General features: G+C 74.3%; 47 protein-coding genes and 2 tRNA genes. 25 read left to right on the top strand and 24 right to left on the bottom strand.

Annotated features, from left to right (window positions below; translation table 11 throughout):
- The coding region (locus GT358_RS13385) for a lytic transglycosylase domain-containing protein (RefSeq protein WP_166583129.1) at positions 1–923 on the top strand (923 nt) is incomplete at its 5' end.
- A 38-nt stretch (positions 924–961) separates the two neighbouring features.
- Here the strand turns inward: GT358_RS13385 and GT358_RS13380 are convergent.
- Positions 962–1573: a L,D-transpeptidase gene (locus GT358_RS13380; RefSeq protein WP_166583128.1), complete on the bottom strand. Its 612-nt coding sequence runs from the start codon at positions 1571–1573 to the stop codon at positions 962–964.
- Between the two features lie 170 nt (positions 1574–1743).
- Positions 1744–2784, bottom strand: a complete 1041-nt coding sequence (locus GT358_RS13375; RefSeq protein WP_166583127.1) for a LacI family DNA-binding transcriptional regulator — start codon at positions 2782–2784, stop codon at positions 1744–1746.
- A 128-nt stretch (positions 2785–2912) separates the two neighbouring features.
- Between GT358_RS13375 and GT358_RS13370 the strand changes: the two genes are divergently transcribed.
- Positions 2913–2988: transfer RNA gene (locus GT358_RS13370), tRNA-Arg, on the top strand.
- A gap of 24 nt (positions 2989–3012) precedes the next feature.
- On the opposite strand, the gene GT358_RS13365 is transcribed toward GT358_RS13370, so the two are convergent.
- Entirely contained in the window at positions 3013–4638 is a 1626-nt protein-coding gene (locus GT358_RS13365) for an NAD(P)/FAD-dependent oxidoreductase (protein WP_166583126.1), read from the bottom strand.
- 99 nt (positions 4639–4737) lie between these two features.
- On the opposite strand from GT358_RS13365, the gene GT358_RS13360 reads away from it, so the two are divergent.
- The 4 genes from GT358_RS13360 (at position 4738) to GT358_RS13345 (ending at position 8565) form a co-directional block, all read left to right on the top strand.
- Positions 4738–5364, top strand: coding sequence for a helix-turn-helix domain-containing protein (locus GT358_RS13360; protein ID WP_166583125.1), 627 nt, complete (start codon positions 4738–4740; stop codon positions 5362–5364).
- Between the two features lie 79 nt (positions 5365–5443).
- Positions 5444–6496, top strand: a complete 1053-nt coding sequence (locus GT358_RS13355) for an ABC transporter substrate-binding protein (RefSeq protein ID WP_166583124.1) — start codon at positions 5444–5446, stop codon at positions 6494–6496.
- Between the two features lie 16 nt (positions 6497–6512).
- Positions 6513–7760, top strand: a complete 1248-nt coding sequence (locus GT358_RS13350) for an ABC transporter permease (protein WP_166583123.1) — start codon at positions 6513–6515, stop codon at positions 7758–7760.
- Entirely contained in the window at positions 7753–8565 is an 813-nt protein-coding gene (locus GT358_RS13345) for an ABC transporter permease (RefSeq protein ID WP_243730887.1), read from the top strand. The genes GT358_RS13350 and GT358_RS13345 overlap by 8 nt, the downstream gene beginning before the upstream one ends.
- A gap of 9 nt (positions 8566–8574) precedes the next feature.
- On the opposite strand, the gene choX is transcribed toward GT358_RS13345, so the two are convergent.
- The 4 genes from choX to GT358_RS13325 form a co-directional block, all read right to left on the bottom strand.
- Positions 8575–9519 carry a choline ABC transporter substrate-binding protein gene (gene choX, locus GT358_RS13340; RefSeq protein WP_243730886.1) on the bottom strand — a complete coding sequence of 315 codons (945 nt, stop codon included), beginning with the start codon at positions 9517–9519 and terminating at the stop codon, positions 8575–8577.
- A 61-nt stretch (positions 9520–9580) separates the two neighbouring features.
- On the bottom strand, positions 9581–10360 hold the full coding sequence (locus tag GT358_RS13335; RefSeq protein WP_166583122.1) for a class II aldolase/adducin family protein: 780 nt from the start codon (positions 10358–10360) through the stop codon (positions 9581–9583).
- Positions 10357–11991 (bottom strand): choline dehydrogenase, encoded by a 1635-nt coding sequence (locus tag GT358_RS13330; protein WP_166583121.1) that lies wholly within the window; start codon positions 11989–11991, stop codon positions 10357–10359. The genes GT358_RS13335 and GT358_RS13330 overlap by 4 nt, the downstream gene beginning before the upstream one ends.
- Positions 11988–13124: an aromatic ring-hydroxylating dioxygenase subunit alpha gene (locus GT358_RS13325; RefSeq protein ID WP_166583120.1), complete on the bottom strand. Its 1137-nt coding sequence runs from the start codon at positions 13122–13124 to the stop codon at positions 11988–11990. The genes GT358_RS13330 and GT358_RS13325 overlap by 4 nt, the downstream gene beginning before the upstream one ends.
- A 248-nt stretch (positions 13125–13372) precedes the next feature.
- Between GT358_RS13325 and GT358_RS13320 the strand changes: the two genes are divergently transcribed.
- Entirely contained in the window at positions 13373–14374 is a 1002-nt protein-coding gene (locus GT358_RS13320; RefSeq protein WP_166583119.1) for a GlxA family transcriptional regulator, read from the top strand.
- Here the strand turns inward: GT358_RS13320 and GT358_RS13315 are convergent.
- The 5 genes from GT358_RS13315 to GT358_RS13295 form a co-directional block, all read right to left on the bottom strand.
- Positions 14368–15114: an SDR family NAD(P)-dependent oxidoreductase gene (locus tag GT358_RS13315; protein ID WP_166583118.1), complete on the bottom strand. Its 747-nt coding sequence runs from the start codon at positions 15112–15114 to the stop codon at positions 14368–14370. The genes GT358_RS13320 and GT358_RS13315 overlap by 7 nt on opposite strands.
- 182 nt (positions 15115–15296) lie before the next feature.
- A tRNA-Thr gene (locus tag GT358_RS13310) sits at positions 15297–15372 on the bottom strand.
- A 41-nt stretch (positions 15373–15413) separates the two neighbouring features.
- Positions 15414–16886, bottom strand: a complete 1473-nt coding sequence (locus GT358_RS13305) for a heme biosynthesis protein HemY (protein WP_166583117.1) — start codon at positions 16884–16886, stop codon at positions 15414–15416.
- Positions 16887–16903: 17 nt separating this feature from the next.
- Positions 16904–18073 (bottom strand): hypothetical protein, encoded by a 1170-nt coding sequence (locus GT358_RS13300; protein ID WP_166583116.1) that lies wholly within the window; start codon positions 18071–18073, stop codon positions 16904–16906.
- 476 nt (positions 18074–18549) lie between these two features.
- The gene (locus GT358_RS13295) at positions 18550–19284 is read right to left on the bottom strand and encodes a uroporphyrinogen-III synthase (RefSeq protein ID WP_166583115.1); all 735 of its coding nucleotides are present in this window, start codon (positions 19282–19284) and stop codon (positions 18550–18552) included.
- Between the two features lie 119 nt (positions 19285–19403).
- Between GT358_RS13295 and tsaD the strand changes: the two genes are divergently transcribed.
- The 3 genes from tsaD to GT358_RS13280 are packed head-to-tail and all read left to right on the top strand — an operon-like array spanning position 19404 to position 21897.
- Positions 19404–20504: a tRNA (adenosine(37)-N6)-threonylcarbamoyltransferase complex transferase subunit TsaD gene (gene tsaD / locus GT358_RS13290; protein ID WP_166583114.1), complete on the top strand. Its 1101-nt coding sequence runs from the start codon at positions 19404–19406 to the stop codon at positions 20502–20504.
- Complete coding sequence (locus GT358_RS13285) at positions 20501–21463, top strand: NAD(P)H-dependent glycerol-3-phosphate dehydrogenase (RefSeq protein ID WP_166583113.1); 963 nt, start codon at positions 20501–20503, stop codon at positions 21461–21463. Before tsaD ends, GT358_RS13285 begins: the two co-directional genes overlap by 4 nt.
- Before the next feature lie 11 nt (positions 21464–21474).
- Positions 21475–21897, top strand: a complete 423-nt coding sequence (locus tag GT358_RS13280; RefSeq protein WP_166583112.1) for an EVE domain-containing protein — start codon at positions 21475–21477, stop codon at positions 21895–21897.
- 2 nt (positions 21898–21899) lie between these two features.
- Here GT358_RS13280 and GT358_RS13275 read toward each other — a convergent pair whose 3' ends face one another.
- Positions 21900–22088, bottom strand: a complete 189-nt coding sequence (locus GT358_RS13275) for a hypothetical protein (RefSeq protein ID WP_166583111.1) — start codon at positions 22086–22088, stop codon at positions 21900–21902.
- 10 nt (positions 22089–22098) lie between these two features.
- Positions 22099–23502 carry an adenosylhomocysteinase gene (ahcY, locus tag GT358_RS13270; RefSeq protein WP_166583110.1) on the bottom strand — a complete coding sequence of 468 codons (1404 nt, stop codon included), beginning with the start codon at positions 23500–23502 and terminating at the stop codon, positions 22099–22101.
- 124 nt (positions 23503–23626) lie between these two features.
- On the opposite strand from ahcY, the gene GT358_RS13265 reads away from it, so the two are divergent.
- Positions 23627–24241 (top strand): HD family hydrolase, encoded by a 615-nt coding sequence (locus tag GT358_RS13265; RefSeq protein ID WP_166583109.1) that lies wholly within the window; start codon positions 23627–23629, stop codon positions 24239–24241.
- A 7-nt stretch (positions 24242–24248) separates the two neighbouring features.
- Here the strand turns inward: GT358_RS13265 and GT358_RS13260 are convergent, their stop codons facing one another.
- A complete protein-coding gene (locus GT358_RS13260) occupies positions 24249–24830 on the bottom strand; it encodes an ActR/PrrA/RegA family redox response regulator transcription factor (protein WP_166583108.1) in 582 nt (193 codons plus the stop codon).
- Positions 24831–24884: 54 nt separating this feature from the next.
- Positions 24885–25514 carry an SCO family protein gene (locus tag GT358_RS13255; RefSeq protein WP_166583107.1) on the bottom strand — a complete coding sequence of 210 codons (630 nt, stop codon included), beginning with the start codon at positions 25512–25514 and terminating at the stop codon, positions 24885–24887.
- A gap of 142 nt (positions 25515–25656) precedes the next feature.
- Here GT358_RS13255 and GT358_RS13250 point away from each other — a divergent pair, with 142 nt between their 5' ends.
- The 12 genes from GT358_RS13250 (at position 25657) to hslU (ending at position 41315) form a co-directional block, all read left to right on the top strand.
- Complete coding sequence (locus GT358_RS13250; RefSeq protein ID WP_166583106.1) at positions 25657–27030, top strand: ActS/PrrB/RegB family redox-sensitive histidine kinase; 1374 nt, start codon at positions 25657–25659, stop codon at positions 27028–27030.
- A gap of 153 nt (positions 27031–27183) precedes the next feature.
- Positions 27184–28620: a PAS-domain containing protein gene (locus GT358_RS13245; RefSeq protein WP_166583105.1), complete on the top strand. Its 1437-nt coding sequence runs from the start codon at positions 27184–27186 to the stop codon at positions 28618–28620.
- Between the two features lie 102 nt (positions 28621–28722).
- On the top strand, positions 28723–29214 hold the full coding sequence (locus GT358_RS13240; protein WP_166583104.1) for a hypothetical protein: 492 nt from the start codon (positions 28723–28725) through the stop codon (positions 29212–29214).
- A 54-nt stretch (positions 29215–29268) separates the two neighbouring features.
- A complete protein-coding gene (gene tsaE, locus GT358_RS13235; RefSeq protein WP_166583103.1) occupies positions 29269–29748 on the top strand; it encodes a tRNA (adenosine(37)-N6)-threonylcarbamoyltransferase complex ATPase subunit type 1 TsaE in 480 nt (159 codons plus the stop codon).
- Entirely contained in the window at positions 29741–30733 is a 993-nt protein-coding gene (locus tag GT358_RS13230; RefSeq protein ID WP_166583102.1) for an aminoglycoside phosphotransferase family protein, read from the top strand. The genes tsaE and GT358_RS13230 overlap by 8 nt, the downstream gene beginning before the upstream one ends.
- Before the next feature lie 17 nt (positions 30734–30750).
- Positions 30751–31431 (top strand): nucleotidyltransferase family protein, encoded by a 681-nt coding sequence (locus GT358_RS13225; protein WP_166583138.1) that lies wholly within the window; start codon positions 30751–30753, stop codon positions 31429–31431.
- Positions 31421–34399 carry a double-strand break repair protein AddB gene (gene addB, locus GT358_RS13220; RefSeq protein WP_166583101.1) on the top strand — a complete coding sequence of 993 codons (2979 nt, stop codon included), beginning with the start codon at positions 31421–31423 and terminating at the stop codon, positions 34397–34399. The genes GT358_RS13225 and addB overlap by 11 nt, the downstream gene beginning before the upstream one ends.
- Before the next feature lie 83 nt (positions 34400–34482).
- The gene (gene addA / locus GT358_RS13215) at positions 34483–37902 is read left to right on the top strand and encodes a double-strand break repair helicase AddA (protein ID WP_166583100.1); all 3420 of its coding nucleotides are present in this window, start codon (positions 34483–34485) and stop codon (positions 37900–37902) included.
- Positions 37903–37955: 53 nt separating this feature from the next.
- Entirely contained in the window at positions 37956–38276 is a 321-nt protein-coding gene (trxA, locus tag GT358_RS13210; protein WP_166583099.1) for a thioredoxin, read from the top strand.
- Positions 38276–38845 carry an ATP-dependent protease subunit HslV gene (gene hslV, locus GT358_RS13205; protein WP_166583098.1) on the top strand — a complete coding sequence of 190 codons (570 nt, stop codon included), beginning with the start codon at positions 38276–38278 and terminating at the stop codon, positions 38843–38845. The genes trxA and hslV overlap by 1 nt, the downstream gene beginning before the upstream one ends.
- Positions 38842–39948: a hypothetical protein gene (locus GT358_RS13200; protein WP_166583097.1), complete on the top strand. Its 1107-nt coding sequence runs from the start codon at positions 38842–38844 to the stop codon at positions 39946–39948. Before hslV ends, GT358_RS13200 begins: the two co-directional genes overlap by 4 nt.
- Before the next feature lie 59 nt (positions 39949–40007).
- Complete coding sequence (gene hslU, locus GT358_RS13195; RefSeq protein WP_166583096.1) at positions 40008–41315, top strand: ATP-dependent protease ATPase subunit HslU; 1308 nt, start codon at positions 40008–40010, stop codon at positions 41313–41315.
- Here the strand turns inward: hslU and GT358_RS13190 are convergent.
- Genes GT358_RS13190 through GT358_RS13175 form a run of 4 tightly spaced genes read right to left on the bottom strand, consistent with a single transcriptional unit; the run spans position 41296 to position 44391 of the window.
- Positions 41296–42129 carry a metallophosphoesterase gene (locus GT358_RS13190; RefSeq protein ID WP_166583095.1) on the bottom strand — a complete coding sequence of 278 codons (834 nt, stop codon included), beginning with the start codon at positions 42127–42129 and terminating at the stop codon, positions 41296–41298. The genes hslU and GT358_RS13190 overlap by 20 nt on opposite strands.
- Positions 42126–43064 (bottom strand): diacylglycerol kinase family protein, encoded by a 939-nt coding sequence (locus tag GT358_RS13185; RefSeq protein WP_166583094.1) that lies wholly within the window; start codon positions 43062–43064, stop codon positions 42126–42128. The genes GT358_RS13190 and GT358_RS13185 overlap by 4 nt, the downstream gene beginning before the upstream one ends.
- Positions 43065–43067: 3 nt before the next feature.
- A complete protein-coding gene (locus tag GT358_RS16505; protein WP_371416295.1) occupies positions 43068–43694 on the bottom strand; it encodes a Smr/MutS family protein in 627 nt (208 codons plus the stop codon).
- A 31-nt stretch (positions 43695–43725) separates the two neighbouring features.
- On the bottom strand, positions 43726–44391 hold the full coding sequence (locus tag GT358_RS13175; protein WP_166583093.1) for a Tim44/TimA family putative adaptor protein: 666 nt from the start codon (positions 44389–44391) through the stop codon (positions 43726–43728).
- A 152-nt stretch (positions 44392–44543) separates the two neighbouring features.
- Between GT358_RS13175 and GT358_RS13170 the strand changes: the two genes are divergently transcribed.
- A complete protein-coding gene (locus GT358_RS13170) occupies positions 44544–45032 on the top strand; it encodes an FxsA family protein (protein ID WP_166583092.1) in 489 nt (162 codons plus the stop codon).
- A 78-nt stretch (positions 45033–45110) separates the two neighbouring features.
- Entirely contained in the window at positions 45111–45692 is a 582-nt protein-coding gene (gene secB / locus GT358_RS13165; protein ID WP_166583091.1) for a protein-export chaperone SecB, read from the top strand.
- Between the two features lie 26 nt (positions 45693–45718).
- Here the strand turns inward: secB and dnaQ are convergent, their stop codons facing one another.
- Genes dnaQ through GT358_RS13145 form a run of 4 tightly spaced genes read right to left on the bottom strand, consistent with a single transcriptional unit; the run spans position 45719 to position 48519 of the window.
- Positions 45719–46432 carry a DNA polymerase III subunit epsilon gene (gene dnaQ, locus GT358_RS13160; RefSeq protein WP_166583136.1) on the bottom strand — a complete coding sequence of 238 codons (714 nt, stop codon included), beginning with the start codon at positions 46430–46432 and terminating at the stop codon, positions 45719–45721.
- Entirely contained in the window at positions 46432–47064 is a 633-nt protein-coding gene (gene coaE, locus GT358_RS13155; protein ID WP_166583090.1) for a dephospho-CoA kinase, read from the bottom strand. Before coaE ends, dnaQ begins: the two co-directional genes overlap by 1 nt.
- Positions 47065–47071: 7 nt before the next feature.
- On the bottom strand, positions 47072–47911 hold the full coding sequence (locus tag GT358_RS13150; protein ID WP_166583089.1) for a shikimate dehydrogenase: 840 nt from the start codon (positions 47909–47911) through the stop codon (positions 47072–47074).
- Positions 47908–48519, bottom strand: a complete 612-nt coding sequence (locus GT358_RS13145; protein ID WP_371416294.1) for a nucleoside triphosphate pyrophosphatase — start codon at positions 48517–48519, stop codon at positions 47908–47910. Before GT358_RS13145 ends, GT358_RS13150 begins: the two co-directional genes overlap by 4 nt.
- Positions 48520–48659 lie beyond the last annotated feature (140 nt).

The raw sequence follows: 48659 nt of genomic DNA, 5'->3' as shown, positions 1-48659 counted from the left end.
GCGCGCCCGTGGCCGCGCCGGTGCGGACGGGCGCCGCACCCCGTCCGGCCGGGATCGCGGGCGGGGAGGCCCTCCGGCCGCGGCCGCGCGCCCGGCCCGCCGAGGGGCCGGACGGGCGACGCTGCTCGCCCGACGGGCGGGTCTGCGTGGCGCGCGCGACCTATGCCGCCGACATCTGCCGGGCGATCGAGGGAGCGGCGGCGCAGGCGGGTCTGCCCCCGGCCTTCTTGGCGCGGCTCCTGTGGCAGGAAAGCCTGTTCGAGGCGGGCGCGGTCAGCCCCAAGGGCGCGCAGGGCATCGCCCAGTTCATGCCCGGGACGGCCCGGGAGCGGGGGCTGATCGACCCGTTCAACCCCGCCGAGGCGATCGGGGCCTCGGCGCTGTTGCTGCGCGACCTGCGCGCGCGGTTCGGCAATCTGGGCCTCGCGGCGGCGGCCTACAATGCGGGCGCGGAGCGGGTGGAGCGGTTCCTTGCCGGCGCTGCGGGCCTGCCGGCCGAGACGCGGTCCTATGTGCTGGCCATCACGGGGCATGTGGCCGAGGCCTGGCGGGGGCCGCGGGGCGGTGGCGGCGCCGTTCCCGCCGTGCGCTGGACGCTGGAGGAGGGGCGCCCCTTCGCCGAAGCCTGCCGGGCGCGCGCCGAGGGGCGCGGCATGGGCCCGCCGCCGCAGCCCGCTCTGGCGCCCTGGGCGGTGATCCTGTCGGCCCAGGCCGACCGCGCGGCGGCCGAGCGGGCCGGAGCCCGGGCGGTCGCGGCGCATCCGGGGCTGCTCGGGGGCGAGCGCGTGGCGCTGGCGCCGATGCGGGTCGCGGGGCGCGAGCGGCATGTCGCGCAGGTGGGTCGCCAGAGCCGGGCCGAGGCGGAGGCGCTCTGCGCCCGCCTGCGCGCGGCGGGCGGGGCCTGCACGGTGCTGCGCAACTGACGCCGCCCCGCCCCCCCGGCCCGGTCCGGCCCCGGCGGTCAGGCGCCGTAATCGGCCGTGCCGGCCTTGGGATAGAGATAGACGGCCGCGCCTTCGGGCACGCGGTCGTAGAGGTCGATGATGTGCTCGTTGAGCAGGCGCGCGCAGCCGTTCGAGACGGCCGTGCCGATCGTCTCGGGGGCGTTGGTGCCGTGGATGCGCAGGAAGGTGTCCCCGCGCTCGGGCGTGAAGAGGTAGAGGGCGCGCGCGCCGAGCGGGTTGTCGGGACCGCCGGGCATCCCGTCGGCCCAGCGGGCGTACTTCTCGGGCTCGCGCTCGATCATGCTGGGGGTGGGCGTCCAGGAGGGCCATTCCTTCTTGGCGCCGACATAGAAGATCCCCGGCTCGTAGAGGCCGGGCCGGCCGATGCCCACGGCGTAGCGGATCGCCTCGCCGAAGCCGAGCGTCCAGTAGAGGAAGAAGCGGTCGGGGTCGACATGGATCTCGTTGGCGGCGAGCGTCGGCTGCACCGGGACGACGCGCGGGGTCCGCCAGTCGTCGGGCTCGGGCAGGAGCGCCAGGGCGGCATCCTGGGCGCGCGCGGCGGCGGCGGCCCCGCCGAACAGGGCAGCGGCAAGACCCGTGGACAGGAGTCGGCGTCGGGACGGCATGGATTCGGTCTCCCCTCGAACGGAACGATGATGCGCTGTGTCGGGGGGGCAACGCAACCGCTCCCGGCTTCGTTCCGGCCCGATGCGAGACTTGGACGCGGGCCGATCGGTGGTCGCTTGCCGATCGGGTGATTCGGGACCGGTGCCCCTCCGCCGGGGGCGGGCGCCCCTCAGCGCAAGGTATCTCCCTTCTGGAGCGTGGGCGCGAGCTCGATCCGCTCGCCGGGCGGGGCGGCCGGATCGGCGAGGCGGCGTGCGACGATGCTCGCGGCGCGGCGGCCGATCTCGCGCCGGCAGGCGTCCATCGTGGCCAGGCGCCGCGGCAGGCCGTCGAGCAGGTCCACGCCGTTGAAGCCCGCCAGACCGATCCGGCCCGGGATGTCCGCCCCCTGCCCGAGAAGCCACAGAAGGCCCCCTGCCCCGATCATGTCGTTGCTGTAGTAAAGGAAGTCGAGATCGGGGCTGCGCGCGAGGAGGGCCTGGGTCATCTCGCGTCCCTTGAGCAGGCCCGAGCCGCCTTCGTAGAACTCGCGGTCGGCGACGGCCACCCCCGCCTCCGCCAGCCGGTCGGCGAAGCCCTCCATGCGCTTGCGCGCGCGGTGGTCGAGGGGCATCTTGGTGCCGAGAAGCCCGATGCGCCGGTAGCCCGCGGCGAGGATCGCCTCGGCCATCTCGCGCCCGGCGCGGCGGTGGCTGATGCCCACCACGGCGTCGATGGCCTCGCCGTCCGTGTCCATGATCTCGACGACGGGGCAGCCTGCCCGTGCGAGCATCGCGCGCGCGGCCTCTCCGTGCTCGAGCCCCGCGACGATGACCCCGGCGGGACGCCAGGAGAGCATCTCGAAGAGCACGCGCTCCTCGCGCGCGGGGTCGTAGTCGGTGAAGCCCACGACGGGCTGAAGGCCCGATCCCTCCAGCCCCTCGGAGATGCCCGAGAGCACCTCGGGGAAGACCATGTTGCCGAGCGAGGGGATGACCACGGCCACGAGGTTGACGCGGCTGGAGGCGAGCGCGCCGGCGATGCGGTTGGGCACGTAGCCCAGCCGCGCCGCCGCCTCCTGGACGCGGGCCCGGGTGGCGGGCGAGACGTCGCCCAGGCCCCGCAGGACGCGGCTCACGGTCATCTCCGAGACGCCCGACGCCTCGGAGACGTCGCGCAGCGTCAGGGGGCGGGCGGCGTCGCGGGCGGGGCGGGAGGGAGACCGGGGCACGGGCGGGCGGGGACCGGGAACGGGACGGGGTGCAGCTCCCTTATGCCGCGATCGGGCGGGCGGGGAAAGACCCCCGCCCCCGCGCGGCGGTTGACCCGGACAGGCCCCCGGGGCAAGAGGGCCGGGCGGGCCCCGTAGCTCAGGGGATAGAGCGGCCGCCTCCTAAGCGGCAGGTCGATGGTTCGAATCCATCCGGGGTCACCACCCCCCCGCCCCCGTCGCCCCCCGTCAGGCCGCCGCGTAGCCCATGCCCGAGCGGCGGCGCGCGTCGCGCAGCACCTCGCGCGCGGCGTTGTGGCCGGGGATGCCGGAGACGCCGCCGCCCGGATGGCAGGAGGCCCCGCAGAGATAGAGGCCGCGCACCGGGGTGCGGTAATCGGCCCAGTGCGGCACGGGGCGCTGGAAGAAGAGCTGGTCGAGCGCGAGCTCGCCCTGGAAGATGTGGCCCTGGGGGAGCGCGACGATGCGCTCGATGTCCTGCGGCAGCAGCAGCTGGGAGGCGATCACGTCCGAGGAGAAGCCGGGCGCGAAGCGGTCCATCGTGTCGAGCACGGTCTTCTCGAAGCGCGGCTTCTCGGTCGCCCAGTCGCCGTCGCGCAGCGTGTGGGGCGCGTGGCCGCCGAAGAGGTTGACGACGTGCTTGCCCTCGGGGGCGAGGGAGCGGTCCACGATCGTGGGCACGACCGGGGTGATGAAGGGCGAGGAGGAGGGGCGGCCGTACTTGGCCTCGTCATAGGCGCGCTCGAGATAGTCGATGTCGGGGGCGATGTGGACATAGGTGGGATAGTCCCACGAGCCCAGCGCGCCGTCGCGCCGGATGCGATCGAGGCAGCGGTACTGGGGCGGGCGCTCGGCCGCGATGTTCATCTTGAAGGCGGTGGAGAAGGTGCGGATGTTGCGCACGTCGCGCACGAAGTCGTCGGGCAGGTGGCGCTCTCCGACCAGGTCCAGAAAGAGCGTCTTGGCCGAGGCGTTGGCGATCACGCGGGGCGCCTCGAAGCGCTCGCCCGCCTGCGTCAGCACGCCCCTGGCGCGGCCGTTCTCGACGATCACCTCGGCCACGGGGCTGTTTGTGCGGATCTCGGCCCCCTTCTCGCGGGCGGAGGCGGCGAGCGCCTGGGTGATCGCCCCCATGCCGCCGCGGATGAAGCCCCAGCCGCCCGCACCCGCGTTCTCGCCCATCACGTGGTGCATGATCACATAGGCCGAGCCGGGGGTCTTGGGCCCGGCAAAGGTGCCGATGGAGGCGTAATAGGCGAGAACGGCCTTGATGCGCTCGTCCCGGAACCATTCGGAAAGGAAGTCGTAGGCGCTCATGGTGAGCATGTCGGCCACGCGGAAGAGCTTGCCCGCGTAGCGGCGGTGGCGCATGGCGAAGCCCGCCATCTGGCGGAACGCGCGCCAGTCGCGCCGGGTGGGGTCGAAGGGCGTCTCCCACAGGAGGCGGCGGAAGATGTTGGCCGTGTCGGTGAGGTAGCGGTCGAATTCGGGGTAGATCGCGGCGTCGCGGGAGTCGAAGCGCGCAAAGCTCGCCTGCGTGCGGGCGACGTTGTCGGAGAAGAGGATGTAGTCGTCGCCGTCCAGGGGCGAGATCATGTCCGAGCAGGGCATCACCTCGAGCCCGTGGCGGCGCAGATCGAGGTCGGCCTGGATGCGCGGGTGCAGGATGCTCATCAGATAGGAGAAGATCGAGGCGCGGAAGCCCGGCGCGATCTCCTCGGTCACGGCGGCGCCGCCCACGATCTCGCGCCGTTCGAGCACGAGCGGCCTGAGCCCCGCGCGCGCGAGATAGGCCGCGCAGACGAGGCCGTTATGGCCTGCCCCGATGATGATGGCGTCGAAGCGCTGGGCCATGACCCCCTCCCCTGCTCGCGTGATGCCGACGGCTTGTGAAAAAGGGTATTGCCACGTTCAGTGAACATGTTCAATCTGAAGTTCACTGAGGAGGGTCCCATGGCGCAGCCCGAGCGCGTTCCCGCCGGACGGGTGGCGGTTCTGGAGGAGGCGGGGACGCCCGATCCCGAGGCGCGCTTCTTCGGCGAGGCTGTGCGCGAGCTGCGCGCGGCCAAGCAGCTCACCCTGCGCGAGCTGGCCGAGCGGACGGATCTCTCGGTGGGCTATCTGAGCCAGGTGGAGCGGGGGCTGTCCAATCCGTCGGTAAGCGCGGTCCAGGCCATCGCCGGCGCGCTCGGCGTCACCGCGGGCTGGTTCTTCCGCGCGCCCTCGGCCCCGGAGGGCAGCGAGGCGGCCTTTGTGGTGCGCGCAGGGGCACGGCGGCGTCTCGCCTTCGCCTCCGGCATCACGGACGAACTGCTCTCGCCGCATCTGGGGGGCGCGCTCGAACTGCTGCTGAGCCGCTTCGCGCCCGGCTCGGCCAGCGGCGAGGCGCCCTATGCCCATCGCGGCGAGGAGGCGGGCGTGGTGCTGTCGGGCACGCTCGAACTCTGGATCGAGGCCGAGCGCTTCCTGCTCGGCGCCGGCGACAGCTTCGCCTTTCCGAGCACGCGGCCGCACCGCTACCGCAATCCCGGTGCGGAGGAGACGGTGGTGATCTGGGTCATCACCCCGCCCACCTATTGAGGAGCTTTGGACCGGCCCGGCGGGTCGGCAGCGCGACCGGCCGGCACAGGCCGGCGAGACAGCAAGGAGGAGAAGGACGATGACGGCAAGACGGACCATGCGGGCGGTGTCGGCCGCCCTGGCGGGCGCCCTTCTGGCGGCACCGGCCCTGGCGCAGGATTCGGTGACGGTGGTCTCCTGGGGCGGCGCCTATCAGGATGCCCAGCGGGAGGTGTTCTTCCGTCCCTTCGAGGAGGAAACCGGCATCCGCGTCAACGAGGAGACCTGGGAGGGCGGCATCGGTGCGATCCGCGCGCGGCTGGCCTCGGGCGGCGATCCGGGCTGGGACGTGGTCCAGGTCGAGGCCGCCGACATCCTGCTGGGCTGCGAGGAGGGTCTGTTCGAGCCCATCGACTGGGACCGGCTGGGCGGCGAGGACAGCGTCATCCCCGGCGCGGCGCAGGAATGCGGGGTCGGCGCCATCCTGTTCAACGAGGGCATCGCCTACGACCGCGACGCGCTGCCCGAGGGGCCGACGGGCTGGGCCGACTTCTTCGACACGGAGCGCTTTCCGGGCAAGCGCGCGCTGCGGATGCACCCGGCCGTGGCGCTGATGGGCGCGCTCATGGCCGATGGCGTGCCCAAGGAGGAGGTCACGGCTGTCCTTGCCACGCCGGAAGGCGAGGAGCGCGCCTTTGCCAAGCTCGAGACGATCCGCGACGACCTGATCTTCTGGCGCGCGGGCGCGCAGCCGCCGCAGCTTCTGGCCTCGGGCGAGGTCGTCATGACCACCGTCTACAACGGGCGCATCGATGCGGCCAACCGCGAGGAGGGCCGCAACTTCGCCTTCGTCTGGGACGGCTCGGTGGGCAGCTTCGACTACTGGGTGATCCTGGCGGGCACGCCGCGGATCGAGCAGGCCTATGCCTTCCTCGAATACATCCACCGCCCCGAGGTGCAGGCGCGGCTGCCCGACGCGATCGCCTATGGCGTGGTCCACCGCGAGGCGGCCGACGACATCGACCCCGAGCGGCTGCCCGACGTGCCCTCGGCCCCGGAGAACCTGGCCGTCTCGGTCACGCAGGACCTCGAGTTCTGGCTCGAGAACGCCGAGCGGCTGACCGAGCGGCTCCAGTCCTGGGCCGGTCAGTGACCGGCGGGGACGCGGCATGAGCGCGCCGGCCGCGTCCCTCGACGCCGTCCGCCCCCCCGTCCGCACGATCGGGCGGGACGGGCGGCGGCGACTTCTCGCCGCCGGGCTGGTGGCGCCGCTGGCGGCCTTTCTGCTGTTCGCCTTTGCCGCGCCGATCATCTGGATCCTGGGCTATGGCGTGGCCGACAACGAACTGGCCTCCGTCTGGCCGCGCGTGTCGGCCGAGCTGCGCGACGGCGGGGACGAGCTGCCCCCGGACGAGGCGGTGTTCGCCGCGCTCGCGGCCGACCTGCGCGGGTCGCAGGCGAGCCGGACCGCCGCCACGGCGGCGCGGCGGCTCAACTACGCGCTGCCGGGCGGGCGCAGCCTCGTCACCCAGACCGCGCGCGCCCTGGCCGACCGGCAGGAGCCAGACCCCGGCGGGGGCTGGCGCGAGACGCTGATCGCCCTCGACCCGGCCTGGGGCGAGCGCGAGACCTGGGTGGCGCTCCGGCAGGCCTCCGGCCCCGTCTCGGCCTTCTTCCTGCTGTCGGCGGCGGACCTGCGGCTGGGCGCGGACGGGCTCGAACGCGCGCCGCCCGAACAGCGCATCTACCTCGCCGTGCTGTGGCGCACCTTTGCCGTGGCGGCGACGGTCACGGCCGCAGCGATCGTCCTGGGCTTTCCTGTGGCCTATTTCCTCGCCAACGGTCCTCCGGCTCTCGCCTCGGTGGCCATGGTGCTGGTGCTGCTGCCGCTCTGGACCTCGCTTCTGGTCCGCACGGGCGCCTGGGTCGTCCTGCTGCAGGACCAGGGTCTCGTGAACGGGGCGCTGATGGCGCTGGGCCTGACCTCCGAACCGGTCCGGCTGCTGTTCAACCGCACGGGGCTGACCATCGCGATGGTCCATATCTCGCTGCCCTACCTGATCCTGCCCCTCTATGCGACGATGACCACGATCCGGCCCGAACTGGTCAAGGCCGCCCGCTCGCTCGGCGCCTCGCCGGCGGTGGCGTTCTGGCGCGTCTATCTGCCCCAGACGCTGCCCGGGCTCGCGGCCGGGGCGCTTCTCGTGTTCATCCTGTCGCTGGGCTACTACATCACGCCCGCGCTGGTGGGCGGGGCGGGCGACCAGCTCGTGTCCTACTTCATCGCCTTCTACACGACGGAGACCTTCAACTGGGGCATGGCGGGCGCGCTGGCGATCCTGCTCGTGGCGGCGACGGCCATCCTCTATGTCTTCTATGCGCGGCTCGCCGGTCCGAGGGGGCTCAGCCTTGGCTAGGCTGTCGGCAGACCGGCTGTGGCGCTGGGCGCTCTGGGCGGCGACGGCCCTCGTGCTCGCCTTTCTGGTCGTGCCGATCCTCGCGGTGCTGCCGCTGTCGGTCAACGACAGCCGCTTTCTCACCTATCCGCTGCGGGGCTTCACCGACCGCTGGTACATCGAGTTCTTCTCGGACCCGCGCTGGACGCGGGCGCTCGCCAACAGCGCGGTCCTCGCCGTCTCGAGCGCGGCCATCGCGACCGTCCTCGGCACGCTGGCTGCGCTCGGCCTCGCGCTTGCGGAGTTCCGCGGCAAGGCGGTGCTGCTCGCGCTGCTGCTGAGCCCGCTCGTCGTGCCGGTGATCGTGTTCGGGGTGGGGCTGGCGCTGTTCTTCGGGCAGGTCGGGCTCGTGCGGACCTTTCCGGGGCTTCTGGCCGCGCATGTGGCGCTGGGGGCGCCGTTCGCCCTGCTCACGGTGGGCGCCGCGCTCGCCTCCTTCGACCGGACGCTGCTGCGCGCGGCGCAGGGTCTGGGCGCGTCGCCGGCCGTGGCCTTCCGCCGCGTGGTCCTGCCGCTGATCGCGCCGGGGGTCCTCGCGGGGTTCCTGTTCGCCTTTGCCACCTCCTTCGACGAGGTCGTGGTCAACATCTTCATCGCCGCCCCCGAGCACCGGACGCTGCCGCGCGAGATGTTCTCGTCGCTGCGCGAGAACGTCTCGCCGGTGATCGCGGCAGCGGCCACGCTGATGACCCTGGTGGCGGCCGTGCTGCTCGGGACGATGGAATGGCTCAAGCGGCGGACGCGGCGGATGACGGTCTCCGCCTGACCGCCCGCCTCAGCCCTCGGGCGGCAGGCCCAGCTGCGCCCGCACGGCAGCGAGGCCGGGTCGGCCGTCCCGGGCGGTGATGCCCTCGAGCCAGGGCGCAAGCGTCTCGGGGTGGGCGACAAGCCAGTCCCGTGCCGCCTCGGCCGGCGGCAGCCCGTCGTCGAGGATGCGGCCCATCACGGCGTTCTCCATCTCGAGCGTGAAGCGCAGCTGGCGCAGGAAGCGGCCCAGTTCCGGGCACTCCGCCGCGAGGCCCGCCCGCGCATTGGTGTGCACCGTCGCGCCGCCGTAATCGGGTCCGAACCATTCGTCCCCGCCGGAGAGGTAGACGATGGGAAAGCGCGCGTTCATCGGATGCGGCGCCCAGGCGAGAAACACCACCGCCTCGTCCCGTGCGGCCAGGCGCGCGACCTGCGAGAGCATCCCCTGTTCGGAGGACTCGACGAGCTGGAACCCGCCGAGACCGAAGCGGTCCTCGTCGATCAGGGTCTGGATGATGCGGTTGCCGTCGTTGCCCGGCTCGATCCCGTGGATGCGGAAGCCCAGCGCCTCGCCGTGGCGGGCGATGTCGGCAAAGTCGCGCAGGCCGGCCTCGGCCGTGGGGGCAAGCGTGGCGAGCGTGTACTTGGCCCCTTCGAGATTGACCCCCAGCACCTCCACCGATCCGTCGTCGAGATAGGGCTGGCGGTCGGCGGCAAGGCTGGGCTGCCAGTCGCCGAGGAACACGTCGATGTCGCCCGACCGCATCGAGGCATAGGCGATCGGGATGGAGACCATGACCGTCTCGGGCCGGTAGCCGAGCCCCTCGAGGACAACCCCGGCAAGCGCGGTCGTGGCCTGGATGTCGGTCCAGCCGATATCGGCAAAGCGCGGCGTGGCGCAGGCCTCCGGATCGGCGGCGGCGGCCGCGCCGGCCAGGCCGAGCGCGGCCAGCAGGATCGTGGGTCTCATCATGGCGGTCTCCCTGCGAGCTGGTGCCCCGGTCTGTCCGGGGTCTGTGTTCTGGCGGAGGGGTCTAGTCGCGGTAGTCGGGCTCCTCGGCATCGAGGATGGCGCGCACCTCGCGCAGATGGTCGAGGGCGAGCTGGCCGTAGGCGGCCCATTGGCGCGCCGTGCGCTCGGCCACCGCGTCCGGGACGACGCGCAGCGGCCGGCCTGTGGCATAGCAGAGCATCACCGTCTCGCAGGCGCGTTCGAAATAGTACATCTCGTCGAGCGCGAGCGCGACGGTCGGGGCGGCGACCAGGACGCCGTGATTGCCCATCAGCAGCACCTTGCCGCCCTCCAGAAGCCCCGCCAGACGGTCGCCCTCCTCGTCCGACAGGCCCATTCCCTCGAAGCCCTCGTCGATGGCGAGCCGACCCCAGAAGCGCATGGTGTTCTGGTCGATGGGCGGCATGCGGCTGTTGGCGAGGGCGGACAGGGCCGTGGCGTGGCGCGGATGGAGATGGAGCACGCAGCGCGCCTCGGGATTGCGGGCATGGATGCGGCCGTGGATGTGCCAGGCGGTCGGATCGGGCGCGTCGGGGCGGCGCATCGTGTCCGGATCGTCCGCATCGAGAAGCAGCAGGTCCGACGCGCGGATGCGCGAGAAGTGCCGGCCGCGCGGGTTCATCAGGAAGCGCCGCCCCCCTTTGTCCACGGCCAGGCTGAAATGGTTGGCGACGCTTTCGTGCATGCCCAGCCGGGCGAACCAGCGGAAGGCGGCCGCCAGGTCCCGGCGCGCCTCGAGCAGGTCTTCGTCGCCGGCGGGGCCGGAAGCGGGCAGGATCGGGTTGCGTGGAGCGGCTGTCATGCGAACACCTCCTCGGGGTGGGGGGATGCGGGGGGACGGACCGGCCCGGTGCGGATGAGGTGGGCCGCCTTCTCGGCGATCATGATCGTGGCGGCGTTGGTGTTGGCGCTGACCGGTGCGGGCATGATGGAGGCATCGACGACGCGCAGGCCCTCGAGACCCGCGACGCGGCAGAGGGGGTCCACCACCGTGTCGGCCCGGCCCGGATCGCCCATCCGGCAGGTGCCCGCGGGATGATAGCAGGTCTCGACCGTGCGGGCCATCCACTCCTCGAGCGCAGCCCCGGCGATCGCGGGGCCCGGCAGCAGTTCGGGCCCGGCGAAGGGGGCCAGCGCAGGCTGGCGCAGCACCGCGCGCAGCCTTTCCACCCCGCGGGCGAGGTCGCGGCGGTCCTGAGGATCGGCGAGATAGTTGAAGAGGATCGCGGGCGGCTCGCGCGGGTCGGCCGAGCGCGCGCGCACATGGCCGCGCGAACGCGGCCGGAGCAGGTCCACATGGACCTGGAACGCCTCCTCGGGGCGGATGCGGGTGCCGCCGGGCAGGACCGCAAGCGGCATGAAGGTGAACTGGATGTCGGGCTGCTCCAGCTCGGGCCGGGTGCGGATGAAGGCGCCCGCCTCGAAATGGTTGGTGGCAGCCGGCCCGGTGCCCCGCAGGGCCCATTCGGCCCCCGCGAGCCAGGAGCGCGGCGGCCGCGTCGCGCCCAGCGGCGTGACCGGACGGAGGCAGCTGTGCTGGACCACGAGATCGGGATGGTCCTGGAGGTTCTCGCCCACGCCCGGCAGCTCGTGCAGGACAGGGAGTCCCGCGGCCTCCAGATGGCGCGGGGCTCCGATCCCGGAGAGCTGGAGCAGGTGGGGCGAACCGATGGCGCCGGCGGCAAGGATGACCTCGCGCACGGCGCGAGCAAAGGCAGGCCGGCCGTGATGGGTATAGTCCACCCCCACCGCGCGGCCGCCCTCCAGCCGGATGCGCAGCGCGAGCGCGCCGGTGCGCAGGCAGAGATTGCGCCGGTCGCGGACGGGGTGGAGATAGCCGCGCGAGGCACTCCAGCGCCGCCCGCGATGGGTGCTGCGCTCCACGGGGCCGAATCCCTCGGGATGGGGTCCGTTGAAGTCGTCCGCGCGGGGATAGCCCGCCTGCACCCCTGCCTCCACAAAGGCTGCGGCAAGGGGGTCGAGGACGGGGCGGGTGATGCGGATGGGCCCGTCCCGGCCGCGATCGGGACCCGAGCCCTCGGGCGCGGTCTCGCTGCGACGGAAGAAGGGGAGCACCTCCTCGTGGCTCCAGCCGCGGGCGCCCGACTGGGCCCAGCCGTCGAAGTCGCGCGGATGACCCCGGAGCCAGACCATGCCGTTGATCGAGGACGACCCTCCCAGCACCCGGCCCCGCGGATGGCCCAGCCGCCGTCCGCCGAGATGCGGCTCGGGCTCGGAGACGAAGGCCCAGGAGAAGCGCGTCCCCCAGACCACGCGCGCGATCCCTGCGGGCATGGCGAGCCAGGGCGAGCGGTCGGGCGGGCCTGCCTCGAGCAGGAGCACGCGCACGGCAGGCTCCTCGCTCAGCCGCGCGGCGAGCACGCAGCCCGCCGAGCCGCCACCCACGATGACATAGTCCCAGGCCTCGCTCACCCGCGGATCGCCTCGTAGCAGAGCTTGTGGAAATGGTGCACCAGATGCTCGCTCTGGTTCGGGCGGGCGGGATCGATCAGGTAGCGTCCCGAACCGAAGCCCATCGAGTGCAGGCCCTTCTGGTTGGTGATGTTGAGCTCGATATCCTCGGGGCCGAGCTGGGTGTTCATCCAGCGGATGGCGGCACGCGTGACCTCCGGCACGGGACGGCCCCTCGGCGCGTAGTAGCCGAAGCGCAGGATGGACCGCTCGGGCGCGATCGGGATCATGATGAAGGTCCCGATCATGTCGGTATAGGGAAAGCTGTAGAAGGTGGTGTTGGGCCAGATGCCGATGTTGAAGAACCAGTCGGTCTGCCAGGTGGCCCCCTCGAGCGGCACGCCGTAGGCCTCGGTCGCGCCCTTGTTGGGCGGACCGATATAGGTCCACCAGAGCCCCCGCGGCGTCAGCCGGTAGCCCTCGAAGTCGATCAGCGCGGCCAGCTCCTTGTGGACCGGCCCGGAAAGGTCGAAATGGTAGCCCTCGATGGAGTTCTCCTGGATGACCTTCCAGTTGGCCTCCACGACGACGTCGGTCTCCTCGACCAGCTCGACCGTGTCGAGATCCGGCAGGAAGCGGCGCATCTCCTCCTCGGCACCCGCGGCGATCTCGCGTACGGGGGGGGCGCCATCGTCGAGCGTGACGAACACCCAGCCTGCGAAGATCTCCAGCCGGACGGGCCGGAGGCTCCAGTCGGCCTTGGAGAAGTCGGCCAGATGCTCCGTGCGGGGGGCGGCGCGCAGCCCGCCGTCGAGATTGTAGCACCACGAATGGTACTGGCAGCGCAGCACCGCGCCCACCTTGCCGCGCCGTTCGGTCATCAGCCGGTTGCCCCGGTGGCGGCAGACATTGTGCCAGGCATGGATGCCGCCGTCATGGCCGGCCGTGACGACCACGCTCTGCTCGAAGATGTCCTGGACCACATAGGAGCCGGGTTCGCGGAACTCGTTGACATGACCCACAAGGTGCCAGCAGCGCAGGAAGATGCGCTCGCGTTCCTCCGCGAAGATCCCCTCGTCGTAGAAGAAGGGCGCGGGCATGGTTCTGCCGTGGACGGGGTCGCTGTGATCCCAGGTCAGTTCGGGCTTGCCCATCGGGGGTCGGTCCTCCGCTTGCGGCCCGCGGGGGCGGGCGGTTGCGGTCCATCCTGCCGCTGGCAGCCGGATTGCACTTGATCGCGCGGTCGCGGAGATGGCACCGAAGGGCAAAGTCGGGAATGGCTTCATAATCATACGATACAGTTAGTTACGACAGAGTGGGGCAGGCCTCTGCACGACAGGCTGGACAGACTTGATCTCTAGGGACAGATTCCTGTCCATTCGGATCAAGCCGGAGACCGCTCATGCGCCGTGCCCCGGGAGAGCCGCACCGGGTGAGTCTGGTCCTCGTGCCCGGCTTTTCCTTTCTCGCGCTGCCGCTCGTGACCGAGCCGCTCTTTGTCGCCAACTGGGTGTCGGGGCGCAGCCTGTTCGCCTGGCGGCGCCTGTCGGTGGACGGCCTGGCCGTGCCCTCCTCGAGCGGGGCGGTCCTGCCGGTCGATTCCCCGCTCGGCCCCGCCGACGAGGCCGAGACCGTGCTGGTGCTTGCGAGCTTCGAGGCGCGCGCGGCCGCGGCGGATGCGCGCCTGCTGGGCTGGCTCCGGCGGATGGCCCGCCAGGGCGCGAGCGTGGGGGGAATCGAGACCGGCACGGAGGTTCTGGCGGCGGCCGGCCTGCTCGACGGGGAGACGGCGGCCGTCCACTGGTACACGATCGAGGGCTTTCGCGAGCGCTATCCGGCCGTGCGCGCCGTGCCGGGCCTGTTCCATGCAGCCCCCCGCCGGCCGACCTCGGCGGGAGGGACGGCGACGCTCGACCTCGTCCTCGGCCTGGTCGCCCAGGAAGGGGGCTCGGCCCTTGCGCAGGAGGTGGCCCATCACCTGCTCGCGGACGGGCCGCGGGCGGGGACCACGCGTCAGGCCGCCGCGGAGATCCCGCCGGGCTCGCCCGATGCGGTGGCGCGCGCGCTCGCCATTCTGGAGGCCGAGAGGGGGGAGCCGCCGGGTCCTGCGGCGCTGGCCCGCCAGGTGGGGCTCTCGCCCCGCCACCTCCAGCGCCTGTTCCGCCTCAGGCTCGGCCGCTCGGTCGGGGAGACGGCCCGTGCGCTGCGGCTCGAGCGGGCGCATGGTCTGGTCCAGCAGACGGATCTGCCGCTGTCGGAGGTGGCGGCCGCCTGCGGCTTCGGCTCGCTCGCCGCCCTGTCCCGGGCCTATCGGCGGGCCTTCGGCGTCTGTCCGAGCCGCGACCGCAGCCCTTCCGTGTCCGGCAGCGTCCTGCGCCCGCTCAGGGGCCCCGAGGCTCAGTAGGTGGCGCGCCCGCCCGAAAGGTCGAACACGGCGCCGGTGGCGAAGCTGTTGTCCTCCGAGCAGAGCCAGGCGATCAGGGAGGCCGCCTCGTCGGGCTCGAGGAACCGGCCGCGGGGGATGCGCGAGAGCATGTAGGCGATGTGTTCCTCGCTCATCTGCTCGAAGATGCGGGTACGCGCGGCGGCCGGTGTCACGCAGTTGACGGCGATGTTCTCGGCCGCATGCTCCTTGCCGAGCGACTTGGCCAGCGCGATCACCCCGGCCTTGGAGGCGGAATAGGCGGCGGCGTTCGGGTTGCCCTCCTTGCCCGCCACCGAGGCGATCAGGACGACGCGGCCGTAGCCCTGCGCGCTCATCTGCGGCAGGAGGGCGCGGGCGCAGAGGAACGTGCCCGTGAGGTTGATCTCGACGATGCGGCGCCAGGCCGCGGGGTCGTATTCCACGACGCGGCCGTTCGGGCCGGCGATCCCCGCCGAGGCGACCAGGATGGATGCGGGGCCGAGCGCGGCGGCCGTGCGGGCGGCCGCCTCGGCCACGGCCGCCTCGTCGGTCACGTCCATGCCGACCGCGAGATGCCCCTCGCCCAAAGCCGCCGCGGCCTGCTCGGCGAGCGAGGCGTCCAGGTCCCAGAGCGCGACCCGCGCCCCTCCGGCCGCGAGATGGCGGGCCACGGCCAGGCCCAGCCCCTGCGCGCCGCCGGTCACCACCGCCGTGCGGCCTGCGAAGTCGTGGCGGATCATGCGGCGCGCTCCTCCCTCCGGTGGGGCCGACGATAGGTCAGCGCCGGGTTGAGCTCCACCCCGAAGCCCGGCGCATCGCCCTCCGCCAGAGCCTGGACGAGTGGCATCGCGCCGCCGATGCGGCCCGGTACGGAGCGAGACTGGCCGGTCGGGCCGCCCTCCCGGCTGTCGGAGCGGGGCGCTGGTGCCGCAGAAGGGACTCGAACCCCCGACCCCATCATTACGAATGACGTGCTCTACCAGCTGAGCTACTGCGGCGCCGGGGGGCTCTTAGCATCGCGCGGCGGCGGGGAAAAGGGCTATCGGACGGGTTCGACGTCCGGTCGCGGCGGGGTCTCCACAGGGGCAGACGGATCGGCGACCACGGGCAGCGACCCGTCCGGCGCGGGCGGCGCGGCGGCGCGGTCCACCAGAAGCGGCAGCAGCTCGGCACCGCCGGGCAGGCGCGCCTCGGCGGGCGGAGAGGTCCAGCTCAGCGTGTCGAAGGCGTGGCAGTTCTCGCAGACGGGTGTCCAGGCGGCATGGATGCGCCCGCAGGCCTCGCAGACCCATTGCGGACCCCGCGGTGCGGCCAGCGCGCGGGTGAGCCAGCCCCGGACCGCTGCCTCGTCCTCGCCGCGCCCGCGGGCGATCGCCGCCATCAGCGTGAGCGACCGGCCCGTGGGCTCGCGCTCGGGCAGGTCGCCCAGTGCCAGCCGGGCTTCCTCGAACTGCTCGGCCGCGATCAGAAGTTCGGCCCGCAGCATCCGCGTCTCGGGATGGTCGGCACGCAGTTCGGTCAGCGCGCGGAACCGGCGCACCCGCTCGGCCGGACTTTCCTCCGGCACGATCTCCGCGAAGGCCGCAGCAAGATCGGGATGCGGCTGAGCCTCCCAGGCCTTGCGCAGGATGCGCGCAGCCTGCCGGCCCTCCCCCCGCGCGATATGGCTGCGCGCGGCCATGACCGCGGCGGGCACGAGGTCGGGCGACAGCCGGTTGGCCTCGATGGCGGCCTCGCGGGCCTCCACCGTGGCGCCCTCCGCCATGACCTCCGCCGCCTGTCCGAGCGCGAGAACGGCGTCGCGGCGGCGGTGGAGGTCGCGCGGCAGGCTGCCCGATCGGCGCTGTGCGGCGAGCGTCCGGCGCGCGCCTGCCCAGTCGTGCGACTCCGCCTGCAGGCGCAGCAGCGTGTCCTGGATCTCGCGGTTGTCGGGGTCGAGGGCGAAGGCCCGTTCTGCCAGGCGCAGGGCGGTCGCGTCGTCGCCCTCGGCGAGCTTCTGGCGCAGCAGACCCCGCAGCCCGGCAAGGCGCGAGCCGTCATGGGCCGCAAGCAGCGCCCACATCTCCGCCGCACGGGTCCGGTCCCCCGCCGCCTCGGCCGACTGGGCCAGGATCAGGTGCGTCAGTTCCGGCCAGTCCAGATGCCGCCGGGCCGCCTCCGCCCGCGCCTGCGCCTCGGCCGGACGGCCCGAGGCGAGCAGGAGAGCGGCCTCGGTCAGTTCCTGCATCCCTTTGCGCCGGCGGTTGCGGGAGAAGTGGCGCGACAGGGCCGTATCGTCCCCGTTCAGGAACCGCACCAGGGCGCCCATGACGCCCAGCAGCTTGAGCAGGACCCAGAGCACCAGCAGAAGCAGCGCCAGAAGCACGACGCCCTGCAGGGGCGTCAGCGTGGCCTCCCATCCGCCCACGGCGATCACCGCACCGCCCGGCTGCTCGAGCAGCCAGGCCCCGCCGAGGGTCAGGCCCGCCACGACCAGGACGAACAGGAGCAGCTTGAGCAGGGTCCAGAGCATCGGGCCGGCCTTTCGGGTCAGGGAGCCGCGGGAATGGTGCGCTCGGCCGCGGCGCCGAGCCCGTCGCGCAGGGCCGCCTCGGCGGCCGCGCGCGCCTCCGCCCGGTCGAGCCAGGGCCGCAGCGCCTCGCGCACGGGGTCCGGAAGGGCCGCGATCTCGCGCAGGGCCTCGTCCAGCTGGTTCGCGGCCAGGGCCGCTTCGGCCCGCGACAGGATCGCGTCCGGGTCGTCGCCCTCGCGCGGGAGCGTGGAGCGGATGCCGAACTGCCCGCGCAGGAAGGCGACGGCGCCGCCGCCGGCATCCAGAAGCCCCTCGGCCCGCGCGCGCTCGAGCGCGGCCCGCGCCGCAGCCGGAAAGTCCGCCCGCAGCGCCGCCAGGGTGGGCAGGCCGGTCTCGGCCGCAGCCTCGAAGGCCGGCGGGGGGGCCGCGCCGCTCTCCCGCAGCTCCTCGAGGGCGGGGGCGAGCGGCGCGCCCGTCTCCAGCGCGGCGGCGATCCGGGCCAGCGCGGCGCGGGCTTCAGCTTCCGCCTCGGCCGCCTCGGCACGGCTCCGGGCCGCCTCGGCCTCGGCCGCCACCGCCTCGGCCCGCGCTTCGGCCGCCTCGGCACGGCTCAGGGCGTCCGCCGCGGTCCCGAGCGCGCGGGCGCTTTCATCCTCCAGCCGCTCCAGCGACTCGGCCATGGCCGCACGGGCCTCCTCCAGGGCGTCGCGCGCGGCCTCCAGGTCTTCGACCCGCGCGACCAGATCGGCCTGCCCGGCCTCGAGCTCCGCAACAAGGCTCTCCAGGGGGCTCGCCGGCGGCGCAAAGGCGCGGGGGGCTGCCGGTGCGGGACGGGGCAGGGCCTCGAGGGCGTCGAGCCGGGAGCCGAGCGTTTGCACCGTCTCCGCCTCCCCCGCGACCTGCGCCTCGAGCGCAGCCGTCCGGGCCTCCAGATCCGCAAGCGCGCCCTCGAGGCCGCTCAGGTCGGGCGCGGCGGGGGCCGGCAGCGCCTCCAAGGCGTCGAGCCGCGCCGCCTGAGCCTCAAGGGTGCGGGACAGGTCCGCCAGCGCCCCGGCCGGATCGGCGGGCAGGGGTCGGGATTCGAGCGCGCCGAGGCGCTGCTCGAGGGTGCGCAGCCCCGGCTGGGGCACGAGCCCGGCCTGCTGGCCCAGCCAGAGCGCCCCGCCGCCCAGCAGGGCCGCGAGCACACCCCCGAGGAGAAGGCCCCCGAGGCCTCGGCGCGGCGCATCCGCTGCCGGCGGCAAGGGGGCAGGCGAGGCCGGGGACGGCCGCTCCCTGTCCGCGGCGGGCGGTTCTCCGGCCGGCCCGGCCGGCGCAGCGGAGCCGGCCGGCGGGACGGTCGTCCCCCCGTCCGGGGCCGTCCGGTCCGGCGCGGGGCCGCTCTGGGGGGATGGCTCTCCGGCCCGCATCCCGGGCGCAGGTCCGGCCGGGGCGGGCTTCCCGCTGGTCGCGGCGGGCTTTCCGCCCGGCCCGTCCCCCGCGGAGGGAGGCGCCCCGGGCCCGTCCGTCCCGGCTGCAGGACCGGCCGACGCGTCCTTCCGCTCCGCCGCACCGCGGGGCGTGTCGCCGGCCGGTCCGGTCGGGTCCCTGTCCGGTGGGGTGTTGCGCGCCATGGTCCGCCCTCGCTGCCCGCCCCGGCAGCGGGCCGGGAGTCCGGCAGTACCTAATCCGGTCGCCCCATGCCCTCAAGCCACGCCACGCACCGCGCGGTGGCGCGCAGCATGGCCTCGCCGTCGGGCCGGGCGGCGAGCCGCAGCGACCGGTGCGGCAGCCCGGCTGCGGCCTCCGCCACGGCCGGGCTCATGGCGACGAGGTGGAGCGGGGCCCGGCTCCCCCAGCCCGCCACCACCGCCGCGCTGCGCGGCGAGAAGAGCGGCAGCACGGTCGGCCGCGTCCCCTCGAGAACCGCCCGCGCCTCTGCCGAGGGGGCGAGCGCCTCCTGCCGGTAGACCACGGCCTCCTCGGCCGCGAGCCCCGCCTCGCGCAGCCGCGCCACCACGTCGCCCCGTGCCTGCTCGCCGCGCAGATGGAGCAGCGGACCGGCCGGCCGCTCTGCCACGAGCGCCGCGACGAGGGCCTCCGCATCGGGTCCCGCCTCGCGCGCGCCGAGGCCTGCCTGCTCCGCGACCGCGCGCGTCCGGGGACCCACGCACCAGGCGGGCAGCCCCGCGAGACCGAAGTCCGGCACCCGCGCGGCGCCGTTCTCGGAGGTGAGGATCAGCCCGGCCGGGACGAGGGGCAGGCGGACCTCCAGAGGCCGGATCCGCAGCGCCGGGCTCAGGACGGCACGGGGCAGCCGTCCCCCCCGCAGGACCCGCAGCGCCTCGAGGAAGCGGCGCGCGGCCGGCTCGGGGCGCGTCACCAGCAGGACCGGTCCGTCCGACTCGCTGCGGTCCATGTCCCGCCCTCCACGCGCTCGCCGTCCCGACCGGCCGCGGCGCTTGCCCCGGCCGCGCGGCGGATGCTAGGCGGACCCGCGTCGGGGCAAAAGCCCCGGGGCCTTCGCGGCGGAGCGCCATGGTCGGGCAAGCCCCCCTCACCCTTCTCGGCATCGAGTCGAGCTGCGACGACAGCGCCGCGGCGGTGATGCGCGAAGGCCCCCCGGGCGCGCGGATCCTCTCCTCCGTCGTGGCCGGCCAGGCGCAGCTGCATGCCCCGTTCGGCGGCGTCGTTCCCGAGATCGCCGCACGCGCCCATGCCGAAGCGCTCGACCATTGCGTGGAGGCCGCCCTGAGCCGTGCGGGGCTCGGGCTCGATCGGATCGACGGGATCGCGGTGACCAGCGGTCCCGGCCTCGTGGGCGGGCTGCTGGCCGGGGTCATGACCGCGCGCGGTCTGGCCGCAGCCACGGGCCTGCCGCTCTGGGGCATCAACCATCTGGCCGGCCATGCGCTCACCCCGCGGCTGACGGACGACCTGCCTTTTCCGTATCTCGTCCTGCTCGTCTCGGGAGGTCATGCCCAGCTCCTGCTCGTGGAGGGCGCCGCCGCCTTCCGGCGTCTCGGCGGGACCATCGACGACGCGCCCGGCGAGGCCTTCGACAAGGTCGCGCGCCTTCTCGGCCTGCCCCAGCCGGGCGGGCCCGCGGTAGAGGAGGCGGCGCAGGGCGGCGATCCGGCCCGCTTCGACCTGCCCCGGCCGCTTCTGGACCGCGACGGGCTCGAGCTGTCCTTTTCGGGGCTCAAGACTGCCGTCCTGCGCTGGCGCGACCGGCTCGTGGCCGAAGCGGGAGGCCTGCGCGAAAGCGACCGGCGCGACCTCTGCGCGGGGTTCGAGGCGGCGGTGGCCGACATCCTTTCTGCCAAGCTGCGCCGCGCGATCGCGCAGGCCCGGACGATCCGTCCCGATCTCGCGGGCCTCGCGGTGGCAGGGGGGGTGGCCGCCAACCGGCGCCTGCGCGCTGCGCTCGAGACCGAGGCGGCCGGGGCGGGCCTGCCGCTCGTCTCGCCCGCGCCTGCGCTCTGCACCGACAATGCCGCCATGATCGCCTGGGCCGCCATCGAGCGGGCCCGTGCGGGACTCGCGCCCGGCACCGACCTGACCGCCCGGCCGCGCTGGCCGCTCGACGAGGCCGCCGCGCCGATGCTCGGATCGGGGCGCAAGGGGGCCAAGGCATGAGCCGCGTCGCGGTGATCGGCTCCGGCGCCTTCGGCGCGGCCCTCGCCATTGCCCTTGCTGCGCAGCATGACGTCGTCCTCTGGGGTCGCGAAACCCCTCTCATGGAGCGGGCCCGGCAGGAGAGGCGCCTGCCCCGCCTGCCCGGGGCGATCCTGCCCGACCGGGTGCAGCCGACGGGGGACCTCGGCGCCGTCAGGGGGGCCGAGGCCGTGCTTCTGGCCGTGCCCGCCCAGGCGCTGCGCGAGTTTCTCGCTGCGCAGCGAACGGTCCTGGCCGGCGCTGCGCCGGTCGCCTGCTGCAAGGGCATCGACCTGGCCACAGGCGAAGGCCCCAGCGCCCTGATCGCCGCCGCGCTGCCCGGTTCGCGCCCCGCCCTGCTCACCGGTCCCTCCTTTGCCGCCGACATCGCCCGGGGCCGCCCCGCCGCCCTCACCCTGGCCTGCCGGGACGAGGCGGAGGGCGCACGCCTGCAGGCGCTGCTCTCCACGCCGACGCTGCGGCTCTACCGCACCCCCGACGTGACCGGGGCCGAGCTGGGGGGCGCGCTCAAGAACGTCGTGGCGATCGCCTGCGGCGCCTGCATCGGCGCAGGCTTCGGCGAATCGGCCCGCGCGGCGCTGCTGGCCCGCGGCTTCGCCGAGACCGTCCGCCTCGCCCGGCATCTGGGGGCGCAGGAATCCACGCTGATGGGCCTGTCGGGGCTGGGGGATCTGGTGCTCACCGCCACCTCGGAGGAGTCGCGCAACTTCCGCTTCGGTCTTGCGCTGGGCCGCGGCGAGGGCTTTGCGCCGGACGTGACCGTGGAAGGGGCGGCGACCGCGCGCGCGGCGCTGGCGCTCGCGGCGCGCTGCGGCATCGAGATGCCGGTCACGGCCGCCGTGGCGGGGCTGGTCGAGGGGCGCCTGGATGCCGAGACGGCGCTGCGGCTGCTGCTCGAGCGGCCCTTGCGCACGGAGTGAAGGGGGAAACCATGGCCTTCTGGCTGTTCAAGAGCGAGCCGCATGTCTTCTCCTGGGCCGATCAGGTCGCGCTGGGCGATGCGGGCGGCCCGTGGGACGGGGTGCGCAACCATGCCGCGCGCAACCACATGCGCGCCATGACGGTGGGCGACCGCGGCTTCTTCTACCATTCGGGGGCCCAGCCGGCCGTGGTGGGCCTGGTCGAGGTCGTCGCACCCGCCGCACCGGACCCGACCGCGCCGCCCGACAGCGGCTGGGATTGCGTGAGCCTGCGCGCCCTCGCCCCCCTGCCCCGGCCCGTGTCGCTGCGCAGCATCAAGGCCGAACCGGCGCTGGCCGAGATGGTTCTCGTGAGGAACTCGCGCCTGTCGGTCCAGCCGGTGCGGCCGGAGGAATGGGAGCGCGTCTGCGCGATGGGGGGCCTGGCGCCCTGAGATCAGCGCCGCCCGCTCCACAGGGCGAGCGCGGCCCCCAGAACGGCCAGCCCCAGGCCCCAGCCGATCCAGGCGCGGTCGCCCAGCATCGGGCTGCGCGTGGGCCATGGCACCCACCCCGCCCCCTGCGCCGCCCAGAGCAGGCCCAGGAGGATCAGGACGACGCCCAGAACCCCGAAGGCCCGGCTCATCCCCGCGCCCTCAATAGCGGTAATGGTCGGGCTTGAACGGCCCCTCGGGCGACACGCCGATATAGGCCGCCTGCTCGGGGCTGAGCGGGGTGAGCCGCGCGCCGACCTTGGCGAGGTGAAGCCGTGCGACCTTTTCGTCGAGATGCTTGGGCAGGATGTAGACGCCCGGCGGATAGGCCTCGGGGCGGGTCCACAGCTCGATCTGCGCAAGGACCTGGTTGGTGAAGGAGGCGCTCATCACGAAGGACGGATGCCCCGTCGCATTGCCGAGGTTCAGAAGCCGCCCCTCCGAGAGCAGGATGATGCGGTTGCCGCCGGGCATCTCGATCAGGTCCACCTGGTCCTTGACGCGCGTCCACTTGTGGTTGCGCAGCGCGGCGACCTGGATCTCGTTGTCGAAGTGCCCGATATTGCCGACGATCGCCATGTCCTTCATCCGCCGCATGTGCTCGAGACGGATGACGTCCCTGTTGCCCGTGGCGGTGATGAAGATGTCGGCCGTCTCCACCTCGTCCTCGAGCAGCGTGACCTCGTAGCCGTCCATCGCGGCCTGCAGCGCGCAGATCGGGTCCGTCTCGGTGACCTTCACGCGCGCGCCTGCGCCCCGCAGGCTGGCGGCCGAGCCCTTGCCCACGTCGCCATAGCCGCAGACCACGGCGACCTTGCCCGCCATCATCGTGTCGGTGGCCCGCCGGATGCCGTCCACCAGCGATTCCTTGCAGCCGTAGCGGTTGTCGAACTTGGACTTGGTGACGCTGTCGTTGACGTTGATCGCCGGAAAGGGCAGCCGCCCCTGCCGATGCAGGTCGTAGAGGCGCTTGACGCCGGTGGTCGTCTCCTCGGTCACGCCGCGGATGGCGTCGCGCTGGCGCGTGAACCAGCCCGGGGTCTCGGCCATGCGGCGGCGGATCTGCGCAAACAGCGCCTCCTCCTCCTCGCTCTCGGGGCGGGCGATGAGATCGCCCTCGCCACCCTCGACCCGGGCGCCGAGCAGCACATAGAGCGTCGCGTCGCCCCCGTCGTCCAGGATCATGTTGGCCCCGTCCCCGCCGAAGGCGAAGATGCGGTCCGTATAGGCCCAGTATTCCTCGAGCGTCTCGCCCTTGACGGCAAAGACCGGCACGCCCGCCTCGGCGATGGCGGCGGCGGCGTGGTCCTGGGTGGAGAAGATGTTGCAGGAGGCCCAGCGCACCTCCGCGCCCAGGGCCGTCAGGGTCTCGATCAGCACGGCCGTCTGGATCGTCATGTGCAGCGAGCCTGCGATGCGCGCGCCCGCGAGCGGCCGGGTGGCGCCGAACTCCTCGCGCAGGGCCATCAGCCCGGGCATCTCCGTCTCGGCGATGGCGATCTCCGTCCGGCCCCAGGCGGCGAGGCCGGGGTCGCGCACCACGAAATCCGGACGGTCGAGCGGCATGGGCTGTCTCCTCGGTGATCCCGCCCGGCCCATAGCACCGCCGCCCCCGCCCGTCCACCGAAGGCCCGCTTGAGCCCGCCCCCTGCCCGCGGCAGGATCGGCGCCGCGACGGGGGAGCGGACGCATGACGGGGAGGACGCGCGCAGACCGGCCGCGGGCCTGGCAGCGGATGCTGTCGGGCCGCCGGCTCGACCTGCTCGATCCGTCCCCCCTCGATGTCGAGCTGGAGGACATCGCCCACGGGCTCGCCTTCGTGGCGCGCTGGAACGGGCAGACGCGGGGCGAATGGCCCTATTCGGTGGCCGAGCACGCGCTCCTCGTGGAGGACATCTTCGGCCGCCTCGAACCCGGCACGGAGCCGCGCTGGCGGCTGGCTGCGCTGCTCCACGACGCGCCGGAATACGTGATCGGGGACATGATCTCGCCCGTGAAGGGCGTGCTGGGCGAGGGCTATGCCGCCCTCGAGGCCCGCCTGATGGAGGCCGTGCATCTGCGCTTCGGCCTGCCCGCCCGCCTGCCCGTGGCGGTCAAGCGGTCGATCAAGCGCGCCGACCGCGCCGCGGCCTGGGCCGAGGCGACGGCGCTTGCGGGGTTCTCGCTGGGTGAGGCCGACCGCCTGTTCGGCCGCCCGGCCGAGGGCGCGCTGCCCTCAGGCCCGCTCGCTCCCCTGCCCCCCACGGCCGCGCGCGCGGCCTTCATCGCCCGCCACCGCGCGCTGGAGGCGGCCTGTTTCACGTGAAACAGGCTCAGCGGGGGGAACGCTTGGCGAGGATGCGCTGGAGCGTGCGGCGGTGCATTCCCAGCCGCCGCGCGGTTTCCGACACGTTGCGGTCGCACAGTTCGAACACGCGCTGGATGTGCTCCCACCGGACGCGGTCGGCGCTCATGGGCTTCTCGGGGGGCTCGGGCAGCGCGCCCTCCTCGGCCAGAAGGGCGCGCGTGACCTCCTCGGCATCGGCCGGCTTGGCGAGATAGTCGGTCGCTCCGATCTTGACGGCCGCCACGGCCGTGGCGATAGCGCCATAGCCCGTCAGCACGATCACCCGGCTGTCGGGGCGCCGCTCGCGCAGGCGCTCGACCACGTCGAGGCCGTTGCCGTCCGACAGGCGCAGGTCCACCACGGCATAGGCGGGGGGATGGGCCGCGATCGCCTCGCGCGCGGCGGCCACGGAGCCGGCCGTCTCCACCCGGAAGCCGCGCCGCTCCATCGCGCGCGCGAGGCGCTTGAGGAAGGCCTCGTCGTCGTCCACGAGAAGGAGCGACGGGTCCGGTCCGATCGCTGGCAGGGGCGGCGCATCGGCCGCCGGGAACGGGGCTTGCGGGATCATGCCCCTAGGATAGGCGCGACCCGGACGGTTTCAATCCGGGCGCCCCCTGCGGCGTCAGGCCGCAGCCTCCACGAAGCACTGGAGACGGTCGGCCACCGCCTCGGGGCTCTCCTCCCGCCGCACGAAATCGACGAATCCCACCTCCGGCAGGACCAGGTAGCTGAAGGTGGAATGGTCCACGAGATAGAAGCCGTCCTCGGCCGGCTGGGCCTGGGCATAGACGCGCCAGGCGCGCTTGGCGGCGTCCACCTGCTCGGGGCTGCCGCTCAGCCCCACCGCGTCGTCGTGGAAGTTCAGCGCCCATTCGGCGGCCCAGTCGGGCGTGTCGCGGGCCGGATCGACCGACACGAAGACGGGCCGTGCCGGGATGCCGCGCGATTCGAGGATGCGGGCAGCCTCGCCGTTGCGCGCCATGTCGAGCGGGCAGACATCGGGGCAGAAGGTGTAGCCGAAATAGAGGATCGTCGGCTCCGTGAACACGTCCGCCTCCGTGACGGTGCGCCCCTGCCCGTCCACCAGCGTGAAGGGCCCGCCGATATCGCCCCCCGTCACGCCTCCCCGGCAGGCGGCGAGCGCCGCATCGCCCCCCCGCCAGCCCGACAGGACCGAGGGCAGGCTCGCCACGGCGCCCAGCCCCAGCAGGAGGGCGGCGGCGGACAGGATGACGAGCGGCTGGCGGCGCATCACGTGGCACTCCCCGGCATTGGGCGGCGCGATTGATGCGCCGCCTGCGGCCGCCATATCAATGCGGCCCGCCGCCGCAAGGCCCGGGGACGGGCCGGCGCCCGCGGGCGCGCCAGATGGGCCGTCCGACGCAGGAGCCTCCATGCCGCACGTCCCGCCAGACCTCGCGCCGACCGAGCCGGGTGGCGTCACGCTGCGCACGCTCACGCTGCTGCGCTGGGTCGCGATCGCGGGGCAGAGCGGCGCCGTGCTGGTGGCGACGGAGGGACTCGACCTCGCGATCCCGGTGGGCCCGGTCTCGGCCGTCATCGGGCTGTCGGTTCTCGTCAACCTGGTGGCGGGCCTGACCGCCCCGCGCACGCGCCGCCTTGCCCAGGGCGAGGCGGCGGCGCTGTTTGCCTTCGACATCGTCCAGCTCGGCCTGCTTCTGGCCCTGACGGGGGGGCTTGCCAATCCCTTTGCCGTCCTGATCCTCGCCCCGGTGACGATCGCCGCCACCACGCTGAGCGGCCGGCACGCGCTCGGGCTGGGGCTCCTCACGGTCCTGGTCGTCTCCGCGATCGGCCTGTGGAACGTGCCCCTGCGCGGACCCTCGGGTCCCTTGGCACCACCGGTCCTGCTGCTCTGGGGCTTCTGGCTGGCCCTCGCCATCGGCACGGGCTTTCTGGCCCTGTATGCCCGCCGGGTCATGGCCGAGCGTGCGGCGATGGCCGAGGCGCTGACGGCCACGCAGATGGCGCTCGCCCGCGCGCAGCGGCTGTCCGACCTCGACGGGGTGGTGGCGGCGGCCGCCCACGAGATGGGCACGCCCCTGGCCACCATCAAGCTCGTCACCTCCGAGATGCTCGACGAGCTGGAACAGCGGCCCGATCTGGCCCATCTGGCCGAGGATGCGCGGCTCCTGCGAGAGCAGGCCGACCGCTGCCGCGACATCCTGCGCGCCATGGGCCGGACGGCGGCGCGCGACCCCTATCTCGACCGGGCGCCCCTGCAGGCCGTGGTGGAGGAGGCCGCCGAACCCCATCTGGCCCGCGGCCGGACGGTGGATCTGCGGGTGCCCGAGGGCCGTCAGCCCGCGATCCCGCGCCGGCCCGAGATCGTCCACGGCCTGCGCAGCCTCGTGCAGAATGCCGTGGACTTCTCGCGCGAACGGGTGGAGATCCGCCTCGACTGGTCGGGCGGCCGCGTCGTCGTGCGGATCGCCGATGACGGGCCGGGCTTTCCGCCCGGGCTTCTGGACCGCATCGGCGATCCGCTCGCCACCCGCCGCGCCGCGCGCGAGCGCGAGAGCCGCCCCGGCTACGAAGGCATGGGTCTGGGGCTCTTCATCGCCAAGACGCTCTTGGAGCGGACGGGCGCGCGGATCACCTTCGCCAACGGCGCCCGGGGCGGGGCCGTGGCGCTGGTAGCCTGGCCGCTGTCGGCGCTGGCGGCTCCCGATGCGCCGGAGCGTGACCCCGGCGCCACAGCCCCCGGCCGCCCCGATCCGGCCGCGGGCGGATTAACCTCCTCTTAACCATTTCCTGCCAGTCTGGCCCCGGAACGGGGAGACGGGTCTTGGGCGATCTTCTGGGGGTCTTGGCGGCCGGGCTCTTTGCTCTGGGCTCGGCGGGGCTGATCGTGCGGGGTCTGGCGCCCGTGCGGTCCGCACGCCGTCCGCGGGCGGAGGATGGCCCGGACGAGGCGGTTCTGCTCTTCGAGGGGACAAGCCTCGTGGACGCGACGCCGGCCGCGCGCGCTGCTGGGGGGACCGGGCGGGGAACCCGACCTCCATCGCCTCCTGGCCCGCCTCGGGCCCCGGTGCCCCCGCGATCCGCCGGCCGGCGCCCCCGGCCCTGAGGGGGAGGGCGGCGCCCCGTCCCCCTGGCCCGGGACCCTGCGCCTCACGCTCCGGCTCGAGGGGCAGGGGACCGGACCCCGCCCGGAGGAGCCGGACCTTCTGGGCGCGCTGGCCGAGGATCATCCCGGCCCGATCTGGATCGAGGAGGCGGATGGCAGCCTCGTCTGGGCCAACCGGGCCTGCCTCGCGCTGCACGATCTGGTCCGGCCGGAGGGACGGGGCAGCTGCTGGCCGGCCCAGCCGCTCTGGCCGCCGCCCGAGGATCTGGACGACGGCGAGATGCGCCAGCGGCGGCTGACCCTCGCCCTGCCCGGACTGGAGGCTCCTTCCGTCTTCGACGTCACCACCCGGCGCCGGGGCGGGCGGCTCCTTCACGTTGCGCAGGACGTCACCGAGGTGCGCCGCGCCGAGGAGACCCGGCGCCAGTTCGTCGCGACCCTCGGCAAGACCTTTGCCCACCTGCCCACGGGACTGGCCGTGTTCGACCGCGCCCGGCGGCTGATCCTGTTCAACCCGGCGCTGGTGGACCTGACGGGACTGCCCCCCGCCTTCCTGAGCACGCGGCCGCCGATCGGCGCCGTTCTCGACCGGCTCCGCGACGCGGGCCTGCTGCCGGAGCCGCGCCGTTACGGCTCGTGGCGCAGCGCGCTTGCGGCGCTGGAGGCCCAGGCCTCCCGCGACGCCTATTGCGAGACCTGGAACCTGCCGGGCGAGCGGGTCTGGCGCGTGACGGGCCGCCCGCATCCCGACGGCGCGCTGGCCTTCCTGTTCGAGGATATCAGCGACGAGGTGGCGTTCGCCCGGCGCGCCCGGGGGGAACTCGACACGGCCCATCTCGCCCTCGATGCGCTCGACGAGGCGCTGGCCGTGTTCGGGGCGGACGGCACGCTGCTCCTTGTCAACGCGGCCTACCGGACGCTCTGGGGACCCGGCGGACCCGGCCCGCGCGACCTGCCGGCCGAAGCCGCCCGCTGGGCGGACGGATCGGAGGTCCCGGCGCTCGACCAGGCGCTTCGCGGCAGGCCGGTGCGGCAGGAAGTCGTCCTCGCCCCCGCCGGTCAGGGGCCGCTGCGCGCGATCCTTCTGCCGCTGCCGGGGGGCGGAACGCTGGTCCGGTTCGCGCAGGCCCTCCCCGCCCGGCCTGTCGATCCGCCGGCCGCGGCGACCGGACGCCGCCGCTCCCGCGGCTCCGCCCGCCCGCGAGCCGCCGCCGCCCCTCCGCCCTGCCGCTGCCCCGATCCCGGCCGCTGCACCTGCCTGCGCTGAGGCCGCCCCGGACGGGGCCCCCTGTTCCGCCGAGACGCGCGCACCCCTACAAGGAGGGTCCGGGGGCCGCCGCGCGCCTCCGCAGGACGGAGAACCCCGCCCGTGTCCATTCTGACGATCCTCGAGGCCCTGACTTATGTGGTCACGATCCTGGGCCTGCCCTTCGCCATCTTCATCTTCGCCTACGAGCAGCGCAAGCGGCGCGAAACCGACGAGGAGGAGGTCCACGAGCTTCTCGCCTCGCGCTATACCGAGTTCCTCAAGCTCGTCATCGCCCATCCCGAGCTCAAGCTGCGCTCGCGCGAGGCGACGCCGGATCTCGACCCGGACCAGCAGGACCGCGTCTTTGCCCTGTTCGAGATCCTGATCGCCCTGTTCGAACGGGCCTACCTGCTCCTCCACGAGGAGCCCATGTCGCCCCGCCAGCGCCGGCGCTGGCTGTCCTGGGAGGATTTCATGCGGGAATGGTGCGCGCGCGAGGACTTCCGCACCCGGCTGCCCCTGCTGCTGCGCGGAGAGGACCCGGACTTCGCCGCCCTCATGCTCCGCCTCGCCCGGGAGGAGGAGGCGCGCGCAAGCGGGGCGACGGGCTGACCCGCCCGGCCGCGGCTCTGGCCCTTCGCCCGCGGGGCCTCTAGTCTGCGCCCCATGTGGCAGGCCGCCCTTCTCCTTCCGGACCCCACCGCGACCGAGCGCCTCGCACGGGCTCTCGCGCCGGGGCTGCGGCCGGGGGACACGGTCCTGCTCGAAGGCCCCCTCGGCGCGGGCAAGTCGGCCCTCGCACGGGCGGTGATCCGCGCAAGGCTGTCCGATCCCCTGGCCGAGGTGCCCTCGCCCACCTTCACCCTCGTGCAGACCTATGGCCGGGACGACGGGATCTGGCATGCCGACCTCTACCGTCTCTCGGGCCCCGCGGAGGCGCTGGAGCTGGGTCTCGACGAGGCGATGGGGCGGGCGCTCTGCCTGATCGAATGGCCCGACCGGCTGGGCCCCCTCGCCCCGCCCGAAGCGCTGCGGATCGCGCTGGAGCCGGCCGGGGAGGGTCGCAAGGCCCGGCTGTGGGGCCCCGCGGCCTGGGGAGACCGGCTGGCGCCTCTGCTCGCCACGGCGGTCGGACAGGATGACTGAGCCGGTCCGCCTTCCCCCCGACCCGGTGGCCGCCTTTCTGGCGGCGGGACCGGCTGCGGGCTGGAGGCGGGAGGCGCTGGCCGGCGATGCCTCGGCGCGGCGCTACGAGCGGCTGGTGGCGCCCGACGGCCGCACGGCCATCCTGATGGACGCCCGCCGCGAACCCGCCTCCTGCGGGCCGTTCCTGCGTATCGCCGCCCATCTGCGCGGGCTGGGCCTTGTCGCTCCCCGCCTTCTGCAGCGGGGCACGGGTCCGGCCGACGGTCTGCTGCTGGTCGAGGACCTCGGGACCGAGACGCTGGCCGCCCGTCTGGCCCGCCGCCCCGAGGAGGCGCCGCACCTCTACGCGGCCGCCGTGGACCTGCTCGTGCGGCTCGGCGCCGCGCCGCCGCCCGAGGGGCTCGACACCCTGTCGCCGGCCCGTCTTGTCGCCATGCTCGAGCCGCTCTGGCAGCACTACACGCCCGGCGCGGACGCGGACGGCGCCCGCCGCTTCGGCACGGCACTGCAGGAGGCGCTGGCGCGGCTGGCCCCCGGCCGGCTGGTCCTGTCGCTCCGGGACTTCCATGCCGAGAACCTCGTCTGGCGCGAGGCGGCGCAAGGGACCGGGCGTCTCGGGCTTCTCGACTTCCAGGATGCGGTGCTGGCCCCGCCCGAATACGACCTCGCCTCGCTGCTGCGGGATGCGCGCCGCGACACGGAGGCCGCGCTGCGCAGCGCGATGACCGCCCGCTTCGCGGCGGCGACGGGCCAGCCGCGCGAGCGCGTCGAGGCGGCGGGCGCCGCGCTCGGGCTCGCGCGCAACCTACGCATCCTCGGGGTGTTTGCGCGCCTGATCCGGTCGGGGCGGCCGGGTTACGCGGTGCTGCTGCCGCGCGTCTGGCGCCATGTGGAGGACGATCTCGCCCATCCCGCCCTGGCGGGGCTCGCGCCGATGCTGCGCGGCCTCGTGGCGCCGCCCGAGCGGACGGGGCTCGCGCCGTGACCGCACCGCGTGCCGCCATGATCTTTGCCGCCGGGCTCGGCACCCGGATGGGGGCGCTGACGGCCAACCGACCCAAGCCGCTCCTGACCGTCGCCGGCCGGACGCTGCTCGACCGGGCGCTGGCCGTGGCCGAGGCGGCGGGCGCCGATCCGGTCGTGGTCAACGTCCACCACCATGCCGACCAGATCCGCGCGCATCTGGAGGGCCGCGCGGTGCGGATCGCGGACGAGACGGCGACCCTGCTCGAGACGGGCGGGGGTCTTCGCGCCGCGCGGCCCCTGCTCGGACCCGGCCCGGTCTGGACGCTCAACAGCGACGCGGTCTGGACGGGGCCCAATCCCCTGCGCCGCCTGGCCGCGGCCTGGCGGCCCGGCATGGAGGCGCTGCTCCTGCTCGTGCCGCTGTCGCGCGCGCGGGCGCACCGGGGATCGGGGGATTTCGCCATCGGCGCGGACGGCCGGCTCGTCCGGGGCGGCGGGTTCGTCTATACCGGTGCCCAGATCGTCCGGCCCGAGGGGCTCGACCGGATCCCCGAGGCCGCCTTCTCCCTCAACAGGCTGTGGGATGCCGCGCTCGGGCGGGGAGGCGTGTTCGGACTGGTCCATGCGGGGGAATGGTGCGACGTCGGCCGTCCCGAGGGGCTGGAGGCGGCCGAGACCCTGCTGCGCCGCGAAGGAGATCCGGCCGATGTCGCCTGAACGCGGCGGCGCCCCCGTCCTCTTCCCGGAGCCGGGCCCGCGTCTGTTCCGGCTCGCCCCCGGCCGCGACCTGCCGGAGGCGGTGGCGGCGGGTCTGGCCGCGCGCCTCGTCGGAGCGCCCGCGGAAGCCTGGGGTAGGATCACGGTCTATGTGCCCACGAGCCGCCTGCTGCGCCGCCTGCGCGAGGCGCTCTCGGCCGGCGGCGCGCGCATCCTGCCGCGGCTGCGCCTCGTGTCGGACATCGCGCTCGATCCCGCCGGGGCGGGCCTTCCCCCGCCCGTGCCGGCGCTGCGCCGCCGGCTGGAACTGGCACAGCTGGTCGCCGCCCTGCTCGAGCGCGAGACCGACCTGGCGCCGCGGGCGCGGATCTACGAACTCGCCGACAGTCTCGCCGACCTGATGGAGGAGATGCAGGGCGAGGGGGTGCCGCCCTCCGCCCTCTCGGGCATCGATGTCGGCGAACTGTCCGGCCACTGGGAGCGCGCGCTGCGCTTCCTGCGCATCCTCGAGCCCTGGTTCGGCGAGGAAGGCGCGCCCGACGGCGAGGGGCGCATCCGCGCCGTGGTCGAGCGCCTGACCGCCGCCTGGGCCGGGACGCCGCCGCAGGACCCGGTGCTGCTGGCCGGCGCGGATGGCGAACGAGAGGCGACCTTGCGCCTGATGGAGGCGGTGGCGCGTCTGCCGCAGGGGGCGGTGCTGCTGCACGGATTCGACGAGGGTCTGCCGCCGACCCTGTGGGAGGCGCTGACCGACCCGCTCGCCAACGAGGATCACCCGCAGCATCGCTTCGCCTGCCTGCTGCGGCGGCTCGGCGTCGAGGCCGGGGCGGTGCGGCCCTGGAGCGCCGCGGCGGATGCGCCCTCCCCGCGCGAGCGCCTCCTGTCGCTCGCCCTGCGCCCTCCGCCGGTCACCGACCAGTGGATCGCCGAGGGGCCATCGCTGGGCGACCTGCGGGAGGCGACGGCCGGCCTCACCCTGCTGGAGGCGCCGCTGCCCCGGCTGGCCGCCGAAGCGGCGGCGCTGGGCCTGCGGGACGCGGCCGCGCGCGGCCTGCGGGCCGCCCTGGTGACGCCCGATCGCGGCCTCGCCCGGGCCGTTACCGCCGCGCTCGCCCGATGGGACATCCGCCCCGACGACAGCGCCGGCGAGCCGCTGGGCCTGTCCCCGCCGGGCCGCCTGCTGCGGCAGGTCGCGCGCCTGCGCACTGCCCGCGCGACCGGCGAGGACCTGCTTGCCCTTCTCAAGCATCCGCTCTGTCATGCCGGCGCGGGGCGGCCGCGCCATCTCGCGCGGGCGCAGGCGCTCGAGTTGCGGCTCCGCCGGCGGGGTCCGGCCTTTCCCGACCGCGAGGCGCTCGAGACCTTCGGACAGGCGGGGGCGGAGGAGGATCCGGGCCTGCCGGGCTGGGCCGGCTGGGTGGCCGCGATCCTGGACCGGGCCGACGATCCGGGCCCGCGCCCCCTCGCCGCCCATCTGTCGCGCCATCTCGCCCTGGCGGATCTGGTCGCCGCCGGGCCGGACCCGCGGGAGGCCGACGACTTGCCGCTCTGGGCCGAGGCGGCCGGCCGCGAGGCCCGGCGCCTGTGCGAGACGCTGCGCCTGCAGGCGGATGCGGGCGGCGTCATGGACGCCTTCGACTACGCGCTGCTGTTCGACGGCATCCTCGACGAGGCGGCGGTCCGCGACCCCGACCGGGGCGACCCGCGCATCCTGATCTGGGGTCCGCGCGAAGCCCGCGCCGGCGGGGCCGACCGGCTGATCCTCGCGGGTCTGGAGGATGGAAGCTGGCCGGCAGCGCTGCCCTCCGATCCCTGGCTCAACCGCCGCATGCGCGAACAGGTCGGCCTGCCGCTGCCCGAGCGGCGGATCGGCTCGGCCGCGCTCGACTTCACGATCGCCGCCTCCGCTCCGGAGGTCTGGCTGCTCTGCCGGCGGCGTTCGGACGAGGCACCTCTCGTGCCCTCGCGCTGGCTGGTGCGCCTGCTCAACCTGGTGGAGGGGCTGACGGCCCAGCACGGCCCCGAGGCGGCGGACGCCATGCGGGCCCGCGGCCGGATCTGGCTGCGGCGCGCCGAACGCATCGGCCTGCCGTCGGCGGCCGAACCGCCAGCCGAGCGGCCCTGCCCCTGCCCGCCCCTCGCGGCGCGGCCCTCGCGGCTGTCGGTGACCGCCATCGAACGGCTCCTGAGCGATCCCTACGCCGTCTATGCCAGCGAGGTGCTGCGCCTGCGCCCGCTCGATCCGCTCCGCGCCGCCCCCGACGGGGCCCTGCGGGGACAGGTGCTGCACCGGGCGCTCGAACGCTTTGTGGCCGAACCCCTTCCCCCCTGCGACAGGGTGGCCGCCGCGGCGCTCCTCGCCCGGGCGGCCGAGGCCCTCGAGGCGGAATGTCCCTGGCCCGCGGCCCGGCGGCTCTGGCTGGCGGCGCTGGCCCGTGCCGCGCCGGCCTTTCTCGAGGAGGAGCGCCAGCGCCGCGCCAGCGCCGCGCCGCACCTGCTGGAAGTCACCGGCGAGATCGTGGTGTCCGCCCGCGGACAGAGCGTCACGGTGGTCGCTCGCGCCGACCGGATCGACGTCGATGCCGAGGGACGGCTCTACCTGTTCGATTACAAGACCGGCGAGGTGCCCAGCGCCGCCGACCAGCTGCGCGACCGCCGTCAGCTTCTCCTTACCGCCGCCCTGGCCGCACGCGGGGCCTTTGCGGCCCTGGGCCCGCGCGCGGTGGCCGGCGCGCAGTTCCTGGGCCTCGGGCACAGGACCCAGAGGGTCGCGGCCCCCCTGGCCCAGTGCCCGCCCGAGGCGGCCTGGGCCGATCTCGTGCGCCTGGTCGAGGCCTGGGCGGACCCGGAGAGGGGCTATGCCTCGCGCCTGCGCGTCAAGGCCCGCGACGGGCGCGATTACGACCATCTCGCCCGGTTCGGCGAATGGGACGGCAGCCTGCCCGCCCGGCCCCAGCCGGTGGGCTGAGCCCGGGACTCGCACCCGACGCCGCCCCCCGCTAGGCTGGGCCGCGACGCCGCCCGCCTGCCGACCGACCGGACCCGCCGCCCATGAATGCCCCCCGCCCCGGCTTTCCCTCCGCCGCGCCGCTTCCCCACCCGGCCGCCCGGCGCCAGCACGAGGCGGCGGACCCGCACCGGTCCACCTGGCTGTCGGCCAATGCGGGCTCGGGCAAGACGCGGGTGCTGACGGATCGGGTGGCGCGGCTCCTTCTGGCGGGGACCGACCCGGCCAACATCCTCTGCCTCACCTTCACCAAGGCCGCCGCGGCCGAGATGCAGACCCGCCTGTTCCGCCGCCTGGGCGGCTGGGCCCTCCGGGCGGAGGACGCGCTTCTGGCGGACCTGCGCGACCTCGGGCTGACGGAGGGGCTCGAGCCGCTCGATCTGCCCCAGGCGCGCCGGCTGTTCGCCCAGGCCCTCGAGACGCCCGGCGGTCTCAAGATCCAGACGATCCACGCCTTCTGCGCCTCGCTCCTGCGGCGGTTCCCCTTCGAGGCGGGAGTGCCCCCGACCTTCCGGGAACTGGGCGACCAGGAGGCCGCGCGGCTCCGGCAGGACGCGGCCGAGGCGATGGCCGCCGACGGGCAGGAGGCTCCCCTTCTCGACCGGGTCGCACGCCACATGCCGCCATCGGCCTTCGACGCGCTTCTGGCCGCCATCATCGAGAGGCGGCAGGCCTTTCTGCCCGCGCGCGGGGAGGCGGCCCTGGCGGCCCTGCTCGGGCTCGGCCCCGACGATTCGGAGGCGGCGCTTCTCGGCTGCATCGAGACGGTCGAGCGGCGCCAGTTGCTGCGCGATCTCGCCGCGCTCTGCGCCGAGGGGGGGGCCAAGGACCAGGCAGCGGCGCAGGTGCTCCGGTCCGTCTGCGCCCACGATCCCTTCACCCCCGACAGCCTCGCCGCGCTCGAGGGCGTCCTTCTGTTCAAGAGCGGCAAGACCCCCTTCGCTCCGCGGACCGACTTTCCCACAAAGGCGCTGAGGGACCGCGCGCCGGCCCTCATGAAGCGGCTCGAGGCGCTCATGCGCGACGTCGCGGCGCGGCGCGAATTGCGGCTCTGCCTGGCGGCACATGCGCGCAACCGCGATCTCCATGCCTTCGCGCGGGCCTTTCTCGCCCGCTACGACGCGCTCAAGCGCGCGCGCGGCGCGCTCGACTTCGACGACCTCATCACGCGGGCCCATGCCCTCCTGTCGGACCCGTCCGTGTCCGCTTGGGTGCTGTGGCGTCTGGACGGCGGACTCGACCACATCCTCGTGGACGAGGCGCAGGACACCTCGCCCGCCCAGTGGGCGGTCATCGAGCGGCTGGCCGAGGAGATGTCGGCCGGGGCCGGTGCGCGCCCGGACCGCCCGCGCACCCTGTTCGTCGTGGGCGACCGCAAGCAGTCGATCTTCTCCTTCCAGGGCGCCGATGCCGAAGGCTTCGACCGCTGGCAGCGCCGCTTCGGCGACAGCCTCGCGCGCGCGGGCCGGGCGCTCTTCGCCTGCGAACTCGAGCATTCCTTCCGCTCCGCCCCTCCCATCCTCGAGGCCGTGGACGCCACCTTTGGCGCGGATCACGACGGCCTCGGCTCCGCCGCGCCGCAGCACCGCGCCTTTCGCGACACGATGCCGGGCCGGGTGGACCTCTGGCCCGCGATCCCGAAGGCCGAGGTCCCGCCGGAGGACGAGGACTGGATCGGGCCGGGCCACGGCACGGAACCGCCCCATCCCCACCTGGAACTGGCCCGCCGCGTGGCGGCGGCGGTCGAGCGGATGATCGCGGAGGAGTGGCTGCCCGTCGAGCGCGAGGGCCGCTGGCACCGCCGCCGCATCCGTCCGGGCGACGTGATGATCCTGGTCCAGCGGCGCGACACCCTGTTCGCCGCACTCAACCGCGAACTCAAGCGGCGCGGACTGGCCGTGGCGGGAGCGGACCGGATCGCTCTGCGCGGCGAACTCGCGGTCCGCGACGTGGAGGCGGTGCTGCGCGTGCTGTCGCTGCCCCAGGACGACCTGTCGCTCGCCGCCGCGCTGCGTTCGCCCCTCTTCGGCTGGAGCGAGGACGACCTGTTCCGCCTGGCGCATGGACGCCCGGCGAACTGCAGCCTCTGGGAGGCGCTGGATGCGGCAGGCGAGAGCGAAGCCCGCACGATCCTGCGCGACCTGCGCGCGCAGACCGATTTCCTGCGGCCCTACGAACTGGCCCAGCGGCTGCTGCTGCGCCATGGAGGCCGTCTGCGCCTGCTGGCGCGGCTCGGCCCGGAGGCCGAGGATGCCCTGGATGCCTTTCTGGCCCAGGCCATGGCCTACGAGGCCCAGTCGGTGCCGTCGCTCACGGGCTTTCTCGAATGGCGCGCCTGCGACGAGGCGGAGGTCAAGCGGCAGATGGACGCCGCCGGAGACCGCATCCGCGTCATGACCGTGCACGGGGCCAAGGGGCTCGAGGCCCCGGTCGTGGTGCTGCCCGACTGTGCCAGCCGAGAGATCAGGGGACCCGGCCCGCTCTTCACCCTGGGGGAGGGCGACGCCGTCTGGCCCCCGACGGTGGACGCCATGCCGCGCTGCCTGCGCGAGCGCCGCGACGCGCTGATGGCGGCCGAACGGCGCGAGCGGCGGCGCCTGCTCTATGTCGCCATGACGCGCGCCGAATCCTGGCTCGTGGTCTGCGCCGCCGGGGAGTGCGGCCCCGACAGCTGGCATGCGGAGGTGCGCCGCGGCCTTCTCGCGCTCGGATCCGCGGAATGCGATTTCGGCCATCCCGAAGGCAAGGGCCTGCGCCACGGTCTGGATGACTGGGCGGCGCTGCCCGCCCTCGAGGAGGAGGGGGCCGCTCCGGAGCCCGGCCCGGAAGGTCCGGCCGATCCCGGCCCCCTCGCCCCGCCGCCCCCCCGCCGGGAGCCGCGCAGCCCGTCCGACCTCGGGGGTCCCAAGACCCTGCCCGACGAGGAGGGAGACGGCACGGCGCGCGGCGCGGCGCTGGCGCGCGGCCGGCTCATCCATCTCGCGCTCGAACATCTTCCGCGCGCATCCCCCGACGCCGTCCTGCGGCTCATGGAGGCCACGGAGGAGGCCGCGCTGGCCGGCGACCTGCCGGACCTGCTGGCCGAGGCCCAGGCGCTGATCGCTGCACCCGATCTGGCCCGCCTCTGGGGGTGCGAGGCCCTGGCCGAGGTCGCCCTGGCCGCCGATCTGCCGGGCCTGGGGCGCCTCGAGGGACAGGTGGACTGCCTCCTGCCCGACGGCGAGGGACTCCTGGTCGTGGATTTCAAGACCAACCGCCTTGTTCCCGAACGGGCCGGGGACGTGCCCGAGGGTCTCCTGCGCCAGGTCGCGGCCTATCGGGCCATGGCCGCGGCGGCCTGCCCGGGCCGCCCGGTGGAGGGCGCGATCCTGTGGACGCGCACGGCCCGCCTGATGCGGTTGCCCCCCGGACTGCTCGAGGCTGCCCTCGCCCGCGCGGCGGCGGCCTGGGGGCCGGCTCCTTGACGCTCCCGGTGGGGGCCCATAGGTTCGTCCCCCGATCACCGAAAGGAGCCGCCATGGCCACGATCGCCGTTTCCGACGCCACCTTCGAGCGCGACGTCATCCACTCTCCCGTCCCCGTGGTGGTGGATTTCTGGGCCGAATGGTGCGGGCCCTGCCGGATGATCGGCCCCGCGCTCGAGGAACTGAGCGAGCAGTACGGCGACCGTCTGAGGATCGCCAAGGTCAACGTGGACGAGAATCCCGAGACGCCGGGCCGTTTGGGCGTCCGCGGCATCCCGGCGCTGTTCCTGTTCAAGAACGGCGAAGTCGTCTCCAACAAGGTCGGCGCCGCGCCCAAGGCGTCGCTGCAGGCCTGGATCGACTCCGCCCTGTGATGGCGTCCGGGTCCCCGCCCGACGCCTTCCCCGGCTGGCACGGAACCACCATCCTCGCCGTGCGCAAGGGCGGGCGGGTGGTCGTCGCCGGGGACGGGCAGGTGTCGCTCGGCCAGACCGTCATCAAGGCCACCGCGCGCAAGGTCCGGCGGCTCGAGCCGGGCGGCCATCCGGTCGTGGCAGGCTTTGCCGGGTCCACCGCCGATGCCTTCGCGCTCCTGGAGCGGCTCGAACAGAAGCTCGAGGCGAGCCCCGGCCAGCTCGGGCGCGCCGCCGTGGAACTGGCCAAGGACTGGCGCACGGACCGCATCCTCCAGAAGCTCGAGGCCATGCTGATCGTCACGGACGGCCGCGATCTTCTCGTGGTGACCGGGGCGGGCGACGTGCTCGAGCCCGAGGGCGGGGTGGCCGCCATCGGATCGGGCGGCCAGTACGCGCTCGCGGCCGCGCGCGCGCTGATGGACACCGATCTCGAGGCCGAGGCGATCGCCCGCCGCGCCATGGCGATCGCGGCCGAGATCTGCGTCTATACCAACACGCATCTCACGGTCGAAACCCTTCCCGGATGAGCGCCCCGCCTCCCCTCCCCGCGCTGCTGTCGCGCGAGGACCTTCGGGCGGCGGTGGCGGCGGGCGTCCTGTCGGAGGCGCAGGCCGCGCGTCTCGTGGCGCTCGCCGACAGCCGGCGCGGCGCGCGCGAGGGCCTGTCGCCCGATGACGAACCCTTCGAGCTGTTCCGGGGCTTCAACGAGGTCTTCGTGGTCACGGGGCTGGCCATCCTGGTGGCGGGCTGGACCGGGCTTGCGGCGCTCTGGATCGCCGGCGCGGCAGTCAGCCCCGGCTTCGGCGGCCTCGTCGGACGCTCGCTCCTCGTGGCGGCGGCCGGAGGGACCCTGGTCTGGGCGCTCGCCGAGTATTTCGTCCGTCGCCGCCGGATGGTCTTTCCGGCCATCGCGCTGTCGGCGATCTGGGGCGCCAACGCGCTCTGGGGCTGGACCGCGGCGCTGTCGCACCCGGTCATGGTGGCCGCCGGCGACTGGACCAGCCTGCTTGCGCCGCTCGGCCTGGCCACCGCGAGCATCGGACTGTTCTGGCTGCGCTTCCGCGTGCCCTTCGCGCTCGCCCTCGGGGCGCTGGGCCTCTTTGCCACGGCGCTGGTCGGAGCGGCCAGCGCCGCGGGCAGCCCCGAGGGGATCGGCGAGCTGTTCGTGCTGTCGGGCCAGGGTCCCTTTGCGGCCGTCACGCTGGTCCTCGGCCTTGCCGTCTTTGCCGCCGCCATGGCCTTCGATCTTTCCGATCCCTACCGCGTCACCCGCCGCTCCGCCCAGGCCTTCTGGCTCCATCTTGTTGCCGCGCCGGCCCTGGTGAACACGATCGCCCTGACCCTTCTGGCCGAGGGGACGGCCGCGGCCCATGCCCTGCTCGGGCTCTTCCTGGCGCTGATCGCGCTGGTGGCGGTGGTGATCGACCGCCGGTCGTTCCTGGTCGCGGGCGTGGCCCATGCCGTGGCCCTGGCCGGCGCGGTGTTCGGAGGCGGGGCGGCCTCGCTCACCGTTCTGGCGCTCGGCGCCGCACTCCTGGCGCTCGGCGCCGGCTGGGAGCGGCTGCGCGCACGGCTTCTGCGGGCACTCGCCCCCCTTCTGCCCCTCCGTCGCCTGCCGCCGGCCGGCTGATCCCGGCTTGAGGGGCCCCCCTGCCGCTCCTAGATGGGCGCGGAACCGAAAGGAGCGCCATGACCGACCTCACCCCTCGCGAGATCGTCTCCGAACTCGACCGCTTCATCGTGGGCCAGCAGGAGGCCAAGCGCGCCGTCGCCGTGGCCCTGCGCAACCGCTGGCGGCGGCGCCAGCTGCCGCCCGATCTCGCAGCCGAGGTGTCGCCCAAGAACATCCTGATGATCGGCCCGACAGGCGTGGGCAAGACCGAGATTTCCCGCCGCCTGGCCCGGCTCGCGCGGGCGCCCTTTCTCAAGGTGGAGGCCACCAAGTTCACCGAAGTGGGCTATGTCGGCCGCGACGTCGAGAGCATCGTGCGCGATCTCGTGGATGCCGCCATCGTCCAGACGCGCGAGCGCATGCGCGAGGAGGTGCGCGCCCGCGCCCAGCAGCAGGCCGAGGAACGGGTGATCGACGCGCTGGCCGGTCCCGATTCGCGTCCCGGCACGCGCGAGAGCTTCCGCCGGCGGCTGCGGGCGGGGGAACTGGACGAGACGGTGATCGAGCTCGACGTCCAGGAGGCAGGCCCCTCGCTCGGCCTGCCGCCCGGCCTCGACCTGCCGGGCAGCCAGGGCATCGCCATGGCCTCGCTCGGCGACCTCTTCGGCCGCGCCTTCCGCCGCACCCGCCGCCGGCGCATGACCGTGGCCGAGAGCTACGACGTCCTTCTGGCCGAGGAGGCCGACAAGCTCATCGAGGACGAGGCGGTGGCCCGCGCCGCCGTGGAAGCGGTGGAGCAGAACGGCATCGTCTTTCTGGACGAGATCGACAAGGTCGCGGCGCGCGCCGAGACGCGCAGCGCCGATGTCAGCCGCGAAGGCGTCCAGCGCGACCTGCTGCCCCTGATCGAGGGCACCACCGTCTCGACCCGGCACGGACCCGTCAAGACCGACCACATCCTGTTCATCGCCTCGGGCGCCTTTCACGTGGCCAAGCCGTCGGACCTCCTGCCCGAACTGCAGGGCCGCCTGCCGATCCGGGTGGAGCTGCGCGCCCTGACCGAGGCCGATTTCGTGCGCATCCTGACCGAGACCGACAATGCGCTCACGCGGCAATATTCGGCCCTGCTCCAGACCGAGGGCGTGCGCGTGGACTTCACGCCGGACGGCGTCGCCGCCCTTGCGCGCATCGCCGCCGAGGTGAACCGCGCGGTCGAGAACATCGGGGCACGGCGGCTCCATACCGTCATGGAGCGCGTGTTCGAGGAGCTGAGCTTTTCCGCACCCGACCGCAGCGGCGAGACGGTGACGGTGGATGCGCCCTTCGTCGAGCGGCACCTGGGCGAACTTGCGCGGCGCGCCGATCTCAGCCGCTACGTGCTCTGATCGCGCCGCCCTCATGCGCGGCCGTCGCCCAGGGCGCGTCCGGGCGGGTGATGTCGCGCACGAAGCGCGCGCTCTCCACCACCTCCCAGTCGGGGCGGTCGAAGGCCGCCCAGCGGTCCACGCGCACGTCGCCGGGCCCGATCTCCAGGCAGTTGATCGTGTTGGGCTCCGCCCGCAGGCGCGTGGACAGGCCCGTGCCGGCCTGCACGAGCAGGATGCCCGGAGCGGCCGACAGGGGCGCCACATGGGCGTTGTGCAGATGCCCCGAGAGCACGATGTCCGCGCCCGCCCGCCGCAGTGCCTCGACGCCGCGGCCTGCATGGCGCATGGGTCTCTTGCGCGAGCCCGCGGGATGCTCGGGCGGATGGTGCATGACCACGACGAGGGGCCGGGCCGGATCGTCGGCGGCCGCGGCGGCGATCGTGCGCAGCTGCCGTCGGCCGATCCGCCCCGACTGGTGCGCATAGCGGTTGACGGTGTTGAGGCCCACCACCGCCAGCGCCTCGTCTTCCCAGCGCGGCGACAGGTCCTCGTGGATGAGCCCGCGGTAGCGGCCCCACGGGTCCAGAAGCCGCACCAGCACGTTGTCGAGCGAGATGTCGTGGTTGCCCGGCACGGCCAGCCACGGCGCGGGCAGCCGGTCCAGGAAGGCGCGCGCCTGCACGAACTGCCCGCGCCGCGCGCGCTGCGTCAGATCGCCGGACACGGCCACGAGGTCGGGCTTCAGCCGCTCGGCCAGGGCGAGCAGCGGCTCGAACAGGTCGGGCCGCGTGCGGCCGAAATGCAGGTCCGACAGGTGCAGCACGCGCCTCATGCCGCCGCGCCCTCCGGCCGGGCCTCCTCGGCCTCGTCGGGCACGAAGACCTCGAGCGCCGCCGGCCTTACCCGCAGCCGCAGCGGCGTGCGCAGGCGGAACTTCTCGCCGTCGCAGGCCACCGTCAGATGGCGCGACCGCGTCAGGATCGTCGCCTCGGCCGCGCAGATCAGATCGAAGTCCCGCCCCTCGCGCATGGTCCGCCGCACCAGCCGCCAGGCCTTGTGGACCATGCCCGCAGGCCCCGCATCGGGCGCGACGAAGATGGCAAAGCGCCCCTTCTCGACGCAGTCCGTTCCCGCCAGCCCGAAGGTCTCGAGCTGATAGGCCGAGCGCGCGGCAAAGAGCAGCGGCGTGCGCACGCGCCGCTCCTCCCCGTCGGCCAGGATCGTGAGATAGAGCGGCCGCTGGAAGCGCAGAAAGGTCCGCACCGAGGCCCAGTGCGCCGCCAGCCGCCGCCGGCCCCAGCGCCGGTAGATGCCTTCGCGCTGGCGCAGGATCGCCGGATAGACCCCCAGGCTCGCGTTGTTGAGAAAGGGCTTGCCGTTGACCTCCCCCACGGCGACCGCGCGCGTGCGGCCCCGCAGGATCAGCGCCGCCGCCTCGGCCGGGTCCTCGGGAATGCCGTGGCCGCGGGCGAAGAAGTTGAAGGTGCCGAGCGGCACGACGCCGAAGCGCCGCCCCGATCCGGCCACCGCATCGGCCACCGCCATCACCGTGCCGTCGCCGCCGGCCGCCACCACGCCGCCGAAGCCCTGCCGGACGGCCGCATGGGCCGCCCGCGCGATCTCGGCGCCGCGCACGCGCCAGAGCACCGCGCGCGGGCCCAGCACGGCCATGGCCGCCTCGACCGCCTCCGCCTCGCGGCTGTTGCGCCCCGATCCCTCGTTGCAGATGACGCAGAGCCGCTCGGCGAGCGGCAGGGTTTCCGTCATGTCTCACCCCCGGCTGGAGGAGCCAACGCCGCCCCGGCCCCGTCCGGTTCCCCCGGCGCGCAGATAGACGTAGAGCGCGCCCTCTCCCCCATGCCGCGGATGGGCGGGCGCCACCTGCAGCACCGCGCCCGCGAAGGGAGGCAGGGCCAGCCATCGCGGCACGTCGTGGCGCAGCCGCCCCGGACCGGGGCGCCACGGGCCGGGCTCGTCCCGGCCGGGCCGCCCCTTGCCCGTGATGACGAGCAGGAGGCGGAGCCCCCGGGCCCGGGCGTCGAGCACGAAGTCGTGCAAGGCTGCATGGGCCTCGGCCTCGGTCAGTCCGTGCAGGTCGAGCCTTGCCTCAGGCCGCAGCCGCCCGCGCGTCAGGCGCCGGAAGGCCGACGCATCCATGGCGACCGGCCGCGGCGCCGGACCCCCGCGCCCCGCCGGCCGGTCGGGCGCGGCCTCGCCGATCCGGAACGGCCGGATCGCCGCGGGCGGAGCCGACGGGGGCGGGGCGGCCTGGCTGCGCGGCTCCGGCGCTCCCGCCGGAGAGAGTCCGGAGCCTTCGGGCTCGGGCCTGAGCGGGACGGCCGTCGCGCGCACGCGGTCCCAGAGCGCGCGCTCCTCGGGCGTCAGACGCCGCCTCACGGCAGGGCCCTCCCCCGCGGCCGGGGCGTCCTCATTCCCCCGTGGCGACCAGGATCCAGTTGGGATCGTCCGATCCCATGGTGCGCGCAAAGGTCCACACGTCGCGCTGGCGCCGGATCTCGGAGGGCGATCCCTCCACGATCGTGCCGGCCGCGTCGCGCACGACGGAGGTCATCTCGCCCACGAAGCGCACGCTGATCTCGCCCTCGCCCGTGGCGCGGTCGAAGGAGGCATCCTTGATGCCGAGGTCGGAGATGCCCACAAAGGTGGCCTCGATCCGCAACCCCTTGGCATGGCGCTCCTCGACGACGGCGGCCATGGCCTCGTAGACTTCCGGGGCCAGGAACGGCCTGACCGGCGCCAGATCGCCGCGCTCGAAGGCCATCAGGATCATCTCGTAGGCCGCCCGCGCACCGCTCAGGAAGTCTCGCACCGAGAAGGACGGGTCGGCCCCCTTCATCGCCGCCAGCGCGCGCGCCGCCTCGCTGTCCTCCGGAACATGGTCGGTGATGTCGCGGTCGGGCCGTCCCTCGATCACCTCGAGATCCGGCCGGCCCAGCCGCCGTCCGCCCTGCGGCGGCAGGGGGGGCGGCGTCTTCTCGAACCCTTCGCGCGTACCCAGGACGCTGCGCAGCCGCAGGATCAGGAACACCGCGATCGCGCCGAGCACGAGGAGCTGGATGATGGGAGAGTTCATGGCCTCGTCGCTCCTCGCCTGTCGCGCCTCCGCGGGTTCACGCATCCGGTAGCGGACGGCCCGCCCCGTGGCGGACCGGTCCCGGATCACCTATGTATGGTCGCGTCCGGCCCAAGTCCACCGGGCGGTGTCGGAGGAAGGGGCGGACGGCGATGGTGCGGCTGGCGTTTCTCGGCCTGGTTCTGGCGGAAGTGGCGGGGTTCGTGCTGGTGGGACAGGCGGCCGGCCTTCCTGCGACGCTTCTTCTCGTGGTGCTGTCCTCGCTGCTCGGGGCGCTGGTGCTGCGCCACGGCGGCCTGGCGGCGGTGCGCCGGGCCCAGGCGGCGCTGGCGCGGGGCGGCGATCCCCGCCCCGCCCTGCGCGAGGGGGGGTTCCGCGTCGCGGCGGCGGCCCTGCTGATCGTCCCGGGCTTCCTGTCGAGCCTCGCGGGCCTGCTGCTGCTTCTGCCGCCAGTGCAGGGCGGAGTGCTGCGCCTCGTGCGGCGGCAGGGGACGGGGTCCGAGCCGGCGGACTTCGCCTCCCTTCGGCAGGCCGGACCGATGCGCCCCTCCGGCGGGGAGCCCATTCCGGACGCCGAATGGGAGGAGATCGCGCCTCCCAAGCGGCCGACCCACCGTCCCTCGGGCTGGACGCGGCACTGATCCGGCCCGGCATTGAGGCGGGGGGGATCGGGTGCTAGGGAGCGGCCGACCGACGGCCACTCGTCCCGGGAGGACATCATGCAAGACAGCCCCGCAGCCCCCGAGGGAGGCGCCGCCCCCTCCGCGCCGCAGCCCGTGCGCATCACCCAGCGCATTCTCGCCCAGTATGTCCGCGACCTCAGCTTCGAGAACGTGCTCGCGCGCAAGGGGGTGGGCGGCGACCTGACGCCCGAGATCCAGGTGCAGGTGGCCCTCGACGCCAAGCGCCGCAGCGCCGAGAACCAGTACGAGGTGGCGACCAAGCTCAATGCGACCTCGCGGACCAAGGCCGCGGGCGAGGTGCTGTTCGCGCTCGAGATCGACTATGTCGGCGTGTTCGAGATCGCGGGCGTGCCGGAGGACCAGCTGCACGCCTACCTGCTGATCGAGTGTCCCCGCCAGACCTTCCCCTTCCTGCGGCGGATCGTCTCGGACGTCACGCGCGACGGCGGGTTCCCGGCGCTCAATCTCGACTCGATCGACTTCGTGGCCCTCTACCGGGCCGAGATCGCGCGCCGGGCCCAGGCCGCGGGTCAGGCCGGGGCCGCGACAGCTCCCGCGAATGGCGGCCCCGCGGGGACGGGCGGGACCGGCAGCGCGCCGCCGCGGCTCGACGCCTGAGACGGCCGCCGGGACGGGGAGCGCGCTCAGTCGGCCCGCCGCGGCAGGGCGGCCCAGAGCGCACCCGCTCCCATCGCTTCCACGAAGCGCCTGTGCGCCTCGACCTCCTCCGGCGTGATCCGCGGCGGCAGGAGGCGCGGACGGGCCCGCCGGGGCCCGCGCGTCGCCATCGGGGACGAGGCGGCCGGAGCGGGCTTGGCGGGTCCCCCCTCCAGCACGAGGCCCGGCTGCCGCCCGCCGACCAGTTCCAGATAGACCTCGGCCAGAAGCTGGCTGTCGAGCAGCGCCCCGTGCAGGGTGCGGCCCGAATTGTCGATCCCGAAGCGCCGGCAGAGCGCATCGAGCGAGGCGGGCGCCCCCGGAAAGCGCCGCCGCGCCAGAGCCAGCGTATCGACCGCCCGCTCCTCCGGAATGGGCGGATGGCCCAGCCGGCCGAGTTCGTGGTTGAGAAAGCGCATGTCGAAGGCGGCGTTGTGGATCACGAGGCGCGCCTGCCCGACAAAGCGCAGGAACGCATCGGCCACCTCGGCGAAGACCGGCTTGTCGCGCAGGAAGTCGTCCCCCAGCCCGTGCACGGCGAAGGCCTCGTCCGGCATGGGCCGTTCGGGGTTGATGTAGACGTGGAAGGTCTCGCCCGTGGGCAGGTGGTTGACCAGCTCGACCGCCCCGATCTCCACGATCCGGTCGCCCGCCTCGGGTTCGAAGCCCGTGGTCTCGGTGTCGAGCACGATCTCGCGCATCATCCCGTCCGCTCAGCCCCCTCCGGTCCGGTCCCGCCGCCGCGCGCGCCCCGGATCTCGGCCAGCATGTCTCGCACGGCCGCCCGCGCCCCGTCCAGCGTGTCGCCGGGAATGATCCAGCGCGCCCGGGCGCGCTTGGCCGCATCGGGCATCTGGCGCGCGAGCAGCAGGGCGATCTCGGCCTCTCCCAGACCGGGCCGCGCGCGCAGCCGCGCGCGCTGGACCGCCTCGGGGGCGGAGACGACCGCCACCCCGTCGCAGACGGCATCGAGGCCCGTCTCGAACAGGAGCGGCACGTCGAGCGCGACCAGGGCGGCGCCTCGGTGGTCCGCCAGGAACCGCGCCCGGTCGGCCGCCACCAGCGGATGGATCGCCGCCTCGAGACGCGCCAGCAATCCGGGATCGTCGCGCAGCGCCGCGCGCAGTCGCGCCCGGTCCACGCCCCCGGGTCCGACCGCCTCGGGCCGAAGCGCCGCCACGGCCCGCGTGCCCGCCCCGTCCGGCCCGTAGAGCGCGTGCACGGCCGCGTCGGCGTCCCAGACCGGCACACCTTCCGCGCGCAACATGGCGGCCGCCGTGCTCTTGCCCATGGCGGCCGAACCCGTCAGCCCCAGGACAAAGGGCCGGTCCATGTCCCGCCTAGCCGAGGACCGCGCGGCGCAGGTCCTCGTCCACCTCGGGTCGGACCCTCCACCACGCCTCGAACGCGCCCGCAGCCTGATGGAGCAGCATCCCCAGCCCGTCCACCGCCACCGCCCCGGCCGCCCGCGCCTCGCGCAGAAGCCGCGTCTCGAGGGGCGCATAGACGAGATCCGTGACCACCTGCCCGGCATGGAGGCCGTCGAGCGGCACCCGCAGCGGCGGGGCGCCCTCCATGCCGAGCGCGGTCGCGTTGACCACCAGAAGCCCGTCCTCCACCGCATTGCCCGCCTCGATCCACGGGCGCACCCGCACGCGGCCCCGCCCCAGTTCCGCCGCCAGCGCCTCGGCCGCGGCGGCCGTCCGGTTGAGCAGGTGCAGCTCCGGCACCCCCGCCTCGAGCAGCGCGTCGAGCACCGCGCGCGCCGCCCCCCCGGCCCCGAGCAGCACCGCCGGTCCCGCTTCGGGGCGCCAGTCGGGCGCCCCCTCGCGCAGCGCGCGCAGGAAGCCCTCGCCGTCGGTCGTGTCGGCCAGGATGCGCCCGTCGCGGAAGGTCAGGGTGTTGGCGGCCCCCACCCGGCGGGCGCGCTCGCTCGCCTCGTCGGCCAGCGCCAAGGCCGCGCGCTTGTGGGGCACGGTCACGTTGACCCCCACGAAGCCCGCCCGCGGCAGCATCCGCACCACCTCCGCGAGGTCCTCCGGCGCCACCTCCAGCGCGACGTAGTCCCCCGGCAGCCCGTGGCGCGCCATCCAGTGCCGGTGCAGGCGCGGCGAGCGGGACTGGGCCACGGGCCATCCCACGACGCCGGCCAGCGGATGGGTCCTCGCGCGATCGCTCATGACGGGATGCTCCCCCTCGCGGCCAGAAAGTTCAGAAGCGGCAGCAGCGGCAGGCCGAGGATCGTCCAGTGGTCGCCCTCGACCCGCTCGAACAGGCGCACGCCCTCCTCCTCGATCCGGTAGCCGCCCACGGAATGGCGGATGCTCTCCCAGTGGCGGCGGACGTAATCCTGCAACCAGGCTTCCGAGCGCCGGCCCATCGTCATCCGCGCCTCGCCCATGGCGCGCCAGACGGGCCGCCCGTCCTCGGCGATCACCGCGGCCGAGTGGAGCCGGTGGGTCCGTCCGGCCAGGGCGCGAAGCTGGTCCAGCGCCGCCTCCGGGCTGTCGGGCTTGGCGTGGATTGTGCCGTCGCAGGACAGGACCTGATCGGCCCCGAGGCAGAGCGCCCCCGGCCGGCGCGCCGAGGCGCGCAGCGCCTTCATCTCGGCCAGCGCGTCGGCCACGGCGCGCGCGTCATGCCCCTCGGCCAGCAGGGCCTCGCGCAGCGCCGCCTCGTCCACGGCGACCGGCATCGTCTCGAAGACGACGCCCGCGGCCCGCAGCATCGCCGCCCGCGTGGCCGAGCCCGAGGCAAGCACAAGGGGAACCGGAGAGGCCGACATCATGGGGAGGACATCCGGGACGAGCGGGGGATAACGGCGGGACAGATAGCCCCGGGCGCCGCCCGAGGGGAAGGGGGGTGGACGATTGGGCAAGTCGTCGGACGATTCGTGCCCGAGTCGCCCCCCGCTCCCCCCGGCTGTCC

It is taken from the genome of Rubellimicrobium sp. CFH 75288 (assembly GCF_009904055.1).
Lineage (GTDB): Bacteria > Pseudomonadota > Alphaproteobacteria > Rhodobacterales > Rhodobacteraceae > Rubellimicrobium.
This window is presented reverse-complemented; position numbering and strand designations above follow the sequence as displayed.

What these genes read in the sequence shown, in the direction of transcription:
- GT358_RS13380 (WP_166583128.1), bottom strand. Translation starts at nt 1,573, where the DNA reads ATGCCGTCCCGACGCCGACTCCTGTCCACGGGTCTTGCCGCTGCCCTG.
- GT358_RS13365 (WP_166583126.1), bottom strand. Translation starts at nt 4,638, where the DNA reads ATGGCCCAGCGCTTCGACGCCATCATCATCGGGGCAGGCCATAACGGC.
- GT358_RS13360 (WP_166583125.1), top strand. Translation starts at nt 4,738, where the DNA reads ATGGCGCAGCCCGAGCGCGTTCCCGCCGGACGGGTGGCGGTTCTGGAG.
- GT358_RS13355 (WP_166583124.1), top strand. Translation starts at nt 5,444, where the DNA reads ATGACGGCAAGACGGACCATGCGGGCGGTGTCGGCCGCCCTGGCGGGC.
- GT358_RS13350 (WP_166583123.1), top strand. Translation starts at nt 6,513, where the DNA reads ATGAGCGCGCCGGCCGCGTCCCTCGACGCCGTCCGCCCCCCCGTCCGC.
- choX (WP_243730886.1), bottom strand. Translation starts at nt 9,519, where the DNA reads ATGATGAGACCCACGATCCTGCTGGCCGCGCTCGGCCTGGCCGGCGCG.
- GT358_RS13335 (WP_166583122.1), bottom strand. Translation starts at nt 10,360, where the DNA reads ATGACAGCCGCTCCACGCAACCCGATCCTGCCCGCTTCCGGCCCCGCC.
- GT358_RS13325 (WP_166583120.1), bottom strand. Translation starts at nt 13,124, where the DNA reads ATGGGCAAGCCCGAACTGACCTGGGATCACAGCGACCCCGTCCACGGC.
- GT358_RS13320 (WP_166583119.1), top strand. Translation starts at nt 13,373, where the DNA reads ATGCGCCGTGCCCCGGGAGAGCCGCACCGGGTGAGTCTGGTCCTCGTG.
- GT358_RS13315 (WP_166583118.1), bottom strand. Translation starts at nt 15,114, where the DNA reads ATGATCCGCCACGACTTCGCAGGCCGCACGGCGGTGGTGACCGGCGGC.
- GT358_RS13305 (WP_166583117.1), bottom strand. Translation starts at nt 16,886, where the DNA reads ATGCTCTGGACCCTGCTCAAGCTGCTCCTGTTCGTCCTGGTCGTGGCG.
- GT358_RS13295 (WP_166583115.1), bottom strand. Translation starts at nt 19,284, where the DNA reads ATGGACCGCAGCGAGTCGGACGGACCGGTCCTGCTGGTGACGCGCCCC.
- tsaD (WP_166583114.1), top strand. Translation starts at nt 19,404, where the DNA reads ATGGTCGGGCAAGCCCCCCTCACCCTTCTCGGCATCGAGTCGAGCTGC.
- GT358_RS13285 (WP_166583113.1), top strand. Translation starts at nt 20,501, where the DNA reads ATGAGCCGCGTCGCGGTGATCGGCTCCGGCGCCTTCGGCGCGGCCCTC.
- GT358_RS13280 (WP_166583112.1), top strand. Translation starts at nt 21,475, where the DNA reads ATGGCCTTCTGGCTGTTCAAGAGCGAGCCGCATGTCTTCTCCTGGGCC.
- GT358_RS13275 (WP_166583111.1), bottom strand. Translation starts at nt 22,088, where the DNA reads ATGAGCCGGGCCTTCGGGGTTCTGGGCGTCGTCCTGATCCTCCTGGGC.
- ahcY (WP_166583110.1), bottom strand. Translation starts at nt 23,502, where the DNA reads ATGCCGCTCGACCGTCCGGATTTCGTGGTGCGCGACCCCGGCCTCGCC.
- GT358_RS13265 (WP_166583109.1), top strand. Translation starts at nt 23,627, where the DNA reads ATGACGGGGAGGACGCGCGCAGACCGGCCGCGGGCCTGGCAGCGGATG.
- GT358_RS13260 (WP_166583108.1), bottom strand. Translation starts at nt 24,830, where the DNA reads ATGATCCCGCAAGCCCCGTTCCCGGCGGCCGATGCGCCGCCCCTGCCA.
- GT358_RS13255 (WP_166583107.1), bottom strand. Translation starts at nt 25,514, where the DNA reads ATGCGCCGCCAGCCGCTCGTCATCCTGTCCGCCGCCGCCCTCCTGCTG.
- GT358_RS13250 (WP_166583106.1), top strand. Translation starts at nt 25,657, where the DNA reads ATGCCGCACGTCCCGCCAGACCTCGCGCCGACCGAGCCGGGTGGCGTC.
- GT358_RS13245 (WP_166583105.1), top strand. Translation starts at nt 27,184, where the DNA reads ATGGCCCGGACGAGGCGGTTCTGCTCTTCGAGGGGACAAGCCTCGTGG.
- tsaE (WP_166583103.1), top strand. Translation starts at nt 29,269, where the DNA reads ATGTGGCAGGCCGCCCTTCTCCTTCCGGACCCCACCGCGACCGAGCGC.
- GT358_RS13230 (WP_166583102.1), top strand. Translation starts at nt 29,741, where the DNA reads ATGACTGAGCCGGTCCGCCTTCCCCCCGACCCGGTGGCCGCCTTTCTG.
- GT358_RS13225 (WP_166583138.1), top strand. Translation starts at nt 30,751, where the DNA reads ATGATCTTTGCCGCCGGGCTCGGCACCCGGATGGGGGCGCTGACGGCC.
- addB (WP_166583101.1), top strand. Translation starts at nt 31,421, where the DNA reads ATGTCGCCTGAACGCGGCGGCGCCCCCGTCCTCTTCCCGGAGCCGGGC.
- addA (WP_166583100.1), top strand. Translation starts at nt 34,483, where the DNA reads ATGAATGCCCCCCGCCCCGGCTTTCCCTCCGCCGCGCCGCTTCCCCAC.
- trxA (WP_166583099.1), top strand. Translation starts at nt 37,956, where the DNA reads ATGGCCACGATCGCCGTTTCCGACGCCACCTTCGAGCGCGACGTCATC.
- hslV (WP_166583098.1), top strand. Translation starts at nt 38,276, where the DNA reads ATGGCGTCCGGGTCCCCGCCCGACGCCTTCCCCGGCTGGCACGGAACC.
- GT358_RS13200 (WP_166583097.1), top strand. Translation starts at nt 38,842, where the DNA reads ATGAGCGCCCCGCCTCCCCTCCCCGCGCTGCTGTCGCGCGAGGACCTT.
- hslU (WP_166583096.1), top strand. Translation starts at nt 40,008, where the DNA reads ATGACCGACCTCACCCCTCGCGAGATCGTCTCCGAACTCGACCGCTTC.
- GT358_RS13190 (WP_166583095.1), bottom strand. Translation starts at nt 42,129, where the DNA reads ATGAGGCGCGTGCTGCACCTGTCGGACCTGCATTTCGGCCGCACGCGG.
- GT358_RS13185 (WP_166583094.1), bottom strand. Translation starts at nt 43,064, where the DNA reads ATGACGGAAACCCTGCCGCTCGCCGAGCGGCTCTGCGTCATCTGCAAC.
- GT358_RS13175 (WP_166583093.1), bottom strand. Translation starts at nt 44,391, where the DNA reads ATGAACTCTCCCATCATCCAGCTCCTCGTGCTCGGCGCGATCGCGGTG.
- GT358_RS13170 (WP_166583092.1), top strand. Translation starts at nt 44,544, where the DNA reads ATGGTGCGGCTGGCGTTTCTCGGCCTGGTTCTGGCGGAAGTGGCGGGG.
- secB (WP_166583091.1), top strand. Translation starts at nt 45,111, where the DNA reads ATGCAAGACAGCCCCGCAGCCCCCGAGGGAGGCGCCGCCCCCTCCGCG.
- dnaQ (WP_166583136.1), bottom strand. Translation starts at nt 46,432, where the DNA reads ATGCGCGAGATCGTGCTCGACACCGAGACCACGGGCTTCGAACCCGAG.
- coaE (WP_166583090.1), bottom strand. Translation starts at nt 47,064, where the DNA reads ATGGACCGGCCCTTTGTCCTGGGGCTGACGGGTTCGGCCGCCATGGGC.
- GT358_RS13150 (WP_166583089.1), bottom strand. Translation starts at nt 47,911, where the DNA reads ATGAGCGATCGCGCGAGGACCCATCCGCTGGCCGGCGTCGTGGGATGG.
- GT358_RS13145 (WP_371416294.1), bottom strand. Translation starts at nt 48,519, where the DNA reads ATGATGTCGGCCTCTCCGGTTCCCCTTGTGCTTGCCTCGGGCTCGGCC.